This window comes from Candidatus Skiveiella danica (assembly GCF_022705245.1).
GTDB classification, from domain to species: Bacteria; Pseudomonadota; Gammaproteobacteria; order Burkholderiales; family Burkholderiaceae_C; genus Skiveiella; species Skiveiella danica.
This window is the reverse complement of sequence record NZ_JAKJEW010000004.1, coordinates 56,849-112,775: the sequence shown is the minus strand read 5'-3', so window position 1 is coordinate 112,775 and position 55,927 is coordinate 56,849. Positions and strand designations below refer to the sequence as shown.

At 65.2% G+C, this 55,927-nt stretch carries 52 protein-coding genes (1 of these 52 only partly in view); 23 read left to right on the top strand and 29 right to left on the bottom strand.

The genetic code is table 11. From position 1 onward, the window contains the following. Window positions 1–29: 29 nt before the first annotated feature. The 5 genes from ACMUOY_RS03715 to ACMUOY_RS03695 form a co-directional block, all read right to left on the bottom strand. On the bottom strand, window positions 30–452 hold the full coding sequence (locus ACMUOY_RS03715) for a hypothetical protein (RefSeq protein WP_413891221.1): 423 nt from the start codon (window positions 450–452) through the stop codon (window positions 30–32). Window positions 453–466: 14 nt separating this feature from the next. Beyond that, the gene (locus tag ACMUOY_RS03710; RefSeq protein WP_413891220.1) at window positions 467–1,648 is read right to left on the bottom strand and encodes a rhodanese-like domain-containing protein; all 1,182 of its coding nucleotides are present in this window, start codon (window positions 1,646–1,648) and stop codon (window positions 467–469) included. Between the two features lie 89 nt (window positions 1,649–1,737). Continuing rightward, window positions 1,738–2,130, bottom strand: coding sequence for a hypothetical protein (locus ACMUOY_RS03705; protein ID WP_413891219.1), 393 nt, complete (start codon window positions 2,128–2,130; stop codon window positions 1,738–1,740). A gap of 42 nt (window positions 2,131–2,172) precedes the next feature. Then, on the bottom strand, window positions 2,173–2,769 hold the full coding sequence (locus ACMUOY_RS03700) for a cytochrome b/b6 domain-containing protein (protein ID WP_413891218.1): 597 nt from the start codon (window positions 2,767–2,769) through the stop codon (window positions 2,173–2,175). An 11-nt stretch (window positions 2,770–2,780) separates the two neighbouring features. After that, complete coding sequence (locus tag ACMUOY_RS03695) at window positions 2,781–4,388, bottom strand: tetrathionate reductase family octaheme c-type cytochrome (RefSeq protein ID WP_413891217.1); 1,608 nt, start codon at window positions 4,386–4,388, stop codon at window positions 2,781–2,783. A 176-nt stretch (window positions 4,389–4,564) separates the two neighbouring features. On the opposite strand from ACMUOY_RS03695, the gene ACMUOY_RS03690 reads away from it, so the two are divergent. The 3 genes from ACMUOY_RS03690 to ACMUOY_RS03680 all read left to right on the top strand — a co-directional run bounded on the left by ACMUOY_RS03690 (window position 4,565) and on the right by ACMUOY_RS03680 (window position 7,069). After that, on the top strand, window positions 4,565–5,095 hold the full coding sequence (locus tag ACMUOY_RS03690; RefSeq protein WP_413891216.1) for a YeeE/YedE thiosulfate transporter family protein: 531 nt from the start codon (window positions 4,565–4,567) through the stop codon (window positions 5,093–5,095). Between the two features lies 1 nt (window position 5,096). After that, complete coding sequence (locus ACMUOY_RS03685) at window positions 5,097–5,711, top strand: DUF6691 family protein (protein WP_413891215.1); 615 nt, start codon at window positions 5,097–5,099, stop codon at window positions 5,709–5,711. Between the two features lie 269 nt (window positions 5,712–5,980). Then, window positions 5,981–7,069, top strand: coding sequence for a phospholipase A (locus ACMUOY_RS03680; RefSeq protein WP_413891213.1), 1,089 nt, complete (start codon window positions 5,981–5,983; stop codon window positions 7,067–7,069). Window positions 7,070–7,227: 158 nt separating this feature from the next. Here ACMUOY_RS03680 and htpG read toward each other — a convergent pair whose 3' ends face one another. From htpG to ACMUOY_RS03645, 7 genes are all read right to left on the bottom strand, one after another. Then, window positions 7,228–9,213 carry a molecular chaperone HtpG gene (htpG, locus tag ACMUOY_RS03675; protein WP_413891211.1) on the bottom strand — a complete coding sequence of 662 codons (1,986 nt, stop codon included), beginning with the start codon at window positions 9,211–9,213 and terminating at the stop codon, window positions 7,228–7,230. 75 nt (window positions 9,214–9,288) lie between these two features. After that, window positions 9,289–10,323 carry an ABC transporter substrate-binding protein gene (locus ACMUOY_RS03670; protein WP_413891209.1) on the bottom strand — a complete coding sequence of 345 codons (1,035 nt, stop codon included), beginning with the start codon at window positions 10,321–10,323 and terminating at the stop codon, window positions 9,289–9,291. An 81-nt stretch (window positions 10,324–10,404) separates the two neighbouring features. Next, on the bottom strand, window positions 10,405–11,682 hold the full coding sequence (locus ACMUOY_RS03665; RefSeq protein ID WP_413891207.1) for an esterase/lipase family protein: 1,278 nt from the start codon (window positions 11,680–11,682) through the stop codon (window positions 10,405–10,407). Window positions 11,683–11,780: 98 nt separating this feature from the next. Next, complete coding sequence (locus tag ACMUOY_RS03660; protein WP_413891205.1) at window positions 11,781–12,308, bottom strand: HAD domain-containing protein; 528 nt, start codon at window positions 12,306–12,308, stop codon at window positions 11,781–11,783. Window positions 12,309–12,374: 66 nt separating this feature from the next. Beyond that, complete coding sequence (locus ACMUOY_RS03655) at window positions 12,375–12,818, bottom strand: hypothetical protein (protein WP_413891203.1); 444 nt, start codon at window positions 12,816–12,818, stop codon at window positions 12,375–12,377. Window positions 12,819–12,994: 176 nt separating this feature from the next. Continuing rightward, a complete protein-coding gene (locus ACMUOY_RS03650) occupies window positions 12,995–13,627 on the bottom strand; it encodes a hypothetical protein (protein ID WP_413891201.1) in 633 nt (210 codons plus the stop codon). A 132-nt stretch (window positions 13,628–13,759) separates the two neighbouring features. Next, entirely contained in the window at window positions 13,760–16,174 is a 2,415-nt protein-coding gene (locus ACMUOY_RS03645) for an AAA family ATPase (RefSeq protein ID WP_413891199.1), read from the bottom strand. A gap of 157 nt (window positions 16,175–16,331) precedes the next feature. On the opposite strand from ACMUOY_RS03645, the gene ACMUOY_RS03640 reads away from it, so the two are divergent. After that, a complete protein-coding gene (locus tag ACMUOY_RS03640) occupies window positions 16,332–16,571 on the top strand; it encodes an antitoxin (protein WP_413891197.1) in 240 nt (79 codons plus the stop codon). Window positions 16,572–16,579: 8 nt separating this feature from the next. Continuing rightward, window positions 16,580–16,978, top strand: coding sequence for a type II toxin-antitoxin system tRNA(fMet)-specific endonuclease VapC (vapC, locus tag ACMUOY_RS03635; RefSeq protein WP_413891195.1), 399 nt, complete (start codon window positions 16,580–16,582; stop codon window positions 16,976–16,978). Between the two features lie 120 nt (window positions 16,979–17,098). Here the strand turns inward: vapC and ACMUOY_RS03630 are convergent, their stop codons facing one another. The 4 genes from ACMUOY_RS03630 to ACMUOY_RS03615 form a co-directional block, all read right to left on the bottom strand. Further along, the gene (locus tag ACMUOY_RS03630; protein WP_413891193.1) at window positions 17,099–18,076 is read right to left on the bottom strand and encodes a helix-turn-helix transcriptional regulator; all 978 of its coding nucleotides are present in this window, start codon (window positions 18,074–18,076) and stop codon (window positions 17,099–17,101) included. Window positions 18,077–18,477: 401 nt separating this feature from the next. Next, a complete protein-coding gene (locus ACMUOY_RS03625; RefSeq protein ID WP_413891191.1) occupies window positions 18,478–19,332 on the bottom strand; it encodes a hypothetical protein in 855 nt (284 codons plus the stop codon). Between the two features lie 182 nt (window positions 19,333–19,514). Next, window positions 19,515–20,525: a pseudouridine synthase gene (locus ACMUOY_RS03620; protein ID WP_413891189.1), complete on the bottom strand. Its 1,011-nt coding sequence runs from the start codon at window positions 20,523–20,525 to the stop codon at window positions 19,515–19,517. 61 nt (window positions 20,526–20,586) lie between these two features. Next, window positions 20,587–21,294 (bottom strand): Crp/Fnr family transcriptional regulator, encoded by a 708-nt coding sequence (locus ACMUOY_RS03615; RefSeq protein ID WP_413891187.1) that lies wholly within the window; start codon window positions 21,292–21,294, stop codon window positions 20,587–20,589. Between the two features lie 168 nt (window positions 21,295–21,462). Here ACMUOY_RS03615 and ACMUOY_RS03610 point away from each other — a divergent pair, with 168 nt between their 5' ends. From ACMUOY_RS03610 to ACMUOY_RS03570, 9 genes are all read left to right on the top strand, one after another. Beyond that, window positions 21,463–23,409 carry an AMP-dependent synthetase/ligase gene (locus tag ACMUOY_RS03610; RefSeq protein ID WP_413891185.1) on the top strand — a complete coding sequence of 649 codons (1,947 nt, stop codon included), beginning with the start codon at window positions 21,463–21,465 and terminating at the stop codon, window positions 23,407–23,409. A gap of 17 nt (window positions 23,410–23,426) precedes the next feature. Next, complete coding sequence (locus ACMUOY_RS03605) at window positions 23,427–24,209, top strand: ABC transporter ATP-binding protein (protein ID WP_413891183.1); 783 nt, start codon at window positions 23,427–23,429, stop codon at window positions 24,207–24,209. Window positions 24,210–24,226: 17 nt separating this feature from the next. Beyond that, on the top strand, window positions 24,227–25,156 hold the full coding sequence (locus ACMUOY_RS03600) for a branched-chain amino acid ABC transporter permease (RefSeq protein ID WP_413891181.1): 930 nt from the start codon (window positions 24,227–24,229) through the stop codon (window positions 25,154–25,156). Between the two features lie 12 nt (window positions 25,157–25,168). After that, the gene (locus tag ACMUOY_RS03595; RefSeq protein WP_413891179.1) at window positions 25,169–26,245 is read left to right on the top strand and encodes a branched-chain amino acid ABC transporter permease; all 1,077 of its coding nucleotides are present in this window, start codon (window positions 25,169–25,171) and stop codon (window positions 26,243–26,245) included. 64 nt (window positions 26,246–26,309) lie between these two features. Further along, on the top strand, window positions 26,310–27,626 hold the full coding sequence (locus tag ACMUOY_RS03590; protein WP_413891177.1) for an ABC transporter substrate-binding protein: 1,317 nt from the start codon (window positions 26,310–26,312) through the stop codon (window positions 27,624–27,626). A 109-nt stretch (window positions 27,627–27,735) separates the two neighbouring features. Continuing rightward, window positions 27,736–28,548 carry an ABC transporter ATP-binding protein gene (locus tag ACMUOY_RS03585; protein ID WP_413891175.1) on the top strand — a complete coding sequence of 271 codons (813 nt, stop codon included), beginning with the start codon at window positions 27,736–27,738 and terminating at the stop codon, window positions 28,546–28,548. Window positions 28,549–28,593: 45 nt separating this feature from the next. Continuing rightward, the gene (locus ACMUOY_RS03580) at window positions 28,594–29,850 is read left to right on the top strand and encodes a phenylacetate--CoA ligase family protein (protein WP_413891173.1); all 1,257 of its coding nucleotides are present in this window, start codon (window positions 28,594–28,596) and stop codon (window positions 29,848–29,850) included. A gap of 123 nt (window positions 29,851–29,973) precedes the next feature. Beyond that, window positions 29,974–30,960: a tripartite tricarboxylate transporter substrate-binding protein gene (locus ACMUOY_RS03575; protein ID WP_413891171.1), complete on the top strand. Its 987-nt coding sequence runs from the start codon at window positions 29,974–29,976 to the stop codon at window positions 30,958–30,960. A gap of 173 nt (window positions 30,961–31,133) precedes the next feature. After that, window positions 31,134–32,135, top strand: a complete 1,002-nt coding sequence (locus tag ACMUOY_RS03570; protein WP_413891169.1) for a Bug family tripartite tricarboxylate transporter substrate binding protein — start codon at window positions 31,134–31,136, stop codon at window positions 32,133–32,135. Window positions 32,136–32,192: 57 nt separating this feature from the next. Here the strand turns inward: ACMUOY_RS03570 and ACMUOY_RS03565 are convergent, their stop codons facing one another. Next, a complete protein-coding gene (locus ACMUOY_RS03565; protein WP_413891167.1) occupies window positions 32,193–32,516 on the bottom strand; it encodes a DUF1840 domain-containing protein in 324 nt (107 codons plus the stop codon). A gap of 132 nt (window positions 32,517–32,648) precedes the next feature. Here ACMUOY_RS03565 and ACMUOY_RS03560 point away from each other — a divergent pair, with 132 nt between their 5' ends. Genes ACMUOY_RS03560 through ACMUOY_RS03535 form a run of 6 tightly spaced genes read left to right on the top strand, consistent with a single transcriptional unit; the run spans window position 32,649 to window position 39,564 of the window. Continuing rightward, window positions 32,649–34,940: a bifunctional salicylyl-CoA 5-hydroxylase/oxidoreductase gene (locus ACMUOY_RS03560; protein ID WP_413891165.1), complete on the top strand. Its 2,292-nt coding sequence runs from the start codon at window positions 32,649–32,651 to the stop codon at window positions 34,938–34,940. 49 nt (window positions 34,941–34,989) lie between these two features. After that, window positions 34,990–35,454: a MarR family winged helix-turn-helix transcriptional regulator gene (locus ACMUOY_RS03555; RefSeq protein ID WP_413891163.1), complete on the top strand. Its 465-nt coding sequence runs from the start codon at window positions 34,990–34,992 to the stop codon at window positions 35,452–35,454. Continuing rightward, a complete protein-coding gene (locus ACMUOY_RS03550; protein WP_413891161.1) occupies window positions 35,451–36,305 on the top strand; it encodes an enoyl-CoA hydratase family protein in 855 nt (284 codons plus the stop codon). The genes ACMUOY_RS03555 and ACMUOY_RS03550 overlap by 4 nt, the downstream gene beginning before the upstream one ends. A 1-nt stretch (window position 36,306) precedes the next feature. Next, window positions 36,307–37,512, top strand: coding sequence for an acyl-CoA dehydrogenase family protein (locus tag ACMUOY_RS03545; RefSeq protein ID WP_413891159.1), 1,206 nt, complete (start codon window positions 36,307–36,309; stop codon window positions 37,510–37,512). Window positions 37,513–37,516: 4 nt separating this feature from the next. After that, complete coding sequence (locus tag ACMUOY_RS03540) at window positions 37,517–39,169, top strand: AMP-binding protein (RefSeq protein ID WP_413891157.1); 1,653 nt, start codon at window positions 37,517–37,519, stop codon at window positions 39,167–39,169. Further along, complete coding sequence (locus ACMUOY_RS03535; RefSeq protein WP_413891155.1) at window positions 39,166–39,564, top strand: RidA family protein; 399 nt, start codon at window positions 39,166–39,168, stop codon at window positions 39,562–39,564. Before ACMUOY_RS03540 ends, ACMUOY_RS03535 begins: the two co-directional genes overlap by 4 nt. 203 nt (window positions 39,565–39,767) lie before the next feature. Here ACMUOY_RS03535 and ACMUOY_RS03530 read toward each other — a convergent pair whose 3' ends face one another. From ACMUOY_RS03530 to ACMUOY_RS03480, 11 genes are all read right to left on the bottom strand, one after another. After that, entirely contained in the window at window positions 39,768–40,595 is an 828-nt protein-coding gene (locus tag ACMUOY_RS03530) for a UPF0149 family protein (protein ID WP_413891153.1), read from the bottom strand. 122 nt (window positions 40,596–40,717) lie between these two features. After that, complete coding sequence (locus ACMUOY_RS03525; RefSeq protein ID WP_413891151.1) at window positions 40,718–41,140, bottom strand: putative toxin-antitoxin system toxin component, PIN family; 423 nt, start codon at window positions 41,138–41,140, stop codon at window positions 40,718–40,720. Between the two features lie 152 nt (window positions 41,141–41,292). Next, window positions 41,293–42,591, bottom strand: coding sequence for a THUMP domain-containing class I SAM-dependent RNA methyltransferase (locus tag ACMUOY_RS03520; protein WP_413891149.1), 1,299 nt, complete (start codon window positions 42,589–42,591; stop codon window positions 41,293–41,295). Continuing rightward, window positions 42,588–44,141, bottom strand: a complete 1,554-nt coding sequence (locus ACMUOY_RS03515; RefSeq protein WP_413891147.1) for an RNA polymerase factor sigma-54 — start codon at window positions 44,139–44,141, stop codon at window positions 42,588–42,590. The genes ACMUOY_RS03520 and ACMUOY_RS03515 overlap by 4 nt, the downstream gene beginning before the upstream one ends. A 103-nt stretch (window positions 44,142–44,244) precedes the next feature. Then, window positions 44,245–45,036, bottom strand: coding sequence for an LPS export ABC transporter ATP-binding protein (lptB, locus tag ACMUOY_RS03510; protein WP_413891145.1), 792 nt, complete (start codon window positions 45,034–45,036; stop codon window positions 44,245–44,247). Beyond that, window positions 45,033–45,665, bottom strand: a complete 633-nt coding sequence (gene lptA / locus ACMUOY_RS03505) for a lipopolysaccharide transport periplasmic protein LptA (RefSeq protein WP_413891143.1) — start codon at window positions 45,663–45,665, stop codon at window positions 45,033–45,035. The genes lptB and lptA overlap by 4 nt, the downstream gene beginning before the upstream one ends. A 109-nt stretch (window positions 45,666–45,774) precedes the next feature. After that, window positions 45,775–46,425 (bottom strand): thiol:disulfide interchange protein DsbA/DsbL, encoded by a 651-nt coding sequence (locus ACMUOY_RS03500; protein ID WP_413891141.1) that lies wholly within the window; start codon window positions 46,423–46,425, stop codon window positions 45,775–45,777. A 65-nt stretch (window positions 46,426–46,490) separates the two neighbouring features. Continuing rightward, complete coding sequence (locus ACMUOY_RS03495; protein ID WP_413891139.1) at window positions 46,491–47,132, bottom strand: SPOR domain-containing protein; 642 nt, start codon at window positions 47,130–47,132, stop codon at window positions 46,491–46,493. An 8-nt stretch (window positions 47,133–47,140) separates the two neighbouring features. Beyond that, the gene (argS, locus tag ACMUOY_RS03490; protein WP_413891137.1) at window positions 47,141–48,814 is read right to left on the bottom strand and encodes an arginine--tRNA ligase; all 1,674 of its coding nucleotides are present in this window, start codon (window positions 48,812–48,814) and stop codon (window positions 47,141–47,143) included. A gap of 29 nt (window positions 48,815–48,843) precedes the next feature. Beyond that, window positions 48,844–49,296, bottom strand: coding sequence for a DUF2214 family protein (locus ACMUOY_RS03485; protein WP_413891135.1), 453 nt, complete (start codon window positions 49,294–49,296; stop codon window positions 48,844–48,846). Further along, complete coding sequence (locus tag ACMUOY_RS03480; protein ID WP_413891133.1) at window positions 49,293–50,300, bottom strand: LysR family transcriptional regulator; 1,008 nt, start codon at window positions 50,298–50,300, stop codon at window positions 49,293–49,295. Before ACMUOY_RS03480 ends, ACMUOY_RS03485 begins: the two co-directional genes overlap by 4 nt. A gap of 372 nt (window positions 50,301–50,672) precedes the next feature. Between ACMUOY_RS03480 and ACMUOY_RS03475 the strand changes: the two genes are divergently transcribed. From ACMUOY_RS03475 to ACMUOY_RS03465, 3 genes are read left to right on the top strand one after another with little or no spacing between them, the layout of a single operon-like run. Beyond that, window positions 50,673–51,890, top strand: coding sequence for a 6-phosphofructokinase (locus tag ACMUOY_RS03475; RefSeq protein ID WP_413891131.1), 1,218 nt, complete (start codon window positions 50,673–50,675; stop codon window positions 51,888–51,890). Window positions 51,891–51,933: 43 nt separating this feature from the next. Next, entirely contained in the window at window positions 51,934–53,043 is a 1,110-nt protein-coding gene (locus ACMUOY_RS03470; protein ID WP_413891129.1) for a 6-phosphofructokinase, read from the top strand. 25 nt (window positions 53,044–53,068) lie between these two features. Further along, the gene (locus ACMUOY_RS03465; protein ID WP_413891127.1) at window positions 53,069–54,511 is read left to right on the top strand and encodes a patatin-like phospholipase family protein; all 1,443 of its coding nucleotides are present in this window, start codon (window positions 53,069–53,071) and stop codon (window positions 54,509–54,511) included. Window positions 54,512–54,625: 114 nt separating this feature from the next. On the opposite strand, the gene ACMUOY_RS03460 is transcribed toward ACMUOY_RS03465, so the two are convergent. After that, a protein-coding gene (locus ACMUOY_RS03460; RefSeq protein WP_413891125.1) for an acyl CoA:acetate/3-ketoacid CoA transferase crosses the window boundary here: on the bottom strand, window positions 54,626–55,927 show its 3' portion. The gene runs 609 nt beyond the window's last position; only the last 1,302 of its 1,911 coding nucleotides appear in the window; the start codon falls outside the window, past its right edge; its stop codon occupies window positions 54,626–54,628.

Below are 55,927 nucleotides of genomic sequence, written 5' to 3'. Positions count from 1 at the left end.
CCCGGCACAGTGCCGGGGCGGTCACAACCTCAGAAACCGAATGCGCGCACGCCGGGTTTGACCATGTAGGCAGCGACCTCTGGAGGCTTGGCGACCGAGACACCTTCGATCAGATCGGCCGGAGCCTTGTCGGCGTTCGGCAGGAACAGCGCGCAGACCTCCACGGTGGCGCCACCCTTGATCAGGCCGGCCATCATCTGCTTGGGCGTGACATTGCGCGGCTTGAGCGCGGGCGGCTCATACGCCTTCAACGCCAGCTGGCCGGCCGGGCCGCACAGCAGGATGCGCACGGCAGCCTTCTGTTCGGCCATCTGTGTGGCCAGTACCATCGCCATGCCCTGGGCCTGGTTGTCGGCACTGGTGACGCTGAAGAAGGTTTCGGTCTGACTCTGGGCGATTCCGGACAGCGAACAGGCAAGCAGCGCGGAAAGAATGATTGAATTGCGTTTCATGATGTTGTTCCTGCTTACTTGCCCTTGATCGTGTAGGCGCCATCCTTGGTCCACTTGATGTCCGCGTCCAGGAAAACGGTCTTCATCTCGGGTTTGTGGAGCTTCACCAGGTCATGCGCCTCGCCGCTGCGGGCACCCGCGCCGCAGAAGAAGATGATGGGCTTGCCGGTGGGCAGCTTGTCCAGGTTTTTTTCCAGGGTGCTCAGCGGCATGTTGATGGCGCCCTTGAAGGTGCCGTTGTCGAACTCCTTCGGGTCACGCACGTCGATCAGGAAGACGCTGTCCGGGGCCTCCTTGAAGATGCGCTCGAAGGAGGCCACAGCGATCGATCCGGCCTCTTTGCCGGCCTCGATGGCGGGCGCCTTGGCGGCTGCTGGCGCCGCTCCGGCGACCGCTGCGGTCGGGCCGGGCCCATAGGCCTTGACCCAGGCCGGGTAGCCCTCGGGCACGACCTTGACATTGGTGTAGCCCAGCTTGACCGCCTTCAGCGCCGAGTCGTTGCTCAGCACGCAAGCCAGACCGTCGCAGTAGAAATACAAGGGGGCCGCCTTGTCAGCCGGCAGCATTTTGGGGGCCAGGGAATCGAACTGGGAGTCCGGAATGTTGATGGCCGTCGGGATGTAGCCCAGATCGTACTTGCGCGCCTTCGGACGCGCGTCGATCAACGTCATGGGCGCCTTCTCGTCGATCAGCTTCTTGATGTAGGCCACGCTGACCGCGGGCAGGTTGCCCCCGGCCACCCATCCCGGAAAACCTTCCGCAAAGACGCGCACATTGGTGTAGCCCAACGCTTCAGCCTTGGCCGCGGAGCTGTGACTCAGGATGCAGTCATAGCCTTCGCAATAGAACACCAGCAGCATGGCTTTGTCCTTCGGCAGCATCGTCGGCGCGAGCTTGTCGAAACTGGTGTCCGGGATGTTCACAGCCGTCGGAATGTGACCGATGTCGTACTTGCGTGCGGTGGGGCGGGAGTCGATCAGCATCACGCCGTCGATCTTGGGAATGGCGGCCTGCTTCTTCACGAAGTCGAGGTTGACCAGATGCTTGTACCAACCGGGTCCGGGATTGGCCGGCGAATACGCCACGGCGGCAGCCGATGCGGGCGTTGCGGCGGGCGTTGCGGTCTGGGCTTGTACCTGGGCAAGGGCGAAGGCCGACAACAGAGCGGCCACGAGAGGGAGATGTCTGGTTTTCATGATGAGTCCTTGGTCAAATGGTTCTTGACGCCCCAGAAGGGGCGCTGTGGCACGCCGCCGCGGTTCTCGCGTTGCGTGCCGGCTGGGGATCAGCTGCAGGTGGCGGGTGAATCGCCGTCCTTGGCGCCCTTGAGCAGGAAGGCCTTGACGTCCTCCGCCAGTTCCTTGTCGGGCACGTCAGCAAATTTCTCGGCGGTCTTGTTGGTGGCCTTGATACTGGCCCGATATTCCTTGGTGTAGTACTTGTTGACCGTGTCCTTGCCCTTGGCGTGCTTGTCCAGCAGCAAGTAGGAGGACCAGTCCGCCTTGGTCTTGGTGCTGGGGTTGATGGCGCCGATCGGTGCCGCCGTATGGCACGAGGTGCAGACGCTGCGGTAGTAAATACGACCGCGCTTCCAGTCAGCGTCATAGGCCTGCGCGGCGAAGGAGGCGCCCATCAAGGCGATCAGGGCGGCGACGGGGAGGAATTTCGAGGATTTCATGATGGCTCCTAAGTAATTGAATGAAGGGTGCTGGGGCTTGGATCAGCTGAGCTCTTCCCAGCCGGTGACCATGGCCTTGAGTTGCGAGTTCCATTTGTGCCCGGTGGTCGCCAGGTAGATATGGGAGATCAGAAAGGCCAGCATCAGGAAGGCGCCCAGGGTGTGCGCCGTGGCGACCCATTCCAGCTTCAGCCCGCCGAGGCCCCAGGCGGCCCAGTCGCCGTAGAACAGGTACAGCCAGCCGCTGATCCAGATCAAGGGGCTGAGCAGGGTCAGAACCGCCAGATAGGTCAGGCGTTGCAGCGGGTTGTGCTTCTGCAGGGACGTCGGCTTGAACGGATGCGGCTCGCCCTTGAAGATGCCCGACGAGTAATAGTTGGCGATCGCGAGCACCTTCTGGGTCGTGGGGATGTACTGGCGCCACTCGCCCGTGGTCACATGCCAGAAGATCGCGAAGATCCACAGGCCCACCAGCGACCAGGCCGCGATGGTGTGGTAGTTCACGGCCTTTTCGAAGCCGAAAAGACGGTAGGTGCCGTGGATCTCGAAGCCGCTCACCAGCAGGAAGATGATCAGGGACGCCTGGGACCAGTGCCAGAAGCGTTCGAAGCCCTTGAACAGATAGACACGTTCAGTCATTTTGTTGCTCCTTATTTCTTGCCGCGGGATACCACGCGCATGAGGCCGTGTCCGGTGACGCCCAGCAGCGTCAGCAGTACCAGGCCCCAGCCCAGCTTGTTGACGAGGGGGTTGGCGCTGGCGCCGGGCATGTAGATGCCGTCAAGCCCTTCCAGCCGGCCGCCTGGGGTGTGGCATTCCGAGCAGGCCAAGGCCTTGTCCTTGGGCGCCACCATGTGGGTGATGGGCCAGTCCATCTGGGTCTTGATGAAGTCGAACTTTCCGGAGTAGGGCGTGCCGGAGACCTTCATGCCGGCCTCGATCGCCTTGTTCCACTCCAGGTTCTTCCAGTAGCCGGTGTCGTCGTTGCCTGCGGTGTGCGGCGTGATCAGGGTCTTGTTGACCGTGTCATAGGGCTGCTTGCCCCCAAAGCGCTTGATCGGCCAGATCATGGATTTCCCGTCATTGGGGCTGCCGCCCAGCGTGTTGATGCGGGTGACGGGTTGGGTGGCATCGATCTTGTCGGTCAACAGCGTGTAGTTGACCTGGCCGTTGAACCACACATAGGTGGGCTTGACGTTTTCGGCCAGAACGAAGTCGCCTTTGCGCGATTCGTAGATGAGGCGGCCCTTGGCGTCTTTCTTTTCGATGTGCTTGCCGTTGGCATCGCGTTGACCGGCGGTGGACCAGTCCCAGCTCATCTTGGTGGCAATGCCGCCGCGTGCAAATTCGGGGATGTGGCAAGTCTGACAGGCCAGCTTCGCGGTGTGGCGGTTCAGCACAGCCTCCTTCTTGTGCGGGCCGTTGCCGTGGCAGGAGACGCAGGTGGCGGGGTTGCCGTCGTTGCTGGCGCCGCGCATGTGTGCACCCTTGGCGTCCTTGGCTGTCGGGGTGTAGCGGCTGCCGGCCACGTCATGGCTGGAGGTCTTGTGGCAGGTGGCGCAGGTGAAGTCCAGGCCGGAGGCGTCCATGTGCACATCGACGGCCTTTTCCGGCGCGGCCAGCGAGCTGTCCATGTCGCCATGCTTGACGCCGTCGCCGCCGCCGCCGTTGAAGTGGCAGGCGCCGCAGGTGTCGCGGCTGGACTTGCCGACCTTCTGGGCAATCTTGGACAAGTCGATCGCCTTCAGAATCTTGCCCGAGCCGGGCGGAAACTCCATGTCCTGGGTGACCACGTTGCCGGCCAGCCCGGACGGTTTGCGGTAGTTGCCCGTGGTGTCGTGGCACACCACGCAGTCCACGTTCTCTTCGGACTTGAAGTCAAACGACGCGTCTTTCCACCCGTAGCCGACGTGGCAGCTGTTGCAGGCGGCTTCGTTGGAGGCGATCGAGATGCAGAAGTTGTTGACGACGTTCTTCTTGCCCAGCAGCTGGTTGGTGGCCGGGTTCTTGTATTCCCACTTCCAGTGCTTGGTGCGGTGGATCTGCCCGGCCGCCTCGGTGTGGCAGGACAGGCAGGCCTTGGTGAGCTCGGGGCCCGACTTGAACTCGCGCTGAAGTTCCTTGAATTTGGTGTGATCGGCCGTGGTCTTGAGATTCACCGGCTTGGCTTCTTCGGCCTGCGTCACGCCCATGGCTGCCAGGCCGAGACAACTCGCCATCCATGCCACGCGCGCCCATCGATTCAGTCTGGAGGTCATTTGCAACCTTTCGTCGTATGTCCCAACTGCTGGGGTTTACCCTCGACGCCATTCTGCAAATCTTTGGCTTCACTTATATTGACCTAGATCATAAATACCCTACGGGGTATCAACTAAATTGCGTTCATGGCCGGTCAATGCGTGACGACGGCCAAATTTCCGAAAGGCAGAAAACCATGAACACCCTCTCCACCGACGGCCGCCGCACCGTCAAACCGTTCTGGCCACCCATGGCCGCGGGCATTGCGCTCGGGCTGGCGCTGCTGTTCACCTTCCTGATCACGGGCCACGGCCTGGGCGCCAGCGGCGCCGCCACCGACGTGGTGGCGGGAACCGGCCTGGCGGTGGCACCTGCAGCCACCCAAGCCAATCTTTACCTGGCTTCCAAAGTGGCCGACGGCAACCCGATCGGCTCCTGGATGACCTGGGAAGTGCTGGGTCTGTTCATCGGCGCGCTGGTGGCGTCCTTCATGGCCGGTCGATTCCGCGTGCAACTCGATGGCGCGCGCAGTGTGGGCTCCTCCGGCCGCATCGTTCGCGCACTGGCCGGCGGCTTGCTGGCCGGCTTCGGCGCAAGGGTGGCCGGCGGCTGCACCAGCGGGCTGGGCCTGTCGGGAGCGGCGGCCCTGGGCATTGCCGCGTTTGTGTTCCTGGCCCTGTTTTTCGCGACCGGCCTGATCGTCAACCGCATCGTTCGAGGAGTCTGAGATGTTGGACCTTCATTTCCCCCTGCATACCTCCGGCGCCCTGTCCGGCCTGATCTGCGGCGTACTGTTCGGCTTCATCCTGGAGAACGCCGGCTTCGGCAGCCCGCTGAAGCTGACTTCGCAGTTCCGGCTGACCGACTGGTCCGTCTTCAAGGTGATGTTCACCGCCATCGTCGTGGCGGCTTTCGGCCTGTGGATCCTGCGCCTGGTCGGCGTGATACCGCCCGATTCCGTGGCGGTGCCGCAGGCGCTGGTGATGGCCTCGGCCGTCGGAGGCGTGCTGGTCGGCGCCGGCTTTGCCATTGGCGGCTATTGCCCCGGCACCTCGGTGGCGGGCCTGGCCTCGGGCCGGCTGGACGCGCTGGTCTTCATCGTCGGCCTGCTGGTCGGCACCTTCGCGTTCGTGGGTCTTTACGGGCCCACCATCCGTACCATGATGGCCATGGGCTCGATCGTCGATGGCGACACCTTCACCGACGCCTATGGCGTGGCCGAGCCCATCGTGCTGGCCGTTCTGGCGGCGGCGCTGGTGGCCGTGTTTTATTTCGGCTCGTGGTTCGAGCGCCGCGGCCCCGGCCCGGTGAGCGCCGAGCAGGCGGTCGCTGGCGCCGAATAGGCTGTCGCTAAAAGAATGGCCCCGGCTGCAACGGCAGTCGGGGACATTTTCTTTACTACTATTTCAATAGCTGTTTGCGTCCATCCGACGCTGGACTACGCCAGATCGGCCGCTCCATCGGCCTCGACCCCCCCGTTGAGACGGATCGAATCGCACTGTGTGCGCCACCCAACAGACGGATGACACCCGCCGGCGAAGAATGAAGGTCGTTGACTGAACGTACCGCCGTTGGCGTGTCCGTATCTTCCTCACCTTTTCCGTCTGTGATCATGAAGCATTCCGGCACCGCCCTAGTGGTTCTCGCTCTTTTGTCCGTCCTCGCAACCCAGGCAAAAGCTGCGGACGAGCCCGCAGTTTGTCGCGCCCTCGACGACGACGCGTCCCGGCTGGCCTGCTACGACCAGGCCGCCGGCCGGGCAAGGCCCGGGGTTGCAGCGCCCGCCTCCACCCCTGACGCGGCCATGGTGACAGCGGCGGCCAGCCCGCCCCCGGTGCCGGCGCCGACGACGCGCAACTGGTGGACCGCAGGCACGTACACGCCGCAGACCTTCGCCGAACGCTGGGAACTCGATCCGGGCACCAAGGACGGCGTCTTCAAGATCAAGGCCTATCAGCCCACGTACGTGATGGTCGGGAACTGGCGCAAGAACACCAACCCGAACCCCTGCTCGCCCAATCCGCAGAACTGTGCATCCGGTCAGGATGCCTACATGCACGGCGACGCCAAGTTCCAGATCAGCGCCAAGACCAAGCTCTGGCAGGACATCTTCGACAGCCCGCTCGACCTGTGGGCGGCCTATACCCAGCAGACCTACTGGCAGGTCTACGACGGAAAGAATTCGCGGCCCTTCCGCGAGACCGATTTTCAGCCCGAGGCCTGGCTGACGCTGCCCCTCAGGGTCGGCCCCGAGGGGCTGCAGTGGCGCATGCTCAACCTGGGCATCTCGCACCAGTCCAACGGGCAGAACGATCCGCTCTCGCGTTCATGGAACCGGGTTTACGCGACCTTCGGGCTGGCCGCGGGCGACCTGAGCGTGCTCATCAAGCCGTGGTGGCGCCTTCCGGAGACCGGGACGTCCGACAACAATGCCGACGTGGGCGACTACGCGGGCCGGCTTGAAGTTCAGGCCGTGCTGCCCTACGGCGCCAATGTCTTCTCGGCCACGGTGCGCAACAACCTCAAGAACAGCTCGAACACGCCCAGCCGCACATCGGTGCAGGCCGACTGGGCGTTCCCACTGTATGGTCAGTTGCATGGCTACGTCCAGGCTTTCTACGGCTGGAACGACTCGCTGCAGAACTACAACTTCCGCAACACCGGTGTGGGCATTGGCGTTTCGCTGACCCAGTGGCGCTGAGCTGACAAACTCCTCAATCGATAGCTGACAACGACCATCTGACGCTGGGGAATAGCTGTTTTCCTTGAATTTCCATCCAAAGCCAGCGTTTTACCTTGCCTACCACCCGCTCAGCCGGTCACTGGACCACCGGCTGGTCCGGACGGCAATCCGGATGCTCAGGCGAGCAGCGCGTTCACGCGCTTGACGTACGCGGCAGGGTCGTCCGGCAGGCCGCCTTCGGCGATCAGCGCCTGGTCGAACAGGATGTGCGCCAGGTCGTTGAAGTGCACGCTGCCGTCCAGCTTCTTGACCAGCGCGTGCTCGGCGTTGACTTCCAGCACCGGCTTGACCTCGGGCGCCGCTTGGCCCGCCTGCTTGAGCATGCGCGCGAGCTGCATGCTCATGCCGGCGTCCTGCACCACCAGGCAGGCGGGGCTGTCCACCAGGCGGGTGGTCAGGCGCACGTCCTCGGCCTTGTCCTTGAGTGCTTCCTTGAGCTTGGCCAGCAGGGGCTTGAGGGTTTCAGCGGCCTCTTCGGCGGCCTTCTTCTCGGTCTCGTCCTGCAGCTTGCCCAGATCGACCGCACCCTTGGCCACCGACTGCATCGGCGTGCCGTCGAAATCGTGCAGGAAGTTCAGCGCCCATTCGTCGACGCGGTCCGTCATGAGCAGGACTTCGATGCCCTTCTTCTTGAACACTTCGAGTTGCGGGCTGTTCTTGGCGCCGGCCAGGGTGTCGGCGGTAATAAAGTAGATCGCCTCCTGGCCCTCTTTCATGCGCGCCTTGTAGTCGGCCAGCGACACGCTCACCGTGTCGGTGCTGGTGGAGGCAAAGCGCAGCAGCTTGGCCAGGCGGTCCTTGTTGGCGAAGTCCTCGCCCAGGCCTTCTTTCAGCACCGCGCCGAACTCGCTGTAGAAGGCCGTGTACTTGCCGGCCTTGGCCTTGTCCTCGTCGCTCACCACGTCGGTGACCGCTTGCTCGCCTTCAGCGGAGGCGGCCGGCTCGGGCAGCTTGTCGTGCTTGGCCAGGTCTTCGAGCATGGACAACACCCGCTTGGTGCAGCCGTCGCGAATGGCCTTGACGTCGCGGCTTTCCTGCAGCAGCTCGCGGCTGACGTTCAGCGGCAGGTCGGCCGAGTCGACCACGCCCTTGACGAAGCGCAGGTAAGTGGGCAGCAGGGCCTCGGCATCGTCCATGATGAAGACGCGCTTGACGTACAGCTTGATGCCGGCCTTCTTGTCGCGGTTCCACAGGTCCATCGGCGCCTTGCCCGGGATGTACAGCAACTGGGTGTACTCAGTGCTGCCCTCGACGCGGTTGTGCGTCCAGGTCAGCGGGGCCTCGAAGTCGTGGCTGATGGCCTTGTAGAACTCGGTGTACTGCTCTTCGCTGATGTCTTTCTTGGGCCGCGTCCACAGGGCCGAGGCCTGGTTGATGGTTTCCCACTCGCCGGTCTTGACCATGCCGCCGGGCTCACGGCCGCCGTTCTCGTCACCGGGTGTGATCAGCTCGCCGTCTTTCCACTCTTCCTTTTCCATCACGATGGGCAGGCTGATGTGGTCGGAGTACTTGTTGACGATGTCTTTCAACTTCCAGCTGCTGGCGTAATCCATGGCGTCTTCGCGCAGGTGCAGGATCACGCTGGTGCCGCGTTCGGCGCGGGTGATGGTTTCGACCTCGAAGTCGCCGGCGCCGCCGCTGACCCAGCGCACGCCTTCGGTCTCCTTCATACCGGCTCGGCGGGATTCGACGGTGATCTTGTCGGCCACGATGAAGCCCGAGTAAAAGCCCACGCCGAACTGGCCGATGAGCTGGGAGTCGGCCTTCTGGTCGCCGCTGAGCTTGCTGACGAAATCCTTGGTGCCGCTCTTGGCGATGGTGCCGAGGTGCTCGATGGCCTCCTGCGCGCTCATGCCGATGCCGTTGTCGGTAATGGTCAGCGTCTTCGCGTCCTTGTCGAAGGCGAGCTTCACCTTGAGTTCGGCGTCGTTCTCGTACAGGCCACCGTCGTTGATAGCCTCGAAACGCAGCTTGTCGCAGGCGTCCGACGCGTTGGAGATCAACTCGCGCAGGAAGATTTCCTTGTTCGAGTACAGCGAATGGGTCACCAGGTGCAGCAGCTGAGCGACTTCGGCCTGGAAGGAAAGGGTTTGCTTGGTCATGGTCTTCAGGATGGGGGGAGTGAAAATACGAACGCCCCTTCATGTAGGGGCGTTGCCACGGGTTTCAAGCGGCAATTATCGCGGCTGGGACTCCACCTCCCGGGTCCAGCGGTCCACCAGCCGGCGCCGCTCGGCCGCCTTGCCGTACTTCTCGAAGTCGTACTTGATCAGGCGCACGTTGTCGATCGACGGAATGCGCGGATCGGGCTTGAAGGTCTTGTTGGCCGGCACCTGCAGGCTGTTGGCGCGCGCGCCGATCTGCTGGCCCTCGGGGCTCATGAGCCAGTCGTAGTAGCGCTTGGCGCCTTCCTTGTTGCGTGCGCCCTTGACCAGCGCGATGCCGCCGATCTCGTAGCCCGTGCCCTCGCAGGGCGCCGCCGACTGCACGGGAAACTTGTTGGTGATGCGCTCGTTCTCGAAGCCGAAGATGAAGCTGATGCCGATGCCGACCTCGCCCTTGCCCACGCTGCGTGCCTGCGCCTGGCCGCTGCGCGTGTACTGCGTGATGTTCTTGTGCAGCTTCTTCAGGTAATCAAAAGCGGCGTCCTCGCCCATCAACTGCACCAGGCCGGCCAGGATGGTGTAGGCCGTGCCGCTGGACGCCGGGTGGGAGGTCTCGATCTCGCCCTTGTAGATCGGATTCAGCAGGTCTTTCCAGCACTTGGGCGGCGGCAGATTCTTGCGCTTGAGCACCTCCTCGTTGTAACCAAAGCCGATGGCGCTGGTGTAGAAGCCGCCCACGTAGTTCTGGCTCATCGCGTACTGCCGCACCGCCCAGCCATGCAGGTCATTGAGGTAGGCAGGCCGGTACTGATCCAGCAGCCCGACCTCGGCCGCCTGGTAATACGGGTCGCCGGTGCCGCCCCACCAGATGTCGGTCTTGGGGTTGGCCGCCTCGGCGCGCAACTGGGCCTGCGCCTCGCCGGTGGCCTTGTGCGACTGGAACACCTTGATGCCGGTCTGGCGGGTGAACTCCTTCGCCGCCAGCTCGCACCAGGGGCCGTCGGTACTGCAGATCGCGTTCACAGACGCGGTCTGGGCCATCAAAGTGGCAGAACCCAGCGTCAAAAGGACGCAAGACGCTATGGTTTTCAAAGCACGAAAGTTCATGGGGGCAATCTCCTGCAGGGTCTCGATGGCGCAGTATCGCGCAGTTAGCGCCCTGCCCCGCGCTTCAGGGGGCGGACGCTTTCAGGCTTGGGGTTCAGCCGGCGGCGTCAGCCATTTCAAAACCTGCTGCGTGACCTCCGGGCGGCTCAGCAGTTCCATGTGGCCGGTGTTGAAGCTGATCCACTGCGAGTCCTTCGCAAAGATCAGCGAGCGCGCCGGGTCGTCGTGCTCGCCCAGCCCGCTGTGCAGCGGCACCAGGCCGTCGCCGGTCAGCCGGTCGGCCAGGGCGCTGCGCTCGCTGGCCAGCGTGGCCGCCACCGCGTAACACGCCACGCCGTCGGGCAGCGGCAGCGGCACCCGGCTGTCGGGCTTGCGATGGAAGCGGTCATGGCCCTGCCAGTCGGCGTCGAGCACATGGCCGTAGCGCAGGTCGGTGATGCCGGCGCTGCGCAGCTTGCCCAGGCGCGCAAACGGCGCGGTGAACGGCGTGCTGCCCAGGATCGTGTCGACCCAGTTGCCCGCCCGCTCCAGCGGCGAGCCGTGGTGCGGCGTGCCCAGGAAGACGATGTTCTTCAACATGCCGGGCCAGGTCAGCCCTTCCTGCTGCGCGTAGTACAGCGCGCTGCGGATCAGCAGGCCGCCCATGCTGTGCACCAGCACGGTGATCTCTTCGAGCGGCACCGGCCAATGCAACACCAGCTGCTCCAGCTCGGCCGCGAGCTGGTGGCCGTTCTGCGAGGTGTGCAGGCCGGTGTTATAGCGCAGGTAGATGGGGGTGTAGCCCAGCGCGGCGGCGACCGTCTGGCCGTGGTCGACGACTATGCCGTCTTTTTCGGTGTGCCACTGCAGGTCGTTCATGCACAGGCCGTGGATCATCAGCAGCACCTTGGGCGCCGCGCCTTCCAGGCGGGCCGGTCGCGGCTCCACGTCCCATTGCAGCGCCTGGCCCTGATGGCGCAGGCTCATCGGCGTGGCCAGCGGGTTGCCACTGGCGACCAGGTGGTCGCCCATGACGCCGTTCAGGATCGCCAGCACGGTCTCGCGCTGCGCGCTGCCGGCTTGTGCGGCGCCGGCGGATTCGAGCAGCGGCATCAGCCCGGTGAGCGCCACGTCGAGCGCCTTGCCCACCAGTTGCGTGACGCCGTGGATGCTCTTGTAGACCAGCCCGGTCACCCCGCGCGTCTGCCCCGTTGCGGGGCCGCCCGGCACGCCCATGGTGTCGTAGACGGACTGGTGCACGCCTTCGACGATGCGGGTCACGCCCTGCGTGGCCTGGGTGGCGAGCTGGGCCACGCCGCGCAGGTCGGAAGGGTTCAGGTGGCGCAGGGAGCTCTCGGAAACCGGTTTCTTCTTCGTCATGGCAATGCAGCGCCGCGGGTCAGGAGCCACGGTCGATGGCGCATTGTCTGCGGCGGCCCGCTGCCGCGTTAGGGAGCGCCGTCCAGATTCGTGGCATCTCAAGACCCGGATTGCAGCGACGATCCCTGAGCCGCTGTTACCTTGACGGGCGTGCCGGCTCGCCAATGGCGATCGCGACCGGCCTTCGGGACCGTCTCGACGTCGAGAATCGCGCAGAGCGCCACATAGTCGCCCCACAACAGGCCGTTGTCGGGGTCGGTCTGCACGAAGCACCCGCGCTGTTCTTCCAGCATGTCCGGGTCGTCGTCAACAATGGCCCACGTCCGCACATCTTCATGTTCGACCAGCCACGCCGCAATTTCGCTGCCGCGCGAACCCGACAAAACAGGCGTACCGCCAATGATCGGCAAATCAAGCGCGCGCCCGATTTCCGAATGCTGATATTCCTCGCGCCAGGACGAGGAGAGAACCACGCTCACGCCAGCCTCGCACAACCTGCGCACCAACCCGAGTGCGGCATGGTCGAACCTTTCCAGGTGCGCCAGTTTGTGGGGGTAACTGCCAAACGCCACGGCCGTCCGTCGGCTGTTGAGAACGCCGTCAATGTCCAGGAACAGGACTTTCATTTTTCCCCTTCGAGATGGGCCAAAGATGGCGTTTTCGCGTTGCCGCTGGGCATGATGAGTCCAACTTCATGAAGTTGATTCGGGTCTGTTTTCAATCGCCGTGATGCGCGGCAGTTGACCTTCACCCGCACAGGCAGGGCACATCGCGGCCCACCTTTGAGCATCGGTCAGCTCCACCGGCCTGCCGCACTGCTGGCACGTACGCTCCGCCTGCTGCTGGGCGAGTTCAATGAGGCGATGGGCTTGCGGATTGGCGTCGCGGTTGAAATGGTCGCGAATGTAGAAACGGAGGTAGCCGGATTTCTCCTTGACCCGCGTCGCGACCACCGGCGGCATCGCGCCGGCTTTGATTTGACGGGTGATCTCAGCGCACAGGCCATCAATGATGTCAAACCAGCCGTCGCCGCATTGGAAGCCCCAGCACATGCCGGTTTCTGCCGGGTCGCCGTGGCGGTCGGGGAATATTTTTGGGTAGCGGTGGTAGAGTATGTTGTCGAGTTCCTGATTCATGCCACGACCCTAAATCAGCGGGGCCGGTCCTATCCCACCCCCGTTGCGTAGTCTTCCAACCCTGCCGGGCAGGGCCGACCGGCACTCAGGGCGCCACATAGGCAGCCTAGCCGCAGGACTATCAACATGCCCGGTTGGACGATTGCGGACTGTCGGTCTGGCGAATGACATTGCTATCAAGAATGCAAGGCCGAAGGGAAAAGCAAATTTCCTGCAGAAACTTTCGCCAAGGCGCTAAACCCAAGTTCTCGCGCCAGCTGCTCATACGTCCTAATAAAGCCGTCAGCTTGTCTTTTGAGCGGTGTGACACGACCATCTGATGACTTGTGGTCGGGCACGAAAAGCTCCGATACGAGGGCCAAGTCTAGAAAGGTAGACTGAAGCCAATCGCACTTTTTTGTATACCCCGACGCCCACTTGGCTCCAGTTGCATCCAGCACTTTCTGATGTGTTTCGCGTCGATTTTTCGAACCAACCATCTCACAACATCCAAAGTGGACAAAGGAGATAGCTCCCTCCTTTGCTTTGCCGAGGGCATCCAGCAGTACCGCAGGCGGTATTGGCGAGCGTCCGTCCGCCGGCTCTAGGTTTAACTCATTGCCGTGACACGCGAAGTAAAGCATCGCACCTGCGTTCTTTGAAATACGCGACACGTAATACGAAATGTCCTCCGCGCTGCAGATCGTCCTATGGCTAAGGTCGATTTCTCGATGACTGTTGGAAAGTGCATTGAAATACGGAAGAACAAGTGGAACCTCATGGTTACTCCACCAGCTTCCTTCAAGCATCACGACTGGCGCTCTTCTCATAAATCATTCCTCAATCAAAATAGTACTCTCGAATATACGCATCAGGACTTCTGATGAATGAAAAAATCGATGCGCCCCTGCTTTAAGCATTGCCTAAATGGCAAGGCGCATCTGGCTGCATGACTTCACCACTCAGTGCGTGAACCCCATCGGCCTCGCATTGCCGATCATCCCCCGCCGGCTGCGAACCTCGTCCTGAATTAGTGCCGCCAGGTCACCGTCCAGCAATTCGGGCGTGAAGCGCAGCACGCGCGCGATGTTGGCGAAGTCGGCCGGAACGGCCGAGCCAGCCAGCCGCTGCAACGCCAGCGCCTCACCTGGGTTGGCGGCACGGCCGAAGGTCAGCTCAAACAGCACCGGCATCTGATCCGCGCGCAGGGCTTCGAATTCGAGGCGAAACTGGAAGCGCCGCAGCACAGCGGCATCCATCCGGTCCACCATGTTCGTGGTGCAGATGAAGAGGCCGGGGAAACATTCCATCTGCGCCAGAAACTCGTTGGTCTGGGACAGCTCCCAGCTGGCCCCGGCATGGCTGCGGTCCCCCAGCAGTGTGTCGGCTTCGTCCAGCAGCAGGACGACCTCGTCTGCGCGGTCGGCGGCTTCCTCGAACATCTGGGCGATGAGCTGCTCGGTCTGGCCCACCCAGGGGCTCAGCAGGTCGCTGCCGGACTTGACGATCAATTCCCGGCCCAGGCTCTTCGCGATGTGGTGGCCGAACTCGGTCTTGCCGGTGCCGGGCACGCCATAAAAGCACAGCGCCGCGCGCGGATGCCGGGCCAGGGCGGGCAGCAGGGTTTCGGCGCAGTGGCTGCCGCGCAGGTTGACGAAGCGGGTGTCGTAGGGGATCGCCGCATCGCGCCGCTTGAGCTGGGCGGGCAGGCCCAGGGCGCGCCGGGCGTTGGTCAGTTGCTGGTCCACGAAGGCGCTGGCCTGCTCGGAGCTGGCGGGCGCGGCCAGCGCCACGGTGCGCGCGGTGGTTTCCAGATGGCCCGGGGTGAGTTGCGGCAGGGCCGCAATCGCATCCAGCTGGGTGGCGGGCAGATTCAGCCCACCCAGGTACTGCTCCGCCAGCCGGCGCTTGACGCTGCGCGGCGGCTCGCCCATCTTGAGCACCAGCGAGAAACGCCGCAGCGTGGCCGGGTCGATGGCGCCGATGGAATTGGTGGTCCAGACCACCGGCACCGCCATGCGCTCCAGCAGCCGGTGCATCCAGGCCTTGCCCTGCTCCCTTTTGCTGGAGGCACGGGGCAGGCCAAACAGCTGGTGCAGGGCAAAACTGCCGGAGTCGGGGAACACGTCTTCCGCTTCATCGAGCAAAACCATGGCGTCGCGCCGGCCCTTGAGCGATTGCAGGGCCAGCATCAGGCTGCCCAGGCGGTCCGAGGTGTTGAGGCCAGCGCCATCGCCGTCTTCGCACTCCACTTCAAACAGTTGCAGGCCGGCTTCGCGGGCCAGCAGCTTGGCGTATTCGGTCTTGCCGGTGCCGGGCGGGCCGTAAAGCAGGATATTCAGCCCGGGCGCGGCTTGCGCGCCCGCATTGCGCAGGGTGGGCAGGGCCAGCTCGGTGAAGCGCGCCAGGTGTTGCACGTCGGGCACATCCAGCTGGGTCGGCAAGGCGGGCGACAGGAATGACGCAAAGAAGGCCTGGGCCGAGTCGAAGGTTTGAGTCATTGCAGCGCGGACGCGCAGGTTGTGGCAGGTGAGCAGGTCGTCGAACGTGCTGAGGTGGTGCCGGACGCCGGGGTCCTGATTGCGGTCGAGCACGCCGCAGCGGCGCAACATGCTGTCGGGGTGGTACAGCGACTCAATGGTGGCCTCATCGCAGTCGATCAGGTCGCCCAGGATGCGTGCGACGTGTTTGAAGTCGCCCACTTCGATGGGGGCCAATGCCCGCAACAGCGCGGGTGCCGCGACGCACAGCCCGATCAGTTCCAGCAGGCGCCCGCCCGCAGCGTCCAGCCCCAGACCCTCGGCCAGATAGGCGGCGTTGGTCTGGTGGGGCAGCGGCTGGGCCGGCTCGGCCTGCCGGACCCACCGCAAGGTGTCGTGCGCCAGGCGGCTGCGCAGCTGGTAGTCCTGGATCAGCGGGGTGAACCAGTCGTTGGACAGAGTGGCGAGTTCATCAGGGTCAACGAGTTCGGAGAGCACCATGTCGTTCTCGCCCACCCACTCGCCGTTGAGCCTGACCATCGAGAGCGGCCGGCCGGGAAGTGCCCAATCCAACTGTTCTTCTTCCACGGCATCGGAGCGGGACCGCCGACCGGCTTTGTGGCGCAGTTCGCCGATCATGCGGTCCAGCAAAAATTCGCTCCAGACCATCAGGCCACCGGCCGCCGACGCGCCCAGTCGGATGAAATCGCTGCCGCGCTCCATGGGCTTGCGGAACAGGATCAGGCGCGAGACGAACTCGGCCACGGCGCGCTCGATGGGGGCGGCCTCCTCGGCGCTGTGACAGCGCGTCAGGTAGCGCATGGACTGGGATTCGCTGGCCAGGTCACGACGGGCTTCGGCGGCCGGGCGAGGGGGAATTCGGCGGTTTGCGGGCATAAGACACCTCCTTGGAAGTGCTTATGATCGCGCCATGTTGCGACAGTATTCGTCGCTAAAAACGCGGCCTGAAAGCTTGCGCCTTCAGCCAAGATACATGCCTTGACACATGCCAGTTCAGCCATATACTTTGATACATGGCAACTTGGAGCAACTCATGACATTGCAAACAGCCCGCGTCGGCAAGAACAACCGTGCCCAGGTGGTGACGATTCCTCTGGAATTCAGGTTCCCGGAGGGGATGAAGGACGTCTACATCCGCAAGGTCGGCGACGACGTGATCCTTTCGCCGCGCCCGACCAGCTGGAAGTCGTTCCTCGAATCCGATGTGCGCGCCACGGATGACTTCATGGACGGCGTCGAGGATTTGCCAGTGCAGGAGCGAGCCTTCCCATGAGCCGGTACATGCTGGACACCGATACCTGCATTTTCATCACCCGCAAGTCGGCGCCCGTCCTGCTTGAACGAATCGAGTCCGTGCCGCTGGCGCAGCAGTGCATTTCGGTGGTGACCCTGGCAGAGCTGCTTTACGGCGTCCAGCTTTCGGCCCGGAAGAAGGCCAATCAGCAAGTGGTGGACTTGTTTGCCCGGCATGTCGAAGTTCTTGACTGGACTCCAGACGCTGCAAGACACTACGCTGAAATACGAGCCGACCTCAAGAAGAAGGGCCAGCAACTCGGGGCAAACGACATGCTGATCGCCGCGCACGCCCGCAGCATCGAGGCAGTGATTGTCACGAACAACGCGAAAGACTTTGGGCGGGTCAAGGGACTCAAGCTTGAAAACTGGATGCAATCGCCATGACGCCAAATGGAACGGCTGTTGATCTTGCCCCGGACGCCCTGGACGGATCTCGACGAGCCTCGACGGGGGGTTGACGGCAAGGCGGCGGCGGGGGATTTGAATGAACCCGGCTGCCGCTGTTCAGGGCTGCGTGGCTGGCCCCGTATCCGCATCATCCCCGGCGACGTCGCCATACTGCGCCGCGCCTTCACGCAGACGCGATGCCACCTCGCGCCGCAGCGTCAGCGGCTTCTCAACCTTCACATACGGCCCGAAACTCAGCAGCCACCAGATCAGGCGCTCCGTGTGCGGCACGGTGGCCGTGAAGCGCAGGCGGCCGTCGGCGAGCTCCTGCACCGTCTGGTCGACGGAGAGCTTTGATTCCAGCAGGTGCGCGCCGGACTGGGCTCCGAAAACCGCGACGAGTCGAACAGGCTTGGTGTGGGCATTCCGGTGGCCGAAGCCGAAGGCGCCCTGCTCGATGTAGCCCCGCAATGTGAAACCGGGCGGCGTGCTGGAAGCAGCCACCAGCAGCGTGGCAGACTCGATGCGGTGCAGGGGCAGCAGCCGGGGGTCTTCGTAGTCGAAGAAGGTGGCGACGAGGTACTGCACCACGCCGTGCTGGACCAGGCCGAGCGGGTGGACCGTAGCGGACTTGGCGACCTTGCCGCCTGCGCTGGTGTATTGAAAATCCAGTTGCCGTTCAGACAGCAGGGCTTGCGTCACGGCGTCATGCACGGACCGCTTGACCGTCGGGGGCAGCAAGGGCTGCGAGGCCGGCACGATGGCCACCTTGTCGAGCCAGCGCTGCACGGCGGTGTCGCCGTAGTGCTGCGTGAGTTGGTTGCTGGCTTCTTCGAAGTAAGGGCGCAGGTCCTGGACCGTCGATTCGGGCAGCAGGTCGATCAGGTAGGTCTGCAGCAGGCGAAGGCTAAGCGCCTGACTGGCGTCCATGCCCGGCACGGTGATCCGTTTGGCCTCGTTGGCCCAGTACCAGCCATAGGGCTTGTTGCGGTCGTCGCATTCCAGGCCGAAGGGAATCGTCAGGGATTTCAGATCCCGTTGAACCGTCCGCGCGTCCACCTCATACCCCAAGTTCCCCAGCCGTTCCAGAAGCATTGACGCGGAGATTTTGCCCCTCGCCGGAATCAGCTGGAGGGTGTGGAGCAGACGCGGGAAGTTGCGATCCATGGGCCGATGATAGCGAGAGGGTGCGACGGGTTCAGGCGCTTTGGGCGCAATGCGACACGCCGCGCCTACCGGTGCGCACCAGAGGGGAGGCGGCCATCGGCTTGGGCGTGCGGCGCACGACCAGAACCCGCAATTCAAACCCTGACAGCAGACGGTCCTGCTCCCACAGCACCTGGCGGCCGAAATGGCCAGTGGCGATCAGGACGTGCCGAGGTTCCGGGTGGACGCGGTGGACTGCGGGAAATGAAGGACTGGGCGACCGGCTGCGCATGAGGCATTCGTTGTGTTGCCTCTGATGATCCGCACGCCTGCGACAAATTTCGTCGTGATCAGCGACACAAGATTCGCACCCGTGTCAACGGGCCATACAAGGCTGTGGCGTACCACTGGTGCCGAGGTATGTTCAAGACCCTCACCCGCCCGGATTGGTCGGCGTCGACATTGATCGGGTATGCGTTGCAGATTTCGCGGGTTTCTTTCAGCGAAATATTCCATGCATCAATGCTGACCCAAAGCGCACTGGCGGCCGCAACATGGTCGATGTCCCGCGAATCACAGAACACCAGTTTCTTGTCCGCGGGCAGCCACAGGGCCTCCACCAGGCGGACACCGCTGGCGGTCTCGCCCAAGACCGACCTGACGTCCCCCACGTCGAGACATACCACCTCAACCGCTGCATCCAGCCCTTGAAACATCATCAATGCCGAGAGCGCGGTGCGGGCCAATGCACCTTCTTCTGCACGGATGCATCCGTGAAACGTCCCCGGAACAAAGGGGCCGTCATTGCGGGTTACCAGAACGCTCAACGGCGCGCCGACCCGGCTCAGCACAGAACCGATCTGACTGACGATCTCGTCATGGCGGTTGTCAGACGCATGGACGATGGCCTGAGTGATCTGAGGCAGGTCCTGCAAACAGTACTCGAGCGCTCCGACGGCATTCACGCCCTCGAACCGGACGTGTTCAACCTTGACAAAAACGAAGGCACCTCGCAACGCTTGCCAGGCTGCGCGGGTAAGGGCATCCGTTGCGGGACTGAGCAACAAGGTTGAAAAGGTCAGCGCCGCATCCGGAGCCCCCTTGGAGGGGCGCCCGGTGCTATGCATGAACCAGGCATCGATACCCGGCTGTGCGGCCTCATTCCGGGAGAATGGATCGTCCCAGCTTTCTACAAATCGTGACATTGAAACAACCTCTCCTGCGCGCTCTGGGCAAACCGGCGGAGATCCCGGGGTGGAATCGATGACCTCCGTCAGGGAAGTTCACAGTGTGCCCATTGTTGCGACAAATTTTGTCGCAAAAACGCTGGGGTGGCGGTCTCGCGATCGCGTTGCGTCTCAACCGAGCGCAGCGCCAAGCGACCGGCTCAAAACCGCTCGTGCGGCGCCAGGTAGCGCCACTGCCCCACGGGCAGGTTGCCCAGCATCACGCGGCCGATGCGCACGCGTTTCAGCCCGACGACCTTCAGGCCGACGAGTTCGCACATGCGCCGGATCTGGCGTTTCTTGCCCTCGGTCAGCACAAAGCGCAGTTGCTCGGGGTTCTGCCAGTCCACCTGCGCGGGCTTGAGCGCCTGGCCGTCCAGGCTCAGGCCGTGGCGCAGGCGCGCCAGCAGCGCCGGCGGAAAAACCGATTGCACGTCGGTGGTCACGGGGTCGTTTTCATGGATGGTGCGCAGCGCGCCGGGCCGAGCCTGCGCGGGCGACGCCTCGAAGCGATCTGCATCGCGCGGCGCCTGTGCGCGCGCCGGAGCCCGGGACACGGGTTCGCCGCTGCCCAGGTAGCTCACGCGCACCAGGTATTCCTTCTCCATCACCGAGTCTTCGCCGATCAGCTGGCGCGCCACCCGGCCGTCCTGCGTCAGCACCAGCAGGCCGACGGAGTCGATGTCCAGCCGCCCCGCTGGCGCCAGGCCACGCAACTGCGAGGGGTGGAAGAAAAAGCGCGCGTTGTCGTCGCGCCAGCGGTTCTGCGCGGTGAACAGGGTCACGGCCGGCTCATGCCCGTCCTCGGCCTGGCCGCTGACGTACCCGATCGGCTTGTTCAGCAGGATGGTGACCTGCGTGGCCTGCTGGCCCTCGGCCTTTTTGTCCACCTCGATGCGGTCGGACGGTTTCACCTGCAATCCCATGGTCGCAACCTGGCCGTTGACCTTGACCCAGCCCTTGGCGATCCAGTCGTCGGCCTCGCGGCGCGAGCAAAGGCCGCGCTCGGCCATGCGCTTGTTCAGGCGGATGGTGTCGGTGGGCCCGGCCACCCGTGTGAGCGTGCCGGCCGGTGCGGGCGCACGTCGGATGGCGCCGGAGGGGCCGGAGGGGCCGGAGGCCGCGGAGGCCGGCACAACTGGTGTGCGGGCAGGAGGTTTTTGCATCGTCATCGACTATTACTTCTGTAGCTACCAGTGACCCTTCGACGCTGGGAATTGACCGATTGGACCATCAAAACTCGCTGGAGCGCAGTCCGGCGAGGTTCAGCACCCGCAGACCACCGTATTCGACACGAATCAGCTCGCGGGCCTGCAGCGCGGCCAGGGCTTCGTTCACGCGCTGTCGCGACAGCCCCACCAGGTAGGCCAGCTCCTGCTGGGTGATGCGCAGCACCTCGCCGACGCCGGGGTACAGCACGGGGTTGAACAGCGAGGCCAGGTTGCGCGCCACGCGCAGCTCGGGGGTGTTCATCCGGTCGATCTCGCGCGCAGCAATGAACTGCCCGAGGCGCTCGTTGAGCTGGTTCATCACGAAGCGGTTGAACCCGATGGAATGGTCCAGCAGCCAATGGAAGGTATCGACCGGAATGCCGGCCACCACGCTGCGGCGCAGGGCCTGGATGTTGTAGCGGTAGACCTCACGTTTGAGCGCCGTGCCTTCGCCGAACCAGCCGCCCGGCGGCACACCGGTGAAGGTCATGGTCTGGCCGTCGGCGCTGTCGCTGCTCATCTTCAGCAAGCCTTCCACCACGCCGAACCAGTAGGTCACCGGCCGACCGACGCGGCAGACGTAGTCACCGGCTTGCGCGTCGCCCACGCGCAGCTCGTCGACGGCGCGCTCGCGCTCCGCTGGCAGCAGCAGGGCGAGCCAGGGGATGCCGTCGAGCTCGTCGCCACGCGGACGGCGGCGGCGCTGGTACAGGGAGGCTTCAGCGTGCATGGGGTGCCAACGAATGTCCGTTATTAGGGAAAGTCCTGAGAGAACACACCCGAAGATTGTCGTCGAAACGACAACATAACGTCAAATGGATGCCTACATTCAGGGCACAACAGCGAACCCGGACTTTTTGTTTCCGGGCAGCTTGACTCTGGAGACCAGGTACCAGCCATGTTGACCACGTTCCCACGACTTTTGCTCAAGCACGCCACCGAGCGCGGCAGCGCGCCTGCCATGCGCGAAAAAGAATATGGCATCTGGCAAACCCACAGCTGGGCCGACTTGGCCGCGCTGGTGGAGCATGTGGCCTGCGGCCTGCATCAGGCCGGGCTGCGACGCGGCGAACACATGGTCATCGTCGGTGCCAACCGGCCCCGGCTGTACGCCACCATGCTGGCGGCGCAATCGCTCGGTGCGATCCCTGTGCCGCTGTACCAGGATGCCGTCGCCGCGGAATGCGTCTTCCCGATTAACAACGCCGATGTCCGCTTTGCCTTGGTCGAAGACCAGGAGCAGGTGGACAAGATGCTGGAGATCCGCGACCGCTGCCCGCAGCTTTCGAACATCTTCTTCGACGACCCGCGCGGCCTGCGAAATTACATGGAGGATGGCCTGGCGGGGTTGGACGAGCTGATCGGCGCCGGCGCCGCATTCTCGAAAGAGCACCCGGATTTCTTCAAGGCCGAGGTCGACAAGGCCCAGGCGGCCGATGTGGCCGCGATGTTCTTCACCTCGGGCACCACGGGCAACCCGAAAGGCGTGGTACACACCCACGGCACGTTGATCGACCGCGGCCAGGCCGGGGCCGAGTTCGACAAGCTGAGCCCCAACGAGGAGGTGCTGGCCTACCTGCCGCCGGCGTGGATCGGCCAGAACATCTTCAGTTACGCGCAATGGCTGGTCTGCGGCTATGTGGTGAACTGCCCCGAGTCAGCCGCCACGGTCACGATCGACCTGAAGGAGATCGGCCCGACCTATTACTTTGCGCCGCCGCGCGTGTTCGAAGGTCTGTTGACCAGCGTGATGATCCGCATGGAGGACGCCGGCGCACTGAAACGCAAGATGTTCCATACCTTCATGGACGTGGCCAGGCGCGTCGGCCCTGCCCGCATGGACGGCAAGTCGATCGGTTTCGGCAACGCCCTGATGTACTGGCTCGGCAATCTGCTGGTCTACGGTCCGCTGCGCAACAACCTGGGCATGAGCCGGGTGCGCGTGGCCTACACCGCCGGTGAGGCCATCGGGCCCGACCTGTTCAGCTTCTACCGCTCCATCGGCATCAACCTCAAGCAGCTCTACGGCTCCACCGAGACCGCCGTGTTCGTCTGCCTGCAGCCCGACAACGAGGCGCGTGCCGACACCGTCGGTGTGCCGTGCCGCGGCGTGGAGATCAAGGTGGCGGACAACGGCGAGATTCTGGTCAAGTCGCCCGGCCTGCTGCGCGAGTACTACAAGAACCCGGCTGCCACGGCCGAGGTGCTGACCGCTGACGGCTGGTACCACACCAGCGACGCGGGCTTCATCGACGCGCATGGCCACCTCAAGATCATCGACCGCGTGAAGGACGTCGGCCGCATCAAGGGCGGCGACAACGACGGTGCCATGTTCGCGCCCAAGTACGTGGAGAACAAGCTCAAGTTCTTCCCGCAGATCAAGGAAGTGGTGGCCTATGGCGACCAGCGCGAGAAGGTCTGCGTGATGATCAACATCGACTTCGACGCCGTGGGCAACTGGGCCGAGCGCCGCAACCTTCCTTACGCCGGCTACACCGATCTGGCCCAGAAGCCCGAGGTCTACCAGCTGATCAAGGAGTGCGTGGAAAAGGTCAACGCCGACCTGTCGATCGACGAACTGCTGGCGGGCAGCCAGGTCAGCCGCTTCCTGGTGCTGCACAAGGAACTCGACGCTGACGACGGCGAACTGACCCGCACCAACAAGGTCCGCCGTGGCTTCATCGCCGAGAAGTACCAGCCCCTGGTTGATGCGCTGTATGGCGGCATGACAGAGCAGTTCATCGAGACCGTCGTGAAGTTCGAGGACGGTCGCTCCGGCAGCGTGAGCGCCACGCTGAAGATCTCCGACGCGAAGACCTTCGCCCCTGTCAAGGCAGCCGCCTGAGAAACGACGCAAGCACCATGAGCAAGAAAATCGGCGACGTCATCCTTGACGTCAACAACATCAGTCTTCGGTTCGGCGGCGTCAAGGCCCTGACCGACATCTCCTTCAACGTGAAGGAGCACGAGATTCGCGCCATCATCGGCCCCAACGGTGCCGGCAAGAGCTCGATGCTGAACTGCATCAACGGCGTCTATACGCCGCAAGAGGGCAGCATCACCTTTCGCGGCAAGACCTTCAGCCACATGAACTCACGCCAGGTGGCCGAGATGGGCGTGGCGCGCACGTTTCAGAACCTGGCACTTTTCAAGGGCATGAGCGTGATCGACAACATCATGTCGGGGCGCAATCTCAAGATCAAGAGCAACCTGTTCATGCAGGCCCTGCGCATCGGGCCGGCCGAGCGCGAGGAAATCCGCCACCGCGAATACGTCGAGCACATCATCGACTTCCTGGAGATCCAGGCCTTCCGCAAAACGCCGGTGGGACAACTGCCCTACGGCCTGCAGAAGCGGGTGGACCTGGGGCGTGCGCTGGCCATGGAGCCGCAAGTGCTGCTGCTCGACGAGCCGATGGCCGGCATGAACGTCGAGGAAAAGCAGGACATGTGCCGCTTCGTGCTGGACGTCAACGACGAATTCGGAACCACCATCGTCCTGATCGAGCATGACATGGGTGTGGTGATGGACATCTCGGACCGGGTGGTCGTGCTGGATTACGGCAAGAAGATCGGTGACGGCACCCCCGAGGAAGTGCGCAACAACGCGGACGTGATCAGCGCCTATCTCGGCACCAGCCACTGATCAAGGGAGCAAATCAAATGGCATTCTTTCTGGAAACCCTGCTTGGTGGCCTGATGGCCGGCATGCTCTATTCGCTGGTGGCGCTCGGCTTCGTGCTGATCTTCAAGGCCTCCGGCGTGTTCAACTTTGCACAGGGCGCCATGGTGCTCTTTGCCGCGCTGGCCATGGCCCGCTTTGCCGAGTGGGTGCCGAAATGGACCGGCACCAGCAACACCATGGTCGCGACCGCGCTGGCGTTCCTGATGGCTGGCGCCGTCATGTTCCTGGTGGCCTGGCTGATCGAGCGGCTGGTGTTGCGGCATCTGGTCAACCAGGAAGGCACAACGCTGCTGATGGCCACGCTGGGCATCACCTACCTGCTCGAAGGCCTGGGCCAGACCATCTTCGGCAGTGACATCTACAAGATCGACATCGGCATGCCCAAGGAGCCGATCTTCATGCTGGAAGGCATGTTCCCGGGCGGGGTGCTGGTCAACAAGGAAGATGTCATCGCCGCGGCCATTGCTGCGACGCTGGTGGCCGCGCTGAGCGTGTTCTTCCAGAAGACCTCGACCGGCCGCGCGCTGCGCGCCGTCGCCGACGACCACCAGGCCGCCCAGTCGATCGGCATTCCCCTGAACCGCATCTGGGTCATCGTCTGGTGCGTCGCCGGCATCGTCGCGCTGGTGGCCGGGATGATCTGGGGCTCCAAGCTGGGTGTGCAGTTCTCGCTGGCCACCGTGGCGCTGCGCGCACTGCCGGTCGTGATCCTGGGCGGCCTGACGTCGGTGCCGGGCGCCATCATCGGCGGCCTGATCATTGGCGTGGGCGAGAAGTTGTCGGAGGTGTACCTCGGACCGTTCGTGGGCGGGGGCATCGAGATCTGGTTCGCCTATGTGCTGGCCCTCGTCTTCCTGCTGTTCAGGCCTCAAGGTCTGTTCGGCGAAAAAATCATTGACCGCGTCTAAGAAAGCCTTCACATGTTTTACCGCGAAAACGGTCAGTACAAGACCAGTTACCGGGCTGATCAGCAGATCTTCCCGATCTCGCAGGATCGCATCGCGATCGCGCTCATCCTGGCGTTTGCCTTCCTGGCGGTCCCGATGCTGGCCAGCGACTACCTGTTCAGGGCCATTCTGATTCCGTTCCTGATCTTCTCGCTGGCTGCCATCGGCGTGAACATCCTGGTCGGCTACTGCGGCCAAATCTCGCTGGGCTCGGGCGCCTTCATGGCCGTGGGAGCCTATGGCGCCTACAACTTCTTCGTGCGCGTCCCGGGCATGCCGCTGATCCCGTCACTGATCCTGGGCGGCCTGTGTGCGACGGCTTTCGGCATCCTGTTCGGTCTGCCCAGCCTGCGCGTCAAGGGGCTGTACCTGGCCGTGGCGACGCTGGCAGCGCAATTCTTTGCCGACTGGATGTTCCTGCGGGTCAAATGGTTCACCAATGATTCGCCGTCGGGCTCGGTCTCGGTATCCAACCTGCAGGTGTTCGGCCTGCCGGTCGAGACGCCGATGGCCAAGTACCTGCTGTGCCTGAGCATCCTGGTGGTCATTGGCCTGCTGGCCAAGAATCTGGTGCGCAGCGCCATCGGACGCGAATGGATGGCCATCCGCGACATGGACGTGGCCGCGGCCGTGATCGGCATCCGCCCGATGTATGCCAAGCTCAGTGCCTTTGCCGTCAGTTCCTTCATTGTGGGCGTGGCCGGTGCGCTGTGGGGGTTCGTCTATCTGGGCGCCTGGGAGCCGGCGGCCTTCTCGGTGGACCAGTCGTTCCGGCTGCTGTTCATGGTGATCATCGGCGGCATGGGCTCCATCATGGGCAGCTTCTTCGGTGCCGCCTTCATCGTGATTCTGCCGATCGCGCTGAACCAGGCCCTGCCGCTGTTGGGCAACCTCGTCGGCCTGGAGATTTCCACCGCCGGTATTTCCCACGCAGAACTGATGATCTTTGGCGCGCTGATTGTCTGGTTCCTGATCGTGGAACCACACGGCCTGGCCAAGCTGTGGTCCATCGGCAAGCAGAAGCTGCGCCTGTGGCCGTTCCCGCACTGAGTTACCGAGTTTTTTCGCCAAGCAACCCCGGCACGATTCAAGTGCCTCAACATCAGGAGACGTTATGAAACTACGCACTATCGCTCTGGCCACCTGCCTGGCCGCCGTGGGAGCCACGGCATTCGCACAGGCCAAGGAGCAATTCTTCCCCGGCCTGCCCTACCGCACGGGCCCCTACGCACCCAACGGTGTGCCATGGGCCAACGGCTATGCCGACTACCTCAAGCTGGTGAATGCCCAAGGCGGCATCAACGGCGTCAAGATCATCTACGAAGAGTGCGAAACCGGCTACGACACCGCGCGTGGCGTGGAGTGTTATGAGCGCCTGAAAGGCAAGCATGGCGGCGCCACCGTGTTCCAGCCTCTGTCCACGGGCATCACCTTTGCCCTGACCGAAAAAGCCCCTGGCGACAAGATCCCCCTGATCACTGCCGGCTATGGCCGCAGCGAGAGCCAGGATGGCACGATCTTCAAATGGAACTTCCCCTTGGCGGGCACCTACTGGCTGGCCGCCGATGCGCTGGTCCAGCAGATCGGCAAGAAGGAAGGTGGACTCGACAAGCTCAAGGGCAAGAAGATTGCGCTGGTCTACCACGACAGCCCCTACGGCAAGGAGCCCATCGCCCTGCTGCAGGAACGCAGCAAGCAGCTGGGTTTCGATCTGCAGCTGCTGCCCGTGACCGCGCCCGGCGTGGAACAGAAAGCCACCTGGCTGCAGGTTCGCCAGGCCAAGCCTGACTATGTGCTGCTGTGGGGCTGGGGCGTGATGAACTCCACCGCCATCAAGGAAGCCCAGGCCACCGGTTACCCGCGCGAGAAGATGTACGGCGTGTGGTGGTCGGGTGCCGAGCCCGACGTGAAGGACGTGGGCGACGGCGCCAAGGGATACAACGCCGTCACCATGCAGCATGGCGCCGAGCCGGGCTCCAAGGTCGTGGCCGACATCCTGAAGAATGTGCATGACAAGGGTCAGGGCACGGGTCCGCGCGACGAAGTGGGCCAGGTGCTGTACATGCGTGGCGCCATGAGCGCGATGCTGGCGGTCGAGGGCGTCAAGCGCGCCCAGGAACGCTATGGCAAGGGCAAGTGGGTCAGCGGCGAACAGGCGCGCTGGGGCTACGAGAACCTTGCGCTCGACCAGAAGAAGCTGGACGCACTGGGCTTCGCCGGCGTGATGCGCCCGATCAGCACCTCGTGCGCGGACCACATGGGCTCCAACTGGGCGCGCGTGCACACCTGGGACGGCAAGAAGTGGAACTTCAGCTCCGACTGGCTGCAGGCCGACGAGCAGATTCTGAAACCACTGGTGAAGTCCACCGCGGCCAAGTACGCCGCCGACAAGAAGCTCACCCCGCGCACGCCGGCGGATTGCAACTCCTGATCGGACCCACAACCCTCCCGTTCGCGCGGGAGGGCGGCGGCCCCGATGGGCCGCCAAATGAAAGGGTCGCCGTGCGGGCCTTTCATTTGGTTTGAATGGAACTACCACCATGAGTGATGCGAAAAATATCGTTCTCAACGTCAACGGCATCGAGGTCATCTACAACCATGTGATCCTCGTGCTCAAAGGCGTGTCGCTGCAGGTGCCGCAGGGTGGCATCGTCGCGATCCTGGGTGGCAATGGAGCGGGCAAGACCACCACGCTGCGAGCCGTCTCCAACCTGCTTAAAGGGGAACGCGGCGAGGTGACCAAGGGCTCGATCGAGTTGCGCGGCGAGCGCATCGAAAACCTCTCGCCGGCCGACCTGGTGCAGCGTGGCGTGGTGCAGGTGATGGAAGGCCGGCATTGTTTTGCCCACCTGACCATCGAGGAAAACCTGATGACCGGCTCCTACACCCGAAAGGACAAGGGTGAGATCGCGGCCAACCTGGAAAAGGTCTACAACTATTTCCCCCGGCTGAAGACCCGGCGCACCTCGCAGGCCGCCTACACCTCGGGCGGTGAACAGCAGATGTGCGCGATCGGCCGCGCGATCATGGCCAACCCGAGCATGGTGCTGCTGGACGAGCCGTCGATGGGCCTGGCGCCGCAGATCGTGGAAGAAGTCTTCAACATCGTGAAAGACCTCAATACCAAGGAAAAGGTCACCTTTCTGCTGGCCGAGCAGAACACCAACATGGCGCTGCGCTACGCCGACTATGGCTACATCATGGAAAGCGGGCGCGTGGTGATGGATGGCGCCGCGAACGACCTGGCCAACAACGAGGACGTCAAGGAGTTCTACCTCGGCGTCGGCGGCGGCGAGCGCAAGAGTTTCAAGGACGTCAAGAGCTACAAGCGGCGCAAGCGCTGGCTTGCCTGAGGCCCCGCCGACTTCGCAACCGTTTTCCTGCCGAGAGATATTCGCATGAGCCCATTCTTCGACGCGCTGGAACAGCGCCACCCCGACGAGCGCGAAGCGGCCTTGCTGCGCGCGCTGCCCGGCCAGATTGCCAATGCGCAGACCCGGGCGCCAGCGTTTGCCGGCATCCTTGCGGGCGTCGACCCGGCGTCCATCACGTCTCGCGCGGCGCTGGCCACGTTGCCGGTGACGCGCAAGCACGAACTGCTGGAAACCCAGAAGAAGCTACGCAGCGAGGGCGGCAGTGTGTTTGGCGGCTTCAGCGCCGTCGGTTTTGGTCCCGCCATGCCGCGGGTGTTCGCCAGCCCGGGCACGATTTACGAGCCCGAAGGCGTTGGCCGCGACTACTGGCGCATGGCCCGCGCCATCTTTGCCGCGGGTTTCCGGCCCGGCGAACTGATCCACAACAGTTTCAGCTACCACTTCGTGCCGGCCGGCTCGATGATGGAGACCGGTGCCCACGCCCTGGGCTGCACCGTGTTCCCCGGCGGCACCGGGCAGACCGAGCAGCAGGTGCAGGCCATGGCCGAGCTTCGCCCGGCCGGTTATATCGGCACCCCAAGTTTCCTGCGCATCATCGTCGAGAAGGCCGCCGAGATGGGCGTGGCCCTGCCCAGCGTGACCAAGGCCATGTTCGGCGGCGAGGCGTTCCCTCCCAGCCTGCGGGACTGGTTCCGGGAGCGCGGCATCGATGGCTACCAGTGTTATGCCACGGCCGACCTTGGCCTGATCGCCTACGAAACCTCGGCCCGTGAAGGCCTCGTGCTCGACGAGGGCGTGATCGTCGAGATCGTGCGCCCCGGTACGGGCGATCCGGTGCCCGAAGGAGAAGTCGGGGAACTGGTTGTCACTTCGCTCAATGCCGACTATCCGCTCGTGCGCTTCGGCACCGGCGACCTGTCGGCCGTGCTGCCAGGTCCCTGCCCGACAGGGCGCACCAACACGCGCATCAAGGGCTGGATGGGGCGCGCTGACCAGACCACCAAGATCCGCGGCATGTTCGTGCATCCTGGCCAGGTCGCCGAAATCGTCAAGCGATTTCCCGACATCGTGAAGGCGCGCCTGGTCGTGACCGGCGCGATGGCCAACGACAGCATGACACTCAAGGTCGAAACCGCGTGCACGGCGCCAGAAGGCCTGCACGCCCGCGTTGGCGAGGCCATTCGCGACGTGACGAAGCTGCGCGGGGACGTGGAGGTGCTTCTGCCCGGCAGCCTGCCCAATGACGGCAAGGTCATAGAGGACGCGCGCAGCTACGAGTAGGCTGCGGATCCTGGGGACTGGACTCCTCGAATTTCCGGCTGCCGGATGTGGGATACGTAGTTTTCGGGATGCCGAAAGGCTGACGGATGGCTACGATTGCTGCACTACTTCCATGGAGACAACATGATTTTTTCAAAATCCCTTGCCGTCCTCGCGGCTGCGGCACTGGCAACCACCGGCGCGCTGGCTGCTGACTTCCCCATCAAGGACAAACCGGTCACCATCGTCGTGCCTTTCGCGGCGGGCGGGCCGACCGATCGCGTGGCTCGCGATCTGGCAGAAGCCATGCGCAAGCCGCTTGGCGCGACCATCGTGGTGGAAAACGCTGCCGGCGCCGGCAGCACGATCGGCACCAACAAGGTCGCCAAGGCCAATCCCGACGGTCATACCCTGCTGCTGGCGCACATCGCCATGGCCACCATGCCGGCGCTCTATCGTAGCCTTCCGTTCAAGGTCGAAACCGATTTCGTGTACCTCGGGATGATCAATGACGTGCCGATGACGCTGATCAGCAAGCCGGCCCTGCCAGCGAACAATTTCAAGGAACTGTCCGCCTGGATCAACCAGAACAAAGGCAAGATCAACCTGGGCAACGCGGGGCTGGGCTCGGCGTCGCACTTGTGCGGCCTGATGTTTCAGGACGCTGTCAAGACCGACATGACCACCGTCCCTTACAAGGGAACCGCACCGGCGATGACGGACCTGATCGGTGGCCAGATCGACCTGATGTGCGACCAGACCACCAACACCAGCAGCCAGATCGAAGGCAAGAAGATCAAGGCCTTCGGCGTGACGACCCTCAAGCGCTTGACAGTGCCGGCGCTGAAGGATATCCCCACGCTCGACGAATCGGGCCTGAAGGGATTCGAGGTCACGATCTGGCACGGCCTGTACGCGCCCAAGGGAACACCCGCCGATGTCGCCGCCAAGATCAACACCGCCTTGAAGGCCGCGCTGAAAGATCCCGAGTTCATCAAGAAACAAGAGGGCCTGGGTGCCATCGTCGTCACGGACAAGCGCATGGAGCCGGCGGAGCACCAGAAGTTCGTGGCCGCCGAGATTGCCAAGTGGGGCCCGGTCATCAAGGCCGCGGGTATCTACGCCGACTGACGCGCGCTACCAGCTTGGGTCAGGCCGCCGCTCCGCACGGACCGGCGGCTTTTTTTCGCGCCCGTGGCGTGGCGTGATCAGGGTACCCGAGGGTGTCCGTCAACGCGGGACGATGGCATGATCGTGCCGGCCGACCGCTCGGCGGCCGGCGAATCAAATACTGAGGAGACCTCATGCCTTCATCCTTCCACGCCCGCAGGGGCTTGATGGCTCTTGCAGCCGCTCTGGTGCTGGCCGCGCCGACACTGCAGGCGCAGACCGCCTGGCCGAGCAAACCGGTGCGCATCGTCGTGCCCTTCGCACCGGGCGGGACCACCGACATCTTGGCGCGCGCCATGGCGCCCGAGCTGTCGCGTGCTTTCGGCCAGTCGTTCATCGTGGAGAACCGGGCGGGGGCCGGCGGCAACGTCGGCGCCGATCTTGTTGCGAAGTCACCGGCGGACGGCTACACCTTTTTGATGGGGACGGTGGGCACGCATGGCATCAACAAGGCGCTCTACGGCAAACTACCCTACGACCCGCAGAAAGATTTCGCGCCGATCACGCTGGTGGCCGGCGTGCCCAATGTGATGGTGATGAACGCGGAGCGCGCCAAGGCGCTGGGCATCAACACCGTGGCGGACTTCATCAAGTACGCGAAGGCCAACCCCGGCAAGCTCAGCATGGCCTCGAGCGGCAACGGCACCTCGATCCACCTGGCCGGCGAACTGTTCAAGTCGCGCACCGGCATCTTCATGACGCATATTCCGTACCGGGGCTCCGGTCCGGCGCTGCTGGACCTGATGGGCGGCAATACGGATGTGATGTTCGACAACCTGCCCTCAGCCCTGCCGCAGATCAAGGCCGGCAAGCTCAAGGCTTTCGCGGTGACCAGCGCCGAACGCTCAGCCGCCGTGCCGGATCTGCCCACCATCGCGGAGGCTGCGGGCCTGAAGGGGTTCGACGCGAGTTCCTGGTTCGGCCTGTTGGCGCCAGCTGGCACGCCGCCCGACATCGTCAATCGCGTCCAGCAGGAAACGGCCAAGGCGCTGGCCTCGCCCGCAGTGAAGGAAAAGCTGCTGGCCCAAGGTGCGATTCCTGGCGGCAACACCCCGCAAGAATTCGCGAAGATGATCGACGCGGAACACATCAAGTGGGCCGCCGTGGTGAAGGCCTCGGGCGCCAAAGTGGATTGATCGCCGGGCACGCCCCACCCTTATCGCCCGGTGGCCTTGCTCCGGGCGTTTTTCCTTCTACACCCCCCAGACGACTTCCTTGCCAGCTGCCCCGCTGCGCCGCAACATGTCGATCAGCGGCACGAGGCGCTGGCGCAGCGTGATGCCGTCAAACCGGGGCTCGGGCTCGCCACGGGCGGCCGCTTCTTCGATCGCGGCCTGGCGGCTGGCTTCTTCCTTGGCAACGGCGGCCTCAAGCACGTGAATGGCCGCCGGCGCATCGGCGGCCTCGATGATGCCCGGCGCATCGGGGTCCTTGCCGAGAATCTCCATCACCTGACGCCCGTTGACCTCCAGCATGATCAGGTCGCCCGTGCTACGTGACTTGAACTTGTAAAGCATCTGCACTCTCCTTCATGGAACAACTCTTATTGTGCGCCTTCGATGCCATGGTCATCCGGGTTTTCCCTCTTCGGCGTCATTTTGTTTAGGTCTAAACTATTTTTTAGTGAACTAGTTGCCACAGGAGTGCCCATGAAAATCGTCTGCATCGGTGGCGGCCCTGCCGGCCTTTATTTTGGCTTGCTGATGAAGATGCGCAACCCGGCGCACGACATCACGGTGGTCGAGCGCAACAAGCCTTACGACACCTTCGGCTGGGGCGTGGTGTTTTCCGACGCCACCATGGACAACATGCGCCAGTGGGATCCGGTGACGGCCAGCGAGATCCAGCAGGCGTTCAACCACTGGGACGACATTGAGCTGGAGTTCAAAGGCGAAGTCATCCGCTCGGGCGGCCACGGCTTCGTCGGTATCGGCCGCAAGAAACTGCTGAACATCCTGCAGGAGCGTTGCGAGCAACTCGGCGTCAATCTGGTCTTCGACACCGACGTGGAATCGGACGAGGACTTCCCGGACGCTGACCTGATCATTGCCAGCGACGGCATCTTCTCCAAAATCCGCACCAAGTACGAAACCGTCTTCAAGCCCGACATCGTGGTGCGGCCCAACCGTTACATCTGGCTGGGCACGAACAAGCTCTACGACGCGTTCACCTTCCTGTTCGAGAAGACCGAGCACGGCTGGTTCCAGGCGCATATCTACAAGTTCGACGAGACCACCACCACCTTCATCGTCGAATGCCCCGAGCACGTCTGGCAGGCGCACAGACTGGATCTGGCGGACCAGGCCGAGTCCATCGCCTTCTGCGAAAAGGTGTTCGCGAAGAACCTGCAGGGCGCCAGGCTGATGACCAACGCGCGCCACCTGCGCGGCTCGGCCTGGCTCAATTTCCAGCGCGTCAAGTGCGAGCAGTGGTCGCTGTTTAACGGCAAGAGCCATGTGGTGCTGATGGGCGACGCGGTGCACACGGCGCACTTCGCGATCGGCTCGGGCACCAAGCTGGCGATCGAGGACGCGATCGAGCTGACGCGCCTGTTCGTCGAGATGGGCGATACCGCCGCGCACATCCCGGAGGTTCTGGCCCGTTACCAGGAAGTGCGCAACGTGGAGGTGCTCAAGCTGCAGAACGCCGCGTGGAACGCCATGGCGTGGTTTGAGGTCTGCGGCGAGCGCTATTGCGACCGTTTCGAACCCCAGCAGTTCATGTACTCGATGCTGACGCGCAGCCAGCGCATCAGCCACGAAAACCTGCGCCTGCGCGATGCGAAATGGCTGGAAGGCTACGAGGCCTGGTTCTCGGGCGGCACCGTCATGCCACCGATGCTCACGCCTTGGAAGCTGCGTCATCTGACGCTGAAGAACCGCATCGTCGTCTCCCCCATGGCGCAGTACAGCGCGGTGGACGGCGTGGTCCAGGATTACCACCTGGTGCACCTCGGCGCCCGCGCGATGGGTGGCGCTGCGCTGGTGATGGTCGAGATGACCAGCCCGACGCCGGAAGGCCGCATCACACCCGGCTGCCCCGGCCTGTGGAACGACGCGCAGTCTGCTGCCTTCAAACGCATCGTGGACTTCGTGCACGGCCAGGGTGACACTCGCATCGGCCTGCAGCTCGGGCACAGCGGCCCCAAGGGTTCGACCCGCGTCGGCTGGGAAGGCAACGACGAGCCGCTGCCGGACGGCAACTGGCCGTTGATGGCCGCCAGCGCTGTGCCCTATGGCGCGCAGAACCAGACACCGCGCGCCATGACCCGCGCGGACATGGACACACTCACCGGGCAATTCGTCGAATCGACACGCCGCGCCGCCGCGGCCGGCTTCGACTGGTTGGAACTGCATTGCGCCCACGGCTACCTGCTGTCCAGCTTCCTGTGCCCGCTGACCAACCAGCGCACCGACGACTACGGCGGCACCCTGGAAAACCGCTGCCGCTACCCGCTGGAGGTCTTCGCCGCCATGCGCGCCGCCTGGCCGACGGAGCGACCCATGAGCGTGCGGATCTCGGCGCACGACTGGACGCCCGGTGGCAACACCGACGACGACGCCGTGGTGATCGCACGCTTGTTCAAGGCTGCGGGCTGCGACCTGATTGACGTGTCGTCCGGCCAGACCACGCGCGAAGCCAAGCCGGTATACGGCCGCATGTACCAGACACCGTTTGCCGACCGCATCCGCAACGAGGTGGACATCGCCACCATGGCCGTCGGCGCCATCAGCGAAGCCGATCATGCCAACAGCATCATCGCCGCCGGCCGGGCCGACCTGTGCGCTGTCGGCCGCCCGCACCTGGCCGACCCGGCCTGGACACTGCACGAAACGGCCAAGCTGCAAAGCCGCGCCGTCACTTGGCCGCGCCCCTATGAAAGCGGCCGCGTCCAGCTGTACCGCGAAATTTCAAACAAGAATCGCCAGATTCCGGCGTAAAAAGGTCATTGTTTGCTACTAAACACATAGCTAAATGGAACCCGTCCCGATGGACCTCGAAGCCCGCGCCCACAGCGAGCACCCGGAAGAACTGCGCCTGTGGCTGCGCCTGCTGACCTGCACGCAGCTGGTGGAAAAACAGGTGCGCACGGCCTTGCGCGAGCAGTTCGACACCACGCTGCCACGCTTCGACCTGATGGCCCAGCTGGAACGTGCGCCCGACGGGCTGCGCATGAACGAGCTGTCGCGCCGCATGATGGTGACCGGTGGCAATGTCACCGGCATCACCGACCAGCTCGTCGCCGAGGGCCAGGTGGAACGCATCGACGTGGCAGGCGACCGGCGCGCCTGGCGCGTGCGCCTCACACCCAAGGGGCGCGAGGCCTTCGAAGACATGGCACGCGCCCACGAGGGGTGGATCGTCGAGTCCTTTGCTGGTCTGGACGGACGCGAAATCACACAGTTGCACCGCCTGCTTGGCAAGGTGAAATCCCGTTTTCAGGAAGAACCATGAAGCACTTCATCGGCCCCAACAACCCCATGCGCGCCCAGTTCGAGCCCCGGGCCGGCTATCACGCGCGCCACTTCACCTGGTCGTTCGAGGACGGCGTGGGCACGGTCACGCTGAGCCGGCCTGAGCGCAAGAACCCGCTCACCTTCGACTCGTACGCCGAGCTGCGCGACCTGTTTCAGGCGCTGAAGTTTGCCAACGACGTGAAGGTCGTGGTGGTCACCGGTGCGGGCGGCAACTTCTGCTCCGGCGGCGACGTGCACGAGATCATCGGACCGCTCACGAAGATGACGATGCCCGAGATGCTGGAGTTCACCCGCATGACCGGCGACCTGGTCAAGACGATGCGCAACTGCCCGCAGCCGATCGTGGGCGCCATCGACGGCATCTGCGCCGGCGCGGGCGCGATGATGGCGCTGGCTTGCGACCTGCGCTACGGCACACCCGCCTCCAGGACCGCCTTCCTGTTCACCCGCGTCGGGCTGGCCGGCGCCGACATGGGCGCCTGCGCGCTGTTGCCGCGCGTGATCGGCCAGGGCCGCGCCTCCGAGCTGCTGTTCAGCGGCCGCGCCATGACGGCTACCGAAGGCCTGGCCTGGGGCTTCTTCAACGCGCTGCACGACAGCGCCGACCTGCTGGGGGCAGCCACTCAAATGGCGCGGGACCTCGCCGCCGGCCCCACCTTCGCCCACGCCATGACCAAGACCATGCTGCAGCAGGAGTGGGCCATGACCATCGAGCAAGCGATCGAAGCCGAGGCACAGGCCCAGGCCATCTGCATGCAGACCCAGGACTTCCGCCGCGCCTACGAGGCGTTCGCGGCGAAACAGAAGCCCGTCTTCGGAGGCGATTGACATGGCCAGCACCGACCAGCGCGCGCCCGCCGGCCATCTGGCCCTGCCTTTCTTCGACGAGGCCCACCGCCAGCTGGCCGACGGCCTGCGCGACTGGACGCCGGCCCAGGCCGTCGATGAAGCGGACGACCGCGCCGCCTGCCGCGACTGGGTGCGCCGCCTGGGCGACGGCGGCTGGCTGCGCTACTGCGTGGCCGCCGAGCACGGTGGCGCCCTGCCGGCGCTGGATTCTCGCGCGCTGGTGGTGCTGCGCGAGACGCTGGCCTTCCATTCGCCGCTGGCCGACTTTGCGTTTGCAATGCAGGGACTGGGCAGCGGCGCGATCTCGCTGGCCGGCACGCCCGCGCAGCAGGCCGCCTACCTGCCGGCGGTGGCCCGTGGCGAAAAGATCGCGGCCTTCGCCCTCAGCGAGCCCGACGCCGGCTCCGACGTGGCCGCTATGCAAACAGTAGCTGCTCGTGGCCATCTGACGATGGGATCAGGCCAAAACGATTCGGATTTTGTGCTTCAGGGCTCAAAAACCTGGATCAGCAACGGCGGCCTGGCCGATTTCTACTGTGTGTTCGCCAAGACCGACCCGCAAGGCGGCAGCCGAGGCATCAGCGCCTTCGTCGTGGACGCCAGTACGTCGGGCCTGGACGCCAGCCGCGCCATCCATGTCATGGCGCCGCACCCGCTGGCCACGCTGGTGTTCGACGGCTGCCGTGTACCTGCCGGCGCGTTGCTCGGTGAGGTCAACGGCGGCTTCAAGCTGGCGATGCAGACCTTGGACATCTTCCGCGCCTCGGTGGCCGCGGCCGCGCTGGGCATGGCGCGCCGCGCGCTCGCCGAGGCGGTGGACTGGGCGCGAAAGCGCCGCATGTTCGGTCAGACGCTGGCCGATTTCCAGCTCACGCAGGCCAGAATCGGCGAAATGGCCGCGCTGATCGATGCCGGCGCCCTGCTGACCTACCGCGCCGCCTGGATGCGCGACCTGGGGGCCGGCAGCGCACGCGAGCGCAGCGTGGCCGCGGCTGCCGCCAAGATGACGGCCACCGAAAACGCCCAGAAAGTGATCGACATGGCGCTGCAGATGCACGGCGGGCGTGGTGTGGAAGTCGGTGCCAAGGTGGAAAGCCTGTACCGCGACATCCGTTCGCTGCGCATCTACGAGGGCGCCACCGAGGTGCAGCAGCTCATCATCGGCAAAGCCGTTCTGCAGGAGTAGTTCCATGAACCCGCCAGCCAGCCCGCCTGCTGCGCCCCCGCGTGGCGTCAGCGCGCAGCTTGACCGCTTCGTCCATGACCGCCTGCCGCCACCAGGCCAGTGGCCGGACCTGCACTACAACCGGCCGGAGCTGCAGTTCCCGCCGCAGCTCAACCTGGTCGAGGAATTGCTGGACAAGGCCCCCGCCAAAGGGTTCGGCCAACGCCCCCTGCTGCGCTCCAGCCGCGTCACGTTCAGCTACGAGGAAGTGGCCGAGCGCGTCAACCGTATTGCCCAGTGGCTGACCGAAGACATGGGCCTGGTCTCCGGTAACCGGGTGCTGCTGCGCGGCGGCAATTCTGTCGGCATGGCCTTGTGCTGGCTGGCGGTGGTCAAGGCCGGCATGGTGGCGGTGGCCACCATGCCCCTGCTGCGCGCCCGCGAACTCGGCGACATCATCGACAAGGCCCAACCCGCGCTGGCGCTCTGCGATGCCACGCTGCTGGCGGAACTGAAATACGCCCAGCAGGAGCACCCGGCCCTGCGCACCATCCAGAAATTCAATGCCGCGGACGATCCGGCAGACCTGGGCGCCCTGTGCGCCGGCAAGTCCGGGGTGTTTGCGCCCTGCCCGACGGCCGCCGATGACATTGCGCTGATGGCGTTCACATCGGGCACCACCGGCAAGCCCAAAGCCGCCATTCACACCCACCGCGACGTACTCGCCGCCTGCGAATGCTGGCCGCGCCACGTGCTGTGCGCCACGCCGGATGACATCGTGATGGGCTCGCCGCCGCTGGCTTTCACCTTCGGCCTGGGCGGGATGCTGATCTTCCCGATGTGGGCCGGCGCCTCGGTGTACTACCCGGACATTGCCTACACCCCTGAGGCCATGGTGCGGTTGATCGGCGAAGTCGGTGCGACGATCTGCTACACCGCGCCCACTTTCTACCGACAGATGGCGCCATTCGCCAAGGCTGTCGGAATCCCTTCGCTGCGTCTGTGCGTGAGCGCCGGCGAAGGCCTGCCAGACGCCACCCGAACCCTCTGGCGCGAGGCCACCGGCATCGAGATGATCGACGGCATCGGCGCCACCGAGATGTTCCACATCTTCATCTCGTCTGCCGGGGCCGAGGTGCGGCACGCCGCCATCGGCAAGGTGGTGCCGGGTTACACCGCGAAAGTGGTCAACGACGTGGGCGTCGAGGTACCGCGCGGCACGGTCGGCAAGCTCGCGGTGATCGGCCCCACGGGCTGCAAGTACCTCGGCGACGAGCGCCAAACGCGCTATGTGAAGGACGGCTGGAACTATCCCGGCGACGCCTTTGTACAGGACGCCGATGGCTATTTCTTCTACCAGGCGCGCGACGACGACATGATCATCACGGCCGGCTACAACGTCGGGGGACCCGAGGTGGAAGACGCCCTGCTACGCCACCCCGCAGTAGCCGAATGCGCGGTGATCGGCGTGACCGATGACGCCCGCGGCATGATCGTCAAGGCCTTCTGCGTGCTCAAACCTGGCTTCTCCGGGGACGAAACGATGGTCAAGACCCTGCAGGACCACGTCAAGGCGACCATTGCCCCCTTCAAATACCCGCGCCAGATCGAGTTCCGCGACACGCTGCCGCGCACAGAGACCGGCAAACTGCAACGCTTCAAGCTGAGGACGCCATGAAGATCCTGCAACCGCCCGGATGGGCCACCCCCAAGGGTTACGCCAACGGCGTGGCCGCACGCGGCACGCTGGTCTTCGTCGGCGGCCAGATCGGCTGGAATGCGCAGCAGCAGTTCGAGACTGAGGACTTCATTGCCCAGGTCGAACAGACCCTGCGCAATGTGGCGGCTGTCTTGAAGGAAGCCGGCGCGGGCCCGGAGCACATGGTACGAATGACCTGGTATGTGACGAGCCGTGACGAGTATCTGCGCCGGCTGCCCGAACTGGGCGCGGCCTACCGGGCCGTGATGGGGCGCAACTTTCCGGCCATGACCTGCGTGGAGGTGTCCGCCTTGATGGAAGCGCGGGCCCAGGTCGAAATCGAAGTCACCGCAGTGGTGCCGGACGCCGGTTGAAGCCCGGCACCGCAAGGACCGGCCATACCGGATGCCACCACTTTGCATCGGTTCAAGACAGTCGAAATAGGCCGTTAGCCCGCACATTACGTTACCACCATTTTCAAGTTTCACTGCCTGCTCAATGGCGAATCAGGCAGAAATCGGCGTCCCTCTCCCTCCAAGTAGGCCTATAAAGCCAGGAGTTCAGGACCGGCTCATGCTCACGCTCCGCAGCACTTCTTGTATTTCTTGCCGCTGCCGCAGGAGCAGGGGTCGTTGCGGCCCGGGGTGGGCACGCGGTGCACGGTCTCGACGCGCGGGCCGATGTCGCGCCAGATCTCGCGCAGGTCGTAGACCGCCCACAGCGCTTCACCGTAGGTGTTCAGGCGCGCGGCGCTGACACTCGGCGGGCCGTCTTCGCTGAGCGCGGACATCGTGGGCTCGTCCTCGTCGTCCTCGGTCAGCGCGACGATGGCGTCCAGCGCTTCGTCGTGGATCCTGGCGATCTTCTTGTCGCGCGGCGCCTCCCATTCCTCGGGCCAGTTCTCCACCGCGAACATGAATCCCAGGGCCCAGACCTGCGCGAAGGCCGGCAGGTCGGCGTCGCCGAGTTCAGCGCGCTCGGCCTCGGACAGGCTGGCCACGCCTCCGCGCACGTCCATCACCTCGGGCGCGTAAGCGCGCTCGTCGTCGAGCCGCTCGATCGGGATGTTCAGCGCAGCGGCCACCTCGTTCCAGCGTTTCGCCCACAGCGCCATGAAGCGCCCGTGTTGGGCCTCGTCGGCGAAGGAGCCGGCGGGATCCTGCTCGCCGCCAGCCTCGGCGGTGTCGTCATCGTCGAGGCCCAGCAGCACCGGCAGGTACTCCGCGGGCGGGATCGGGCGCCGGCAGCAGATCAGCGCGGCCATGAAACCCTCGCAGAACTCCCACTGAGGGGTCTCGTCGTAGCGGGTGCGCAGGTCGTCGAGGATGTCGTCAAGCGCATCGAAGTCTTCGCTGCGCATCGCTTCAACATCGGCTTCGGGAATGAGGGGGGATGGGGTGGTCATGGCGGGGCCTTTTCAGACAGGAAGGGGCGCAGAGCCCGAGGCGCCGGTGCGGCAAGGACGTTGCTCCCTTGCCGATCGGGCACCCTCTCAGTTTACGCCCGCCCGGGCGCACGCCAGCTGTTTCAGGCCGGTTGGTGCGCCAGCGCGATACCCACGTGCACGCCCAGCGCCGCCAGCCGCTTGCGCATCCTGAGCACCGCGCGGTCCTTGCTCAGCAGCGCGCAGCGGTGGCGCACCGCCAGGTCGATGAAGATCTGGTCATCGGGGTCGGCGCAGGTCACGGGCGCCTTGGGCGCGGCTTCGACCCGCCGGGCATGCCGGTCGAACGCCGCGAGCACCTCGTCTGCCTGCAGGCCATAGAAGGCCAGTCGGGGCACGATCTGCGCATAGCCCAGCACACGGGCCAGCTCGATGCGCATGTCGGGGGTGGCGATCCACTGCAGGGAGCCGTCTTGCAGCCCCGCGCGCAAGGGCAGCGCGGCAGCGTCGCTGAACACGAAGGCGTCCAGCACGATGTTGGTGTCAAGAACGACAAGTGCCCCCACGCTCGTCACTGCGTGTGCTTCGCTGGCCTTGCAGGCCGCGGAGCCGTCTGAGCCGGCTCCTCTTCGGGCTGTCCCGGCCTGCGCAGGCAGGCCAGCAGCCGCAGCCCTCAGCCCCGAGGGGTCCCTCGCGCCTTGGGGCGGCCCGGCGGCGCTCATGCGCCCGCCGGGCCGCGATGCTGACCTTTCACCAGGTCGAAGCGGAACAACCGGCATTCGATAGGGCCGTTCCACATGGGCACGCGCCGGCTTTCCTTGAGGCGCATGCGTCCGGGCAGCTTGAGGTCGGGGGTCAGCATCCAGGCGGTCCAGCCGGGGTAGTTCTTCTTCCAGTGGCTGGCGAGCTGGGGGAAGAAATCACCGCCGTCGTCGGTGTGAGCGGTTTCCCGACTGGCCTGAATGGTCTGGACAGGCTGGGCGGCGCGGGCGCCGGCCAATGCGCCGGGCTGGAAACTGCCACGACCCGGACGGCCCCCGGAGCCCGCCACGCCCGCCACGGCGATGCGTTCGCCATACGGTGGATTCAGCAACATCACGCCGGGCTGCTCGCAGGGCGGCAGGCGCTGCAGGGCGTCTCCGCCGCGGAACTGCACCGCATGGGCCACGCCGGCGCGCTCGGCGTTGCGCTGGGCAAAGTCCACCATCCGGTGCGCCACATCGCTGCCGAAGACGGGCGCGCTGGGGGCGTGCTCGGCGGCCTGGGCCTGTGCTTTCATCGCTTCCCAGACATGGGGCTGGAAGGGCAGCAGCTTCTCGAAGCCGAAGCGCCGCCGCGAGCCGGCCGCGATCCCACAGGCGATCTGTGCCGCCTCGATGGCGATGGTGCCGCTGCCGCAGCAGGGGTCGTACAGCGGCACGCCGTCTGCGGCCAGAACGTCCCAGCCGCTGGCGGCGATCATGGCGGCAGCCAGGGTTTCCTTCAGCGGCGCCTCGCCGGTGTCCTCGCGCCAGCCGCGCTTGAACAGCGGCTCGCCGGAGGTGTCGATGTACAGCGTGGCGGTGTCGGTGGTCAGGTGGGCATAGATGCGTACGTCGGGCCACTGGGTGTTCACGTCGGGGCGCACGCCAGTTTTCTGGCGGAAGCGGTCGGCCACAGCGTCCTTGATCTTGAGCGCGGCAAAGTTCAGGCTGGTCAGCGGGCTGTGCTGCGCGGTGACCTCGATCTTGAAGGTCTGTTTGGTGGTGAACCAGATCTCCCACGCCACGGCGCTGGCGGCTTCGTACAGGTCGCGCTCGCTGCGGTAGCTCGTGAGCGAGAGCTGCACCAGCACGCGTTGCGCCAGGCGGCCGTGCAGGTTGAGCCCCATCACATCGCGCCAGGACGCGCGCGCCAGCACGCCGCCGCGGTGTGTCAGCAGGTCCTGGCCCTTCAGCCCCGTCAGGTGGTGGACTTCATGGGCCAGCAGTTCCTCCACACCGGCGGCGCAGGGCAGAAACAGTTGCAGTTGGTTCACAGTGCTTTTCTCAGATTGGCCGGCGCGATTTTCAGAGCGTCACGGTATTTGGCCACCGTGCGCCGGGCGCATTCGATGCCCTGCTCCTTGAGCATGTCGGAGATCTGGTTGTCGCTCAGGGGCTTTTTCGGGCTCTCGGAGGCGACGAACTGCTTGATCAGCGCGCGCACGGCCGTGCTGGACGCATTGCCGCCGGTCTCGGTGCCCAGGCCGGAGCCGAAGAAGTATTTCAGCTCAAAGGTGCCAAACGGCGTGGCCATGTACTTGGCCGTGGTCACGCGGCTGATGGTGGACTCGTGCAGGCCCAGTTCGTCCGCGATCTCGCGCAGCACCAGCGGCCGCATGGCCAGTTCGCCGTGCACGAAAAAGCTCTTCTGCCGTTCGACGATGGCATTGGACACGCGCAGGATGGTGTCGAAGCGCTGCTGGATGTTCTTGATGAACCAGCGCGCTTCCTGCAGCCGCTGCTGCAGCGCCTGGCTGCCTTCGCCCTTGTGCTGGCGCAGGGCGTTGGCGTAGATGTCGTGCACGCGCAGGCGCGGCATCACGTCGGCGTTGAGCCGCACCGCAAAGCGGGGCTGCCCGCCACCGCTCAGGCGGGTCACGATGACGTCGGGGATGATGATGTTGCGCTCGACGTCGACAAAGCGCCGACCCGGCTTGGGCTCCAGCCGCCCGATGAGGCCGATGGCCGCGCGCACGTCGGCCTCGGTGTCGCTGCACAGCTGCATCAGGCGCTTGATGTCGCGCCGCGCCAGCAGCTCCATGGGTTGTGCACAGATGCGCAGTGCGGTGGCGGCGATCGCATCGCCCGGCGAGTCGGCCAGGCGCGCCTTGAGTTGCAGGCTCAGGCATTCGCCCAGGTGGCGCGCGCCCACGCCGGTGGGTTCCAGCGACTGGAGCAAGCCCAGCGCCATGCTGAAGCGGTGCTCCAGTTCTTCGGCCTGCTCCAGGTCGTCGCCGGCCAGGCCCGCGGCCAGCGAGGCGAGGGAGTCTTCCAGGTAGCCGTCGTCGTTGAGCGACTCGATCAGGAAGCGCAGCGCCGCGCGGTCCACCTCGCTCAGGCGCAACGCCAGCGCCTGGCGGTGCAGGAAGGTCGTGAGCGACTCCTGGCTGCGCGCCAGCTCGGAGGCGTCGGCGCGCTCATCTTCGTCGCCCAGGTTGTTCTTGCGCGCGGGGGCGTCGCCGCCCCATTCGCTGTCGTCCGGCAAGACCTCGGTCGTGCCGTCGCCTTCCCAGCTCTCCGGAACTGCAACTTCCGATTCATTCTGGTCACTTGCCAGCGTCGCCTGGTCATTGCTTGCTATCGAACTGGAAGCACTCTCCGCCTCAAGGTCATCGCGGCGCACCGGGGTGTCGACCTGCGGCAGTCCGAATTCCTCACGCGGCGCCTCCTCGGCGTTCAGCTCCAGGAACGGGTTGTCGTCGAGCATCTGCTCGACCTCCTGGCTGAGCTCCAGTGTGGAAAGCTGCAGCAAACGGATCGACTGCTGCAGCTGGGGAGTGAGTGCTAGATGCTGCGAAACCCGCAGCGAAAGGCCCTGCTTCATGGTCGCACGGCGACCAGACGCCGCAGCGCCGGGCCGCCCCTAGCAAGGCGGGCCCACCCGGGGGGCAGCGCAGCACACGCAGTGGCAAGCGTGGGGGCCATCATTACATGCGGAAGTGCTCGCCCAAGTACACGCGGCGCACCTCGGCGTTGTCCACGATCTCTGCCGGCGTACCCTTGGCCAGCACCTTGCCGTCGCTGATGATGTAGGCGTGGTCACAGATGCCCAGGGTCTCGCGCACGTTGTGGTCGGTGATCAGCACGCCGATGCCGCGCGACTTGAGGAAGGCGACGATGCGCTGGATCTCGATCACCGCGATCGGGTCGATGCCGGCAAACGGCTCGTCCAGCAGGATGAAGCGCGGCTGGGTGGCCAGCGCGCGGGCGATCTCCACGCGCCGGCGCTCGCCGCCCGACAGCGCGGGCGCTGGCGAGTCGTACAGATGCTCCACGCGCAGGTCCTGCAGCAGGCCGTTCAGGCGACGGTCGATCTCGGCCTTGTCCAGCGGTTTGCCGGCGCTGTCGTGCTGCAGCTCCAGCACCGCACGCACGTTCTCCGAGACGGTGAGCTTGCGAAAGATCGACGCCTCCTGCGGCAAATAGGACAGACCCAGGCGCGAGCGCCGGTGGATCGGCATGGAGTCGATGCGCTGGCCGTCGATGCTGATCTCGCCGGCGTCGGCCCGCACCAGACCGACGATCATGTAGAAGGATGTGGTCTTGCCCGCGCCGTTGGGGCCCAGCAGGCCGACCACCTCGCCATTGAGGACGCTCAGCGACACATCCTTGACGACCTGGCGCTTGCCATAGGACTTCTGAAGGCTGCGCACCTCCAGCCGGCTCGCGCCGGCAGCCTCAATGCCCGTTGCGGGCACCGCCAGTGCCGCGCCGTTCACTTGCGCTCCCCGCCCAGGCTGCTGCTGGGACGCAGGGCCGGCGCGGGCTGCGAGGCGGTCGCACGCGCAGCCGGGGCCGCCCCCGATGCCGCGCGAGCGGGTGCCGACGCCGCCTGGCGCGGCGCCAGGATCGCCCGCACGCGCCCCCCGCCCCCGGCTTGCCCATCCACGGTGAAGATCTCGGTGGTGCCGTTGTAGACGATCACGCTGCCGAAGACCTCGTCGGCAATGGTTGCGCCCTGGAAGCGGCGCAGTTCGGCCTTGCGCAGCAGGCGCACGGTGTCCGCTGCGCTGTCGTATTCGATCTGCTCGGCCTCACCCTCGATGAACTCGTCCATGCCCTCGCGCTTTTGCCGGAAATAGGCGCGCTGCCCGGGATCGGCAGTCAGGATGCCGAACTGGTTGCCCTGCACGTCCTGGCGCACTTCGAGCCGCGCGCCACGCATGGCGATGGTGCCCTTGTTGGCGGTCACCCGCCCGGTGAAGAGGGTGATCTGTTTCTGGTCATCGTGACGCAACGCATCGGCGTCGATGGTCAGCGGCTTGTCTCGGTCGGCACGCTCGGCGTGCGCGCAGGCCCCCGCCAAGGCCAGGGCGGCAGTCAACAGGGCGGGATACAGATGTTTCATAAAGGCACGAATCTTGCTGATCATTGTAAAGGCCCGGTTGGGCATTGCCCGGCGTGCGCCCACAAAAAAGCCCGCCGTGGCGGGCCGGGCCTGATCCGCGGGGCCGCGCTCAGCGTGCCTTGCGCACCTCGGCCAGCAGGTAGTCGGTGACCAGCAACGCGCGCTCCATGCTGCCGGCCAGCGAGCCATCGGTGTAGTACCGCCCGGCAATGCCGAGCGCCGGCACCCCCTCGACCTTGTAGGCGTCCTGCAGCTGCACCGCCCGGCGCAGCTTGCTGGCCACCGAGAACGAGCGGAAGGTTTCAGTGAACTTCGCCTTGTCCAGCCCCTGCTTTTCGGCCCAGGCAATAATGGCCTCGTCGGTGTTGAGCGCCTGGCGCTCGCCGTGCACCGCCCGAAAGACCTTGGCATGCAGCTCGTCGACCTTGTTCATGGCCTCCAGCGTGTAGTACAGGCGCTGCTGCGGTGAAAAGTCGTCGCGGAAGGCCACCGGCACGCGCTTGAAGCTCACGTCCTTGGGCAGGCTTTTCACCCAGGCCTCCAGCGTCGGCTCGAACGCGTTGCAGTGCGGGCAGCTGTACCAGAAGAATTCGACCACCTCGATCTTGCCGGCGGGCGCGTCCGTCGGGGCTTGCTTGCCCAGCACCAGGTAGTCCTTGCCTTCACGCGGCTTGGCCGGCTGCGCCCGCGCGGCGGTGGCGCCGAGCATGGCGGGCACGAGAACGGCAGCCGCCGTCAGGGAAAATTCACGACGTTTCATTGATTCACACTCCTATCGGTTCATGGAGCACGCCGGCTCCGGTAAGTTCCGGCCCCGCGCGGCATTTACCGTTGCACGCGCACCAGCGTGGATTCCATCCCGCCGGCGTCGATGCGTTCCTTCATGCGGTCGGCCGCTTCCTTGTTGTCGAACGGGCCCACGCGCACCCGGTACACCGTGCGACCGGACTGTTCACGCTCGGTCACTTTGGCCTCGACACCCATCAGGCTGAGCTTGGCACGCTGGGCCTCGGCGTCTTCGGGCGTGCGAAACGCGCCGGCTTGCACCAGATAGGTGAACGGGTCGGCCGTGGCGCCGGACTTGGACTTGGCCAGATCGCCGAGCGGATCTGCCCCTGTTGCGGCTGCCGCCGGTTTGGGCGGGGCTGCGGCCGCTGGCGGATTGTCGGCCGGTCGGGCGCCCTTGGCGGATGCGGACGCGGCCGCCGCAGCGGGCGCCGCAGCCGGCTCGCTGGCTGCCGAGGCGGGCCGCGCCGGGTTCTTGCCATACAAGGGCGCGTTCGGGTCCCAGTTCTTGTTCTTCTGCGCCTCGGCCGCATCCTGCTCGGCCTTGCGCGGCTGGTTCTTGTTCATGAAGGGCACGGGCACCTTGGTCACGTAGATGGCCACGGCCAAGGCGCCGGCCAGCCCGATCACCACACCGATGATGATGCCCAGAAAGGTGCCGCCATGTTGTGCTTGTCTCATCTTGTCTCTCACATCCGGTTGGGCGCCGAAACACCCAGCACCGCCAGGCCATTGTGCAATACCTGTGCCGTGGCGGCGATCAGCGCCAGCCGCGCGCGTTTGATGGCTTCGTCGTCGACCAGGATGCGCTCGGCATCGTAATAGCTGTGGTAGGTCGCGGCCAGGTCACGCAAATAGAAGGTCACGTCGTGCGGGGCGTTGTCCTGCGCGGCCGCAGTGAGCATCTCGGGATATTTCGCCAGCGCCAGCATCAGCGTCTGGGCCGCCGTGCTGTCCAGCGGCGAAAGGTCGGTCTCGCCCAGCTCGGACGCATCCCCGCCCCAGGCCGCCAGCACCGAGCAGATGCGTGCATGGGCGTACTGCACGTAATAGACCGGGTTGTCGTTGTTCTTCTGCACGGCCAGATCGACGTCGAAGGTGTATTCGGTGTCGGGCTTGCGCGACAGCAGGAAGAAGCGCACGGCGTCGGTGCTGGTCCATTCGATCAGGTCGCGCAGCGTGACGTAGCTGCCGGCGCGCTTGCTGATCTTGACTTCCTCGCCGCCCTTGACCACCCGCACCATGGTGTGCAGCACGTAGTCCGGGTAGCCCTCGGGGATGCCCACACTGGCCGCCTGCAGGCCGGCGCGAACGCGCGCGATCGTCCCGTGGTGGTCGGTGCCCTGGATGTTGACGACCTTGGTGAAGCCGCGCTCCCACTTGGCAATGTGATAGGCCACGTCCGGCACGAAGTAGGTGTAGCCGCCATCGCCCTTGCGCATCACGCGGTCCTTGTCGTCGCCGTAGTCGGTGGACCGCAGCCACAGCGCGCCATCCTGCTCGTAGGTCTTGCCGTTGGCGACCAGCCGGTTCACCGTGGCCTCGACGCGGCCGCTGGTGTACAGGCTGGACTCCAGGTAGTAGTGGTCGAAACGGACCTGGAAGGCCTTCAGGTCCAGATCCTGCTCGTGGCGCAGGTAGGCCACGGCGAACTGGCGGATGCTGTCCAGGTCCTCGATGTCGCCGCTGGCCGTAAATGCGCGGTCGTCCGACGTGACGGTCTTGCCGGCAATGAAATCGTTGGCAATGTCCTGGATGTACTCGCCGTTGTAGGCGGCTTCGGGCCACTCGGCGTCACCGGGCTTGAAGCCTTTGGCGCGCAGCTGGGTGCTGTTGGCCAGCGTGGCGATCTGCACGCCGGCGTCGTTGTAATAGAACTCGCGGTACACCTGCCAGCCCTGCGTCGCGAACAGGTTGCAGATCGCGTCGCCCAAAGCGGCCTGGCGCCCGTGGCCGACGTGCAGCGGGCCGGTCGGGTTGGCCGAGACGAACTCGACCAGCACGCGTTCGTTACGCGGCGCCTGGAAGCCGAAGCACGCCCCCGCCTGCAGCACCGCGCTCACGATCTGCTGCTTGGCCGCAGGCTGGAGCCGGATATTGATGAAGCCGGGGCCGGCGATGTCGATGTCCGAAACCCAGCGCTGGTAAGCCGGCAGGGCCAACAAGGCGGTACGCAGAGTTTCGGCCAGCTGGCGCGGGTTGAGCCTGAGCGGCTTGGCCAACTGCATCGCGGCGGTGCAGGCGAAGTCGCCGTGGGCGGCCACCTTGGGCGACTCGAAGGCAGCCTTGGAGCCAGCGCCGGGGGAGAGTTGTTCCAGCGCGTCGGCCAGCGCCGCGAGCAATTCCTGTTTGACTGAGAGCATCGGGGGATTTTACGGGCCGGTGCGTACTCTCATGAGCCGAAACCGCGCGCCAGCAGCACGGCAGCCAGAGGCACCAGCGCCAGCAGGTGCGCCTGCCACATCACCAGGCGACGCACCCGGCGCACCTCCTGCGGCGGCGGCAAGCCTGCCCCGGCGTCCAGCGCGCGCCGCCAGCGAATGAACATCCGGGTCGGCTGGATCGACAGCGCACCGATCACCACCAGCAACGCCAGCTTGGCGTGCAGCCAGGGGTTGCCCCAGTACCAGGCGCTGCCCTTCATGCCCAGATCGATGCGCGCCAGTCCGGTCAGTAGCACGGCCAGCGCCGACAGCCCGTAGATCAGGTCCAGCCGGCCCAGGCGGCGCACCACGGCTTCGTTCATCCACTCGGCGCGGCACAGCGCGGCCTCGCTGGACAGGAACACGACCAGCGAGAGAATGGCCAACAGGTGGGCGTAGGCCAGACCGGCTTCAAGGCTCATGCGGCCGCGCTCCGACCGGGCGCGCCCGGCAGCACGCCCCGCCAGAAGGTGGCTTGCCCATAGTGGTGCTTCAGGTAGTCCATCCACAGCCTCAGTCGCAGCGGCAGGTGCTTGCGCTGCGGAAACACCACATAGATGCCGTTCGGCGGCGCGCCGAATTCTTCCAGCACGGGCACCAGCAGGCCCGCTGCGATTTCGGCCTCGACCTCCCAGGTGCTGCGCCAGGCAATGCCGTAGCCGGCCAGGCACCAGTCGTGCAGAACCTGCCCGTCCGAGCAGTCCAGTGGCCCGCCCGGCTTGAAGTGCACGACCTCGCCGGCGCCGTCCGCGGGCAGCCCCGCGCCTGGCACGGCGCCTTCCTGCTTTCGCCCACCGGTGTTGCGCGGAACACGAAACGCCCAGCCGCGCGTCTGCGAGGCGTCGCTGGACAGGGTCAGACAGTCAAAACGCGCCAGTTCGGCCGGATGCTGCGGCGTGCCATGTTGCTGCAGGTAGCGTGGGGCGGCCACGCACAGGCGCCGGTTGTCGGCCAGGCGCACGCTGACCAGCGAGGAATCGGGCATGTCGCCCACACGCACCGCGCAGTCGAAACCTTCGCCGGCCAGGTCCACCACGCGGTCGCTGAGGTTGAGAGAAATCGTCACCTCCGGGTGCAGTTCCCGAAAGCGTGGCACCAGCGGCGCCACATGCCGTCGGCCAAAGCCGGCCGGCGCCGTGATGCGCAGGTGCCCGCTGGCCTTCACACCGCCCTCGGACACGCTGGCCTCGGCATTGGCCACGTCGGCCAGCAGGCGTTGGCAGTCTTCCAGAAACGCACTGCCTTCGTGCGTCAGCGTGATGCGCCGCGTGGTGCGCACCAGCAGCTTCACGCCCAGGTGCTCCTCCAGCGCGTCGAGCCGCCGGCCCATGATGGCTGGCGCCACGCCCTCGGCCTTGGCGGCCGCCGTCAAGCTGCCCTTGGTGGCGACAGAGACAAAGGATTCGAAGGCCTTGAGTTTGTCCATGCGCACAGATTAGGCGGATGAAAGTCAAAAATCAACCCCTTTCATCGATTGATTTCATCCCGGACACAAGCCTCCCGTCGCAGCACATGCAGGTCCAAAGCCTTTGGGGGCGCTCACCACGGCACACCCTCGGGCGTGCCGCGCCTCGGGTCACCTATCTTCGGCCTGGAGAAGCCCTGACTTCAAGGCGCCGGCGGCCCGGCCGCCCCGGGGCTTCGCCCTGAACGGGCATGAAAAATGCCTGCAGTTCCGCTGCGAGGGCCCTACGGCGCTCCGGCCATCTGACGTGGCGCCAGAACCGGCTTGCCGGCGGCTTCGGGGGCACAATGACACCCTCGACGTTCTCCACCCTCAAGAACAAAGGAAATCCCCGTGGCATCCGGAAAAATACTCGTCGCCCAGGGCGGCGGCCCCACCGCCGTCATCAACCAGTCCCTGGTGGGCGTGGCACTGGAGGCGCGCCGCTTCGGCAACATCGAGCGCATCTACGGTGCACGGCACGGCGTGCGCGGCATCGTCAATGAAGATTTTGTCGACCTGACGCAGGAAACCCACCACAATCTGGAGCTGGTGGCCGGCACGCCCGCCTCGGCGCTAGGCTCCACCCGCGACAAGCCCGACTTGGCCTATTGCCAGGAAATCTTCAAGGTGCTGCAGGCGCACGAAATCGAGCACTTCTTCTACATCGGCGGCAACGATTCGTCCGACACGGTGCGCATCGTAAGCCTGGAGGCGCAAAAAGCCGGTTATCCGCTGCGCAGCATCCACATCCCGAAGACGATCGACAACGACCTGGTCGGCAACGACCACACGCCGGGCTTTCCGTCGGCCGCGCGCTTCGTCGCGCAGGCCTTCGCCGGGGCCAACCTGGACAACGCGGCCCTGCCCGGCGTGTATGTCGGCGTCGTGATGGGGCGCCATGCGGGCTTTCTGACCGCTGCCTCCACGCTGGGCAAAAAGTTTCCCGACGACGGCCCGCACCTGATCTACCTGCCCGAGCGCACGTTCAATCTGGAGAATTTCCTGGCCGACGTGAAAAGCATGTACGAGCGCCATGGCCGCTGCGTGATTGCCGTATCCGAAGGCATCCACGACGCCAGCGGCAAGCCGATGGCCGCCCTGCTGGCCAAAGATCTGGAGCACGACGCGCACGGCAACGTGCAGCTTTCCGGCAATGGCGCGCTGGCGGACCTGCTGTGCGAGGAGATCAAGGCCAAGCTCAAGATCAAGCGCGTGCGCGGCGACACCTTCGGCTACCTGCAGCGCTCGTTCATCGGCTGCGTCTCGGACGTGGACCAGCGCGAGGCGCGCGAAGTGGGCGAAAAGGCCGTGCAGTTCGCGCTGTGGGGCGGGCGCGATGGCTCGGTCGCGATCAAGCGCACCGGTTTCTATTCGGTCGATTACGAGCTGCTGCCGCTGGAAGCCGTGGCCGGAAAGACGCGCGTGATGGAGGACGAATTCATCGCCGCCAGCGGCACCGATGTGACCGACGCGTTCCGCATGTACCTGCGCCCGCTGCTGGGCTCCGGCATGCCCGACGCCTTCAGGCTGCGCCACAACCCGGTGGCCAAGGTGCTGCACAAGGCTTAGCGCTCGCCCGTTTCTTCCAATGTTGATTCAGAGGGATACCTGCATGTCCAGCACCATTCGACGCATCGCCGTGTGCACAGGGGGCGGCGATGCCCCGGGCCTGAACGCCGTGATCCGCTCGGTCGTCGTCGCCGCCATCAACCGTGGGTGGGAGTGCTACGGCATCCGCGACGGCTTCAACGGCATCCTGTTTCCCGAGCGCTACCCCGACGGCGGCGTGTTCCGCCTCACCAAGGAGCGGGTGCGCGGCATTGCCCACCTCGGCGGCACCATCCTGGGCACCACCAACCGCGGCAACCCGCTGCACTTCCCGATGAAGATGCCGGATGGCAGCACCCGCGACGTGGACCGCTCGGGCGAGATCCTCGAATACTTTGCGATGAAGGAACTGGACGCGCTGGTGTCCATCGGCGGCGACGGCTCGCTCACCATCGCCAACGCGCTGCACCAGAAGGGCCTGCGCGTCGTGGGCGTGCCCAAGACCATCGACAACGACCTCGACAAGACCTTCACCACCTTCGGCTTCGACACCGCCGTGGCCTTCGCCACCGAGTGCCTGGACCGCCTGCACAGCACGGCCGAGAGCCACCAGCGGGTGATGGTGGTGGAAGTGATGGGGCGCTATGCCGGCTGGATCGCGCTGCACACCGGCATTGCCGGCAACGCGCATGCGGTGCTGATCCCCGAGATCCCCTTTGACATCGACAAGGTGGCCGCCAAGGTGGTCGCCCGCGACGTCGAGGGACACCCCTACACCATCGTGCTGGTGGCCGAGGGCGCTGAGCCGGCGCACGGGCACCGCGAGGTGGTGGAGGCGGCCGAGATCGGCCACGCCGAGCGCCTGGGTGGCATCGGCGAACGGGTCGGCCGGGCCATCCAGGAACGCACTGGCAAGGACACGCGGGTGGTGGTGCTCGGCCACCTGCTGCGCGGCGGCAGCCCGACCTCCTTCGACCGGCTGGCGGCCATGCGCTTCGGAACCGCCGCCGTGCGCGCGCTGGGCGAGGGGCAGTCCGGCATCATGGTGGCGCTCGGCTTCCCGAATGTGAACTACGTCGCGCTGGAGGAAGTCGCCGGGCGCATGAAGGCCGTGCCGCTGGACAGCGACACCTTGCAGACCGCGCGCGACCTGGGTATCGAACTCGGCGACTGACCTGTGCGTTCCGATGATCCCCGCCATGCGTGTCGCGCGAAAACCTGATTCGGCCCACGGGACTGAACCCAGCGACCGCCGCAAGCCCTGGGCCCTGCGGGCCACGGCGCTGGCGGCCGCCGTTCTGGTGAGCGCCTGCACCAGCTTCGGTGTCATCGACAACAAGCCCCTGCTGAGCGGGGAAGACCGGCCCGGCTACACGCTGGAAACCTTCAACCGCACCCTGAACCAGCGCTCGGACGAGCTGTCGCTGGCGGTGGCGTTTTCCGGCGGCGGCACGCGCGCGGCCGCGCTGGCCTACGGCGTGATGCAGGAACTGCGCGACACCCGCGTGCGCCTGCAAGGTACCGAGCGCAGCCTGCTGGAGGCGGTCAACGTCATCAGTTCGGTCTCCGGCGGCAGCTTCACCTCGGCCTACTACGGCCTCTACGGCAACCGCCTCTTCGAGGACTTCGAGGCGCGGTTCCTGCGGCGCAACATCGAAGGCGCCCTGCTGCGCAGCCTGTTCAACCCGCTGCAGTGGTTCAGCAGCCACGACCGCACCGAGACCGCGGTGTCGTACTACAAGGAGAACCTGTTCGGCGAGGCCACCTTCAGCGACCTGATCCGCAAGAACGCGCCGCTGATCCTCATCAACACGTCCGACCTGGCGTCGGGCGAGCGCTTCACCTTCAGCCAGGAATACTTCGACCTGCTGTGCTCGGACCTCAACAGCTTCTCGCTGGCGAGGGCTGTGACCGCGTCCAGCGCGGTGCCGGTGGTCTTCGATCCGGTGGTCGTCGAGAACTACAGCGGCTGCTCGCGCCGCCCCCCCGCCTGGCTGACGGCCGCGCGCCAGCGCGATGCCAACGACCCCAACCTGGCCATGGTCGTTCGCGACAACGAAACCTACAACGACAAGGTGCGCCACCGCTATGCGCAGTTCGTCGATGGCGGCATCACCGACAACCTGGGTCTGCGCGCCATGCTCGACACCATCGAGCTGGTCGGCGGCGCGCGCCAGTTCCAGAAGGACATGAACATCCAGGTGCCGCAGCGCATTGCCTTCATCTCGGTCAACGCAGCCGCGGACACGCCCCTGGGCATCGGCGCCACGAGCCGAGCCCCCTCGATCGAGAACACGCTGAACGCGGTCACCAACATCCAGTTGCACCGCTACAACGTGGCCACGCTGCAGCAGACGCAGCAAAGCGTCGAGGCCTGGGCCCGGCAGCTGTCGACCCCGCAGCGCCCCGTGACTCCGTACTTCATCCGCCTGAGCTTCGACAGCATGCCGGACGGGCCGCTGCGGCGCTTTCTGAACGAGATCCCCACCAGCTTCGCGCTGAGCGCTGACCAGGTGGACCAGCTGATCGCCACCGGGCGTGAATTGCTGCGCACCCACCCGGACTACCAGAGACTGGTGGCCAGCCTGGGGGGCGTGGTGGGCGTGATGGGCGCCGCCACACCGGCTACACCAGCCAGGTGATCGCCGGGCGATCCGGCCGTCATAAGTATCTTTTTTGTAGCAACGAAAGACCAACCCACCCTGGGTTATCGGCAAAATTCATCAGAACCGGTGCTGACAGGCCGGTCGCAGCCCTTACAGCCTCGACTTCAGGAAGCCGGTGGTTCCGTAGCGGGTGACGCGGCCATAGAACGCCGCGGCCAGGCGCTTGACCATGGCCGAATACTCGTCGAGCAGCTCCGGCACGATGCCGAAATGGTCGTAGTTCACCACCACGTCCACCCGATGGCCCAGGGGCTCCAGCCGCTCGCGCACGGCCGCCTCCAGCGCCGCAATGACGGAGCTCGAATTGACCTGCAGGCCCGAGAAGTCGATATGGAAGCGGCGACGGGCCGCATCCAGCGCGAAACGCTCGTCGAGCGGGCGGTCCAGCAGCTGCTCGCGCAGGCCCATGGTCTCCTCGTCGAACAGGCGCGCGTCCATCGCCTGCAGGTCGGCGCTGATGCGCGGCTCGAACGACATGTGGTCGAGCACGTCGCGTTGCAGGTCGATGCCGGGTGCCAGTTCGATCAACTCCAGCGCGCTGGCGCCCTCGGGGTCGGCCACCAGCTGGAATACGCAGCGCTCGGTCACGTACAGCACGCGCTGCCCGCGCTTGAGCGCTTCGGAGCCGCTGAAAGTGCGGTGCTCGACTTCGCGCACGAACTTGCGCGCGCCGCCTTCATGCGTGATGCGCAGCTGGCGATCCTTCACGCGCACCTCCAGCGCGCCGGCGGTGAAGGTGCCGACAAACACCACGATGCGCGCGTTCTGGCTGATGTTGATGAAGCCGCCCGCCCCCGCCAGACGCGGGCCGAACTTGCTGACGTTGAGGTTGCCGTGCTGGTCGGCCTGCGCCAGCCCGAGGATGGCGATGTCCAGCCCGCCGCCGTCGTAGAAGTCGAACTGGTTGGGCTGGTCGATGATGGCCTGCGGATTCACCGCCGCGCCGAAATTCAGCCCGCCGGCCGGAATGCCGCCGACCACGCCGGGCTCGGCCGTCAGCGTGACCAGGTCGATGATGCGCTCCTCGGCCGCGACGCTGGCCACGCCCTCCGGCATGCCGATGCCCAGATTCACCACCTGGTGCGGGCGCAGCTCCAGGGCCGCGCGGCGCGCAATGATCTTGCGCTCGGACAGGCCCATCGGCAGCACGCTGTCCATGGGCACACGGATCTCGGCCGAGAACGCCGGGTTGTAGGGCTCGGCGAAGGTCTGCTGGTGGTGCGCCGGGTCGATGGCCACCACCACCGCGTCGACCAGCACGCCGGGCACCTTGACCTGGCGCGGATGCAGCGTGCCGCGTTCGGCGATGCGCTCCACTTGCGCGATCACCACGCCGCCCGAGTTGCGCGCGGCCATGGCGATGGCCAGCGCCTCCAGGGTGAGGGCCTCGCG

Bases quoted from the DNA above. Each gene is read 5' to 3' on its own strand.
- ACMUOY_RS03645 (WP_413891199.1), bottom strand. From the start codon at position 16,174: ATGCCCGCAAACCGCCGAATTCCCCCTCGCCCGGCCGCCGAAGCCCGT.
- ACMUOY_RS03650 (WP_413891201.1), bottom strand. From the start codon at position 13,627: ATGAGAAGAGCGCCAGTCGTGATGCTTGAAGGAAGCTGGTGGAGTAAC.
- ACMUOY_RS03655 (WP_413891203.1), bottom strand. From the start codon at position 12,818: ATGAATCAGGAACTCGACAACATACTCTACCACCGCTACCCAAAAATA.
- ACMUOY_RS03565 (WP_413891167.1), bottom strand. From the start codon at position 32,516: ATGCTTTACAAGTTCAAGTCACGTAGCACGGGCGACCTGATCATGCTG.
- ACMUOY_RS03575 (WP_413891171.1), top strand. From the start codon at position 29,974: ATGATTTTTTCAAAATCCCTTGCCGTCCTCGCGGCTGCGGCACTGGCA.
- ACMUOY_RS03670 (WP_413891209.1), bottom strand. From the start codon at position 10,323: ATGAACTTTCGTGCTTTGAAAACCATAGCGTCTTGCGTCCTTTTGACG.
- ACMUOY_RS03640 (WP_413891197.1), top strand. From the start codon at position 16,332: ATGACATTGCAAACAGCCCGCGTCGGCAAGAACAACCGTGCCCAGGTG.
- ACMUOY_RS03620 (WP_413891189.1), bottom strand. From the start codon at position 20,525: ATGACGATGCAAAAACCTCCTGCCCGCACACCAGTTGTGCCGGCCTCC.
- ACMUOY_RS03595 (WP_413891179.1), top strand. From the start codon at position 25,169: ATGTTTTACCGCGAAAACGGTCAGTACAAGACCAGTTACCGGGCTGAT.
- ACMUOY_RS03550 (WP_413891161.1), top strand. From the start codon at position 35,451: ATGAAGCACTTCATCGGCCCCAACAACCCCATGCGCGCCCAGTTCGAG.
- ACMUOY_RS03480 (WP_413891133.1), bottom strand. From the start codon at position 50,300: ATGGACAAACTCAAGGCCTTCGAATCCTTTGTCTCTGTCGCCACCAAG.
- ACMUOY_RS03665 (WP_413891207.1), bottom strand. From the start codon at position 11,682: ATGACGAAGAAGAAACCGGTTTCCGAGAGCTCCCTGCGCCACCTGAAC.
- ACMUOY_RS03600 (WP_413891181.1), top strand. From the start codon at position 24,227: ATGGCATTCTTTCTGGAAACCCTGCTTGGTGGCCTGATGGCCGGCATG.
- ACMUOY_RS03585 (WP_413891175.1), top strand. From the start codon at position 27,736: ATGAGTGATGCGAAAAATATCGTTCTCAACGTCAACGGCATCGAGGTC.
- ACMUOY_RS03535 (WP_413891155.1), top strand. From the start codon at position 39,166: ATGAAGATCCTGCAACCGCCCGGATGGGCCACCCCCAAGGGTTACGCC.
- ACMUOY_RS03530 (WP_413891153.1), bottom strand. From the start codon at position 40,595: ATGACCACCCCATCCCCCCTCATTCCCGAAGCCGATGTTGAAGCGATG.
- ACMUOY_RS03500 (WP_413891141.1), bottom strand. From the start codon at position 46,425: ATGAAACGTCGTGAATTTTCCCTGACGGCGGCTGCCGTTCTCGTGCCC.
- ACMUOY_RS03710 (WP_413891220.1), bottom strand. From the start codon at position 1,648: ATGAAAACCAGACATCTCCCTCTCGTGGCCGCTCTGTTGTCGGCCTTC.
- argS (WP_413891137.1), bottom strand. From the start codon at position 48,814: ATGCTCTCAGTCAAACAGGAATTGCTCGCGGCGCTGGCCGACGCGCTG.
- ACMUOY_RS03545 (WP_413891159.1), top strand. From the start codon at position 36,307: ATGGCCAGCACCGACCAGCGCGCGCCCGCCGGCCATCTGGCCCTGCCT.
- ACMUOY_RS03555 (WP_413891163.1), top strand. From the start codon at position 34,990: ATGGACCTCGAAGCCCGCGCCCACAGCGAGCACCCGGAAGAACTGCGC.
- ACMUOY_RS03570 (WP_413891169.1), top strand. From the start codon at position 31,134: ATGCCTTCATCCTTCCACGCCCGCAGGGGCTTGATGGCTCTTGCAGCC.
- ACMUOY_RS03590 (WP_413891177.1), top strand. From the start codon at position 26,310: ATGAAACTACGCACTATCGCTCTGGCCACCTGCCTGGCCGCCGTGGGA.
- ACMUOY_RS03580 (WP_413891173.1), top strand. From the start codon at position 28,594: ATGAGCCCATTCTTCGACGCGCTGGAACAGCGCCACCCCGACGAGCGC.
- ACMUOY_RS03485 (WP_413891135.1), bottom strand. From the start codon at position 49,296: ATGAGCCTTGAAGCCGGTCTGGCCTACGCCCACCTGTTGGCCATTCTC.
- ACMUOY_RS03690 (WP_413891216.1), top strand. From the start codon at position 4,565: ATGAACACCCTCTCCACCGACGGCCGCCGCACCGTCAAACCGTTCTGG.
- ACMUOY_RS03630 (WP_413891193.1), bottom strand. From the start codon at position 18,076: ATGCTTCTGGAACGGCTGGGGAACTTGGGGTATGAGGTGGACGCGCGG.
- ACMUOY_RS03685 (WP_413891215.1), top strand. From the start codon at position 5,097: ATGTTGGACCTTCATTTCCCCCTGCATACCTCCGGCGCCCTGTCCGGC.
- ACMUOY_RS03610 (WP_413891185.1), top strand. From the start codon at position 21,463: ATGTTGACCACGTTCCCACGACTTTTGCTCAAGCACGCCACCGAGCGC.
- ACMUOY_RS03615 (WP_413891187.1), bottom strand. From the start codon at position 21,294: ATGCACGCTGAAGCCTCCCTGTACCAGCGCCGCCGCCGTCCGCGTGGC.
- ACMUOY_RS03515 (WP_413891147.1), bottom strand. From the start codon at position 44,141: ATGAAGCAGGGCCTTTCGCTGCGGGTTTCGCAGCATCTAGCACTCACT.
- ACMUOY_RS03495 (WP_413891139.1), bottom strand. From the start codon at position 47,132: ATGAGACAAGCACAACATGGCGGCACCTTTCTGGGCATCATCATCGGT.
- lptA (WP_413891143.1), bottom strand. From the start codon at position 45,665: ATGAAACATCTGTATCCCGCCCTGTTGACTGCCGCCCTGGCCTTGGCG.
- ACMUOY_RS03700 (WP_413891218.1), bottom strand. From the start codon at position 2,769: ATGACTGAACGTGTCTATCTGTTCAAGGGCTTCGAACGCTTCTGGCAC.
- ACMUOY_RS03660 (WP_413891205.1), bottom strand. From the start codon at position 12,308: ATGAAAGTCCTGTTCCTGGACATTGACGGCGTTCTCAACAGCCGACGG.
- vapC (WP_413891195.1), top strand. From the start codon at position 16,580: ATGCTGGACACCGATACCTGCATTTTCATCACCCGCAAGTCGGCGCCC.
- ACMUOY_RS03625 (WP_413891191.1), bottom strand. From the start codon at position 19,332: ATGTCACGATTTGTAGAAAGCTGGGACGATCCATTCTCCCGGAATGAG.
- ACMUOY_RS03715 (WP_413891221.1), bottom strand. From the start codon at position 452: ATGAAACGCAATTCAATCATTCTTTCCGCGCTGCTTGCCTGTTCGCTG.
- ACMUOY_RS03465 (WP_413891127.1), top strand. From the start codon at position 53,069: ATGCGTGTCGCGCGAAAACCTGATTCGGCCCACGGGACTGAACCCAGC.
- ACMUOY_RS03605 (WP_413891183.1), top strand. From the start codon at position 23,427: ATGAGCAAGAAAATCGGCGACGTCATCCTTGACGTCAACAACATCAGT.
- ACMUOY_RS03680 (WP_413891213.1), top strand. From the start codon at position 5,981: ATGAAGCATTCCGGCACCGCCCTAGTGGTTCTCGCTCTTTTGTCCGTC.
- ACMUOY_RS03560 (WP_413891165.1), top strand. From the start codon at position 32,649: ATGAAAATCGTCTGCATCGGTGGCGGCCCTGCCGGCCTTTATTTTGGC.
- htpG (WP_413891211.1), bottom strand. From the start codon at position 9,213: ATGACCAAGCAAACCCTTTCCTTCCAGGCCGAAGTCGCTCAGCTGCTG.
- ACMUOY_RS03540 (WP_413891157.1), top strand. From the start codon at position 37,517: ATGAACCCGCCAGCCAGCCCGCCTGCTGCGCCCCCGCGTGGCGTCAGC.
- ACMUOY_RS03695 (WP_413891217.1), bottom strand. From the start codon at position 4,388: ATGACCTCCAGACTGAATCGATGGGCGCGCGTGGCATGGATGGCGAGT.
- ACMUOY_RS03705 (WP_413891219.1), bottom strand. From the start codon at position 2,130: ATGAAATCCTCGAAATTCCTCCCCGTCGCCGCCCTGATCGCCTTGATG.
- ACMUOY_RS03470 (WP_413891129.1), top strand. From the start codon at position 51,934: ATGTCCAGCACCATTCGACGCATCGCCGTGTGCACAGGGGGCGGCGAT.